The organism is Enterobacter chuandaensis (genome assembly GCF_003594915.1).
Classification (GTDB): Bacteria; Pseudomonadota; Gammaproteobacteria; order Enterobacterales; family Enterobacteriaceae; genus Enterobacter; species Enterobacter chuandaensis.
Genome location: NZ_QZCS01000013.1, coordinates 57,672 through 115,342 on the forward strand (window position 1 = coordinate 57,672; position 57,671 = coordinate 115,342).

The 57,671-nt window shown below is 57.6% G+C and carries 56 protein-coding genes and 1 other annotated feature (2 of these 57 cut by a window edge); of the genes, 41 read left to right on the top strand and 15 right to left on the bottom strand.

Annotated features, from left to right (window positions below; all coding sequences use genetic code 11):
- The 8 genes from D5066_RS17845 to D5066_RS17880 all read left to right on the top strand — a co-directional run.
- Positions 1–692, top strand: partial view of a zinc-dependent alcohol dehydrogenase family protein gene (locus D5066_RS17845; protein ID WP_119916715.1) — the 3' portion only. 334 nt of this gene lie to the left of the window's left edge; the window shows 692 of its 1,026 coding nt (coding positions 335–1,026); the start codon falls outside the window, past its left edge; the stop codon is at positions 690–692.
- Between the two features lie 115 nt (positions 693–807).
- Complete coding sequence (yidA, locus tag D5066_RS17850) at positions 808–1,620, top strand: sugar-phosphatase (RefSeq protein ID WP_119916716.1); 813 nt, start codon at positions 808–810, stop codon at positions 1,618–1,620.
- Between the two features lie 225 nt (positions 1,621–1,845).
- On the top strand, positions 1,846–2,535 hold the full coding sequence (dgoR, locus tag D5066_RS17855; protein ID WP_003861109.1) for a D-galactonate utilization transcriptional regulator DgoR: 690 nt from the start codon (positions 1,846–1,848) through the stop codon (positions 2,533–2,535).
- Complete coding sequence (locus D5066_RS17860; RefSeq protein WP_119916717.1) at positions 2,532–3,410, top strand: 2-dehydro-3-deoxygalactonokinase; 879 nt, start codon at positions 2,532–2,534, stop codon at positions 3,408–3,410. The genes dgoR and D5066_RS17860 overlap by 4 nt, the downstream gene beginning before the upstream one ends.
- A complete protein-coding gene (locus D5066_RS17865; protein ID WP_119916720.1) occupies positions 3,394–4,011 on the top strand; it encodes a 2-dehydro-3-deoxy-6-phosphogalactonate aldolase in 618 nt (205 codons plus the stop codon). The genes D5066_RS17860 and D5066_RS17865 overlap by 17 nt, the downstream gene beginning before the upstream one ends.
- Positions 4,008–5,156: a galactonate dehydratase gene (gene dgoD, locus D5066_RS17870; RefSeq protein WP_028014940.1), complete on the top strand. Its 1,149-nt coding sequence runs from the start codon at positions 4,008–4,010 to the stop codon at positions 5,154–5,156. Before D5066_RS17865 ends, dgoD begins: the two co-directional genes overlap by 4 nt.
- A gap of 78 nt (positions 5,157–5,234) precedes the next feature.
- On the top strand, positions 5,235–6,572 hold the full coding sequence (locus D5066_RS17875; RefSeq protein WP_119916721.1) for an MFS transporter: 1,338 nt from the start codon (positions 5,235–5,237) through the stop codon (positions 6,570–6,572).
- Between the two features lie 51 nt (positions 6,573–6,623).
- Entirely contained in the window at positions 6,624–7,853 is a 1,230-nt protein-coding gene (locus D5066_RS17880; protein ID WP_208861690.1) for a YidR family protein, read from the top strand.
- Here D5066_RS17880 and D5066_RS17885 read toward each other — a convergent pair.
- Positions 7,850–8,182, bottom strand: coding sequence for a YceK/YidQ family lipoprotein (locus D5066_RS17885; protein WP_080329761.1), 333 nt, complete (start codon positions 8,180–8,182; stop codon positions 7,850–7,852). The genes D5066_RS17880 and D5066_RS17885 overlap by 4 nt on opposite strands.
- Positions 8,183–8,431: 249 nt before the next feature.
- Positions 8,432–8,503 (top strand) — a sequence feature (ROSE (Repression Of Heat Shock gene Expression) occurs in the 5'-region of heat shock genes and acts as an RNA thermometer to modulate expression.).
- Here D5066_RS17885 and ibpA point away from each other — a divergent pair.
- The 3 genes from ibpA (at position 8,497) to D5066_RS17900 (ending at position 11,299) form a co-directional block, all read left to right on the top strand.
- Positions 8,497–8,907, top strand: coding sequence for a small heat shock chaperone IbpA (gene ibpA, locus D5066_RS17890; RefSeq protein WP_008500162.1), 411 nt, complete (start codon positions 8,497–8,499; stop codon positions 8,905–8,907). (Overlaps the previous feature by 7 nt.)
- 136 nt (positions 8,908–9,043) lie before the next feature.
- The gene (gene ibpB, locus D5066_RS17895; protein WP_119916724.1) at positions 9,044–9,472 is read left to right on the top strand and encodes a small heat shock chaperone IbpB; all 429 of its coding nucleotides are present in this window, start codon (positions 9,044–9,046) and stop codon (positions 9,470–9,472) included.
- A gap of 165 nt (positions 9,473–9,637) precedes the next feature.
- Entirely contained in the window at positions 9,638–11,299 is a 1,662-nt protein-coding gene (locus D5066_RS17900) for a putative transporter (RefSeq protein ID WP_119916726.1), read from the top strand.
- On the opposite strand, the gene D5066_RS17905 is transcribed toward D5066_RS17900, so the two are convergent.
- On the bottom strand, positions 11,267–12,013 hold the full coding sequence (locus D5066_RS17905; RefSeq protein WP_119916727.1) for a GntR family transcriptional regulator: 747 nt from the start codon (positions 12,011–12,013) through the stop codon (positions 11,267–11,269). The genes D5066_RS17900 and D5066_RS17905 overlap by 33 nt on opposite strands.
- Before the next feature lie 221 nt (positions 12,014–12,234).
- Between D5066_RS17905 and D5066_RS17910 the strand changes: the two genes are divergently transcribed.
- The 4 genes from D5066_RS17910 to D5066_RS17925 all read left to right on the top strand — a co-directional run bounded on the left by D5066_RS17910 (position 12,235) and on the right by D5066_RS17925 (position 15,953).
- Complete coding sequence (locus D5066_RS17910; protein WP_119916728.1) at positions 12,235–13,857, top strand: alpha-glucoside-specific PTS transporter subunit IIBC; 1,623 nt, start codon at positions 12,235–12,237, stop codon at positions 13,855–13,857.
- Positions 13,854–15,176, top strand: a complete 1,323-nt coding sequence (locus D5066_RS17915) for a 6-phospho-alpha-glucosidase (protein WP_119916730.1) — start codon at positions 13,854–13,856, stop codon at positions 15,174–15,176. Before D5066_RS17910 ends, D5066_RS17915 begins: the two co-directional genes overlap by 4 nt.
- A gap of 92 nt (positions 15,177–15,268) precedes the next feature.
- Positions 15,269–15,616 carry a YidH family protein gene (locus D5066_RS17920; RefSeq protein WP_023309821.1) on the top strand — a complete coding sequence of 116 codons (348 nt, stop codon included), beginning with the start codon at positions 15,269–15,271 and terminating at the stop codon, positions 15,614–15,616.
- Entirely contained in the window at positions 15,606–15,953 is a 348-nt protein-coding gene (locus D5066_RS17925) for a DUF202 domain-containing protein (RefSeq protein WP_119916731.1), read from the top strand. Before D5066_RS17920 ends, D5066_RS17925 begins: the two co-directional genes overlap by 11 nt.
- Before the next feature lie 34 nt (positions 15,954–15,987).
- On the opposite strand, the gene dsdA is transcribed toward D5066_RS17925, so the two are convergent.
- Positions 15,988–17,274, bottom strand: a complete 1,287-nt coding sequence (gene dsdA, locus D5066_RS17930; protein ID WP_119916733.1) for a D-serine ammonia-lyase — start codon at positions 17,272–17,274, stop codon at positions 15,988–15,990.
- A gap of 17 nt (positions 17,275–17,291) precedes the next feature.
- Positions 17,292–18,629 (bottom strand): D-serine transporter DsdX, encoded by a 1,338-nt coding sequence (dsdX, locus tag D5066_RS17935; protein ID WP_119916735.1) that lies wholly within the window; start codon positions 18,627–18,629, stop codon positions 17,292–17,294.
- A gap of 204 nt (positions 18,630–18,833) precedes the next feature.
- Here dsdX and dsdC point away from each other — a divergent pair, with 204 nt between their 5' ends.
- The gene (gene dsdC, locus D5066_RS17940; protein ID WP_119916737.1) at positions 18,834–19,760 is read left to right on the top strand and encodes a DNA-binding transcriptional regulator DsdC; all 927 of its coding nucleotides are present in this window, start codon (positions 18,834–18,836) and stop codon (positions 19,758–19,760) included.
- Positions 19,761–19,844: 84 nt separating this feature from the next.
- Positions 19,845–20,933 (top strand): glycoside hydrolase family 5 protein, encoded by a 1,089-nt coding sequence (locus tag D5066_RS17945; RefSeq protein ID WP_119916738.1) that lies wholly within the window; start codon positions 19,845–19,847, stop codon positions 20,931–20,933.
- Here the strand turns inward: D5066_RS17945 and emrD are convergent.
- The 4 genes from emrD to tisB all read right to left on the bottom strand — a co-directional run bounded on the left by emrD (position 20,836) and on the right by tisB (position 23,692).
- Positions 20,836–22,020 (bottom strand): multidrug efflux MFS transporter EmrD, encoded by a 1,185-nt coding sequence (emrD, locus tag D5066_RS17950; protein WP_119916794.1) that lies wholly within the window; start codon positions 22,018–22,020, stop codon positions 20,836–20,838. The genes D5066_RS17945 and emrD overlap by 98 nt on opposite strands.
- Positions 22,021–22,195: 175 nt before the next feature.
- Positions 22,196–23,029 (bottom strand): EamA family transporter, encoded by an 834-nt coding sequence (locus D5066_RS17955; protein WP_119916740.1) that lies wholly within the window; start codon positions 23,027–23,029, stop codon positions 22,196–22,198.
- 62 nt (positions 23,030–23,091) lie between these two features.
- Positions 23,092–23,538, bottom strand: coding sequence for a GNAT family N-acetyltransferase (locus D5066_RS17960; RefSeq protein WP_061096693.1), 447 nt, complete (start codon positions 23,536–23,538; stop codon positions 23,092–23,094).
- 64 nt (positions 23,539–23,602) lie between these two features.
- Complete coding sequence (gene tisB / locus D5066_RS17965; protein WP_045260836.1) at positions 23,603–23,692, bottom strand: type I toxin-antitoxin system toxin TisB; 90 nt, start codon at positions 23,690–23,692, stop codon at positions 23,603–23,605.
- A 700-nt stretch (positions 23,693–24,392) separates the two neighbouring features.
- Between tisB and D5066_RS17970 the strand changes: the two genes are divergently transcribed.
- From D5066_RS17970 to D5066_RS18040, 14 genes are all read left to right on the top strand, one after another.
- On the top strand, positions 24,393–25,106 hold the full coding sequence (locus D5066_RS17970; protein ID WP_119916742.1) for a hypothetical protein: 714 nt from the start codon (positions 24,393–24,395) through the stop codon (positions 25,104–25,106).
- Positions 25,107–25,301: 195 nt separating this feature from the next.
- Positions 25,302–25,781, top strand: a complete 480-nt coding sequence (locus D5066_RS17980; RefSeq protein WP_119916744.1) for an Hcp family type VI secretion system effector — start codon at positions 25,302–25,304, stop codon at positions 25,779–25,781.
- Between the two features lie 107 nt (positions 25,782–25,888).
- Positions 25,889–25,987, top strand: a complete 99-nt coding sequence (gene ivbL / locus D5066_RS17985) for an ilvB operon leader peptide IvbL (protein WP_057979964.1) — start codon at positions 25,889–25,891, stop codon at positions 25,985–25,987.
- A 106-nt stretch (positions 25,988–26,093) separates the two neighbouring features.
- Positions 26,094–27,782, top strand: a complete 1,689-nt coding sequence (ilvB, locus tag D5066_RS17990; protein WP_119916746.1) for an acetolactate synthase large subunit — start codon at positions 26,094–26,096, stop codon at positions 27,780–27,782.
- 3 nt (positions 27,783–27,785) lie between these two features.
- The gene (gene ilvN / locus D5066_RS17995; RefSeq protein WP_010426528.1) at positions 27,786–28,073 is read left to right on the top strand and encodes an acetolactate synthase small subunit; all 288 of its coding nucleotides are present in this window, start codon (positions 27,786–27,788) and stop codon (positions 28,071–28,073) included.
- An 84-nt stretch (positions 28,074–28,157) separates the two neighbouring features.
- On the top strand, positions 28,158–28,751 hold the full coding sequence (gene uhpA / locus D5066_RS18000; protein WP_119916748.1) for a response regulator transcription factor UhpA: 594 nt from the start codon (positions 28,158–28,160) through the stop codon (positions 28,749–28,751).
- Positions 28,748–30,253, top strand: coding sequence for a signal transduction histidine-protein kinase/phosphatase UhpB (gene uhpB / locus D5066_RS18005; RefSeq protein ID WP_119916749.1), 1,506 nt, complete (start codon positions 28,748–28,750; stop codon positions 30,251–30,253). The genes uhpA and uhpB overlap by 4 nt, the downstream gene beginning before the upstream one ends.
- Entirely contained in the window at positions 30,246–31,556 is a 1,311-nt protein-coding gene (locus tag D5066_RS18010; protein ID WP_119916750.1) for an MFS transporter, read from the top strand. The genes uhpB and D5066_RS18010 overlap by 8 nt, the downstream gene beginning before the upstream one ends.
- A 132-nt stretch (positions 31,557–31,688) precedes the next feature.
- Positions 31,689–33,086: a hexose-6-phosphate:phosphate antiporter UhpT gene (gene uhpT / locus D5066_RS18015; RefSeq protein WP_119916752.1), complete on the top strand. Its 1,398-nt coding sequence runs from the start codon at positions 31,689–31,691 to the stop codon at positions 33,084–33,086.
- Between the two features lie 161 nt (positions 33,087–33,247).
- Positions 33,248–34,252, top strand: a complete 1,005-nt coding sequence (locus D5066_RS18020) for an alpha/beta fold hydrolase (protein ID WP_119916753.1) — start codon at positions 33,248–33,250, stop codon at positions 34,250–34,252.
- A gap of 151 nt (positions 34,253–34,403) precedes the next feature.
- On the top strand, positions 34,404–34,856 hold the full coding sequence (locus tag D5066_RS18025) for a DUF1198 domain-containing protein (protein ID WP_014830062.1): 453 nt from the start codon (positions 34,404–34,406) through the stop codon (positions 34,854–34,856).
- Positions 34,857–34,958: 102 nt separating this feature from the next.
- Positions 34,959–36,149: a purine ribonucleoside efflux pump NepI gene (gene nepI, locus D5066_RS18030; RefSeq protein ID WP_119916754.1), complete on the top strand. Its 1,191-nt coding sequence runs from the start codon at positions 34,959–34,961 to the stop codon at positions 36,147–36,149.
- Between the two features lie 56 nt (positions 36,150–36,205).
- Complete coding sequence (locus tag D5066_RS18035; RefSeq protein WP_080329782.1) at positions 36,206–36,478, top strand: type II toxin-antitoxin system Phd/YefM family antitoxin; 273 nt, start codon at positions 36,206–36,208, stop codon at positions 36,476–36,478.
- Positions 36,453–36,719, top strand: coding sequence for a Txe/YoeB family addiction module toxin (locus D5066_RS18040; protein WP_119916755.1), 267 nt, complete (start codon positions 36,453–36,455; stop codon positions 36,717–36,719). Before D5066_RS18035 ends, D5066_RS18040 begins: the two co-directional genes overlap by 26 nt.
- A 1-nt stretch (position 36,720) precedes the next feature.
- Here the strand turns inward: D5066_RS18040 and D5066_RS18045 are convergent, their stop codons facing one another.
- The 6 genes from D5066_RS18045 to D5066_RS18070 all read right to left on the bottom strand — a co-directional run bounded on the left by D5066_RS18045 (position 36,721) and on the right by D5066_RS18070 (position 42,632).
- Positions 36,721–37,626 (bottom strand): EamA family transporter, encoded by a 906-nt coding sequence (locus D5066_RS18045; protein WP_119916757.1) that lies wholly within the window; start codon positions 37,624–37,626, stop codon positions 36,721–36,723.
- Positions 37,627–37,760: 134 nt separating this feature from the next.
- Positions 37,761–39,140 (bottom strand): carbohydrate porin, encoded by a 1,380-nt coding sequence (locus D5066_RS18050; RefSeq protein WP_119916758.1) that lies wholly within the window; start codon positions 39,138–39,140, stop codon positions 37,761–37,763.
- Positions 39,141–39,278: 138 nt separating this feature from the next.
- Complete coding sequence (locus D5066_RS18055) at positions 39,279–39,581, bottom strand: PTS lactose/cellobiose transporter subunit IIA (RefSeq protein ID WP_176212971.1); 303 nt, start codon at positions 39,579–39,581, stop codon at positions 39,279–39,281.
- Between the two features lie 5 nt (positions 39,582–39,586).
- A complete protein-coding gene (gene gmuD, locus D5066_RS18060) occupies positions 39,587–40,963 on the bottom strand; it encodes a 6-phospho-beta-glucosidase GmuD (RefSeq protein WP_119916759.1) in 1,377 nt (458 codons plus the stop codon).
- 17 nt (positions 40,964–40,980) lie between these two features.
- On the bottom strand, positions 40,981–42,306 hold the full coding sequence (locus D5066_RS18065; RefSeq protein WP_119916761.1) for a PTS sugar transporter subunit IIC: 1,326 nt from the start codon (positions 42,304–42,306) through the stop codon (positions 40,981–40,983).
- Between the two features lie 11 nt (positions 42,307–42,317).
- On the bottom strand, positions 42,318–42,632 hold the full coding sequence (locus D5066_RS18070; protein WP_119916762.1) for a PTS sugar transporter subunit IIB: 315 nt from the start codon (positions 42,630–42,632) through the stop codon (positions 42,318–42,320).
- A gap of 293 nt (positions 42,633–42,925) precedes the next feature.
- On the opposite strand from D5066_RS18070, the gene D5066_RS18075 reads away from it, so the two are divergent.
- On the top strand, positions 42,926–43,876 hold the full coding sequence (locus tag D5066_RS18075; RefSeq protein ID WP_119916764.1) for a LacI family DNA-binding transcriptional regulator: 951 nt from the start codon (positions 42,926–42,928) through the stop codon (positions 43,874–43,876).
- Positions 43,877–43,920: 44 nt separating this feature from the next.
- On the opposite strand, the gene D5066_RS18080 is transcribed toward D5066_RS18075, so the two are convergent.
- Positions 43,921–44,217, bottom strand: a complete 297-nt coding sequence (locus D5066_RS18080; RefSeq protein WP_119916765.1) for a YicS family protein — start codon at positions 44,215–44,217, stop codon at positions 43,921–43,923.
- A gap of 139 nt (positions 44,218–44,356) precedes the next feature.
- Between D5066_RS18080 and D5066_RS18085 the strand changes: the two genes are divergently transcribed.
- From D5066_RS18085 to D5066_RS18125, 9 genes are all read left to right on the top strand, one after another.
- Positions 44,357–44,776 (top strand): GNAT family N-acetyltransferase, encoded by a 420-nt coding sequence (locus tag D5066_RS18085; protein WP_119916767.1) that lies wholly within the window; start codon positions 44,357–44,359, stop codon positions 44,774–44,776.
- A 129-nt stretch (positions 44,777–44,905) separates the two neighbouring features.
- Positions 44,906–45,172: an antitoxin gene (locus tag D5066_RS18090; protein ID WP_080329791.1), complete on the top strand. Its 267-nt coding sequence runs from the start codon at positions 44,906–44,908 to the stop codon at positions 45,170–45,172.
- Complete coding sequence (locus D5066_RS18095; RefSeq protein WP_080329792.1) at positions 45,169–45,567, top strand: type II toxin-antitoxin system VapC family toxin; 399 nt, start codon at positions 45,169–45,171, stop codon at positions 45,565–45,567. Before D5066_RS18090 ends, D5066_RS18095 begins: the two co-directional genes overlap by 4 nt.
- Before the next feature lie 129 nt (positions 45,568–45,696).
- Positions 45,697–46,497, top strand: coding sequence for a lipoprotein NlpA (nlpA, locus tag D5066_RS18100; RefSeq protein WP_008500128.1), 801 nt, complete (start codon positions 45,697–45,699; stop codon positions 46,495–46,497).
- A gap of 121 nt (positions 46,498–46,618) precedes the next feature.
- The gene (locus D5066_RS18105) at positions 46,619–47,398 is read left to right on the top strand and encodes an MBL fold metallo-hydrolase (RefSeq protein ID WP_119916768.1); all 780 of its coding nucleotides are present in this window, start codon (positions 46,619–46,621) and stop codon (positions 47,396–47,398) included.
- Positions 47,399–47,424: 26 nt separating this feature from the next.
- A complete protein-coding gene (locus tag D5066_RS18110; RefSeq protein WP_119916769.1) occupies positions 47,425–48,378 on the top strand; it encodes a GlxA family transcriptional regulator in 954 nt (317 codons plus the stop codon).
- Positions 48,379–48,616: 238 nt separating this feature from the next.
- Entirely contained in the window at positions 48,617–50,257 is a 1,641-nt protein-coding gene (locus tag D5066_RS18115; protein WP_119916770.1) for a ShlB/FhaC/HecB family hemolysin secretion/activation protein, read from the top strand.
- Positions 50,258–50,271: 14 nt separating this feature from the next.
- Positions 50,272–52,644, top strand: a complete 2,373-nt coding sequence (locus tag D5066_RS18120) for a two-partner secretion domain-containing protein (protein WP_119916772.1) — start codon at positions 50,272–50,274, stop codon at positions 52,642–52,644.
- Positions 52,616–57,671, top strand: the start of a protein-coding gene (locus D5066_RS18125; protein ID WP_119916773.1) for a hemagglutinin repeat-containing protein. 5,168 nt of this gene lie beyond the right edge of the window; the window shows 5,056 of its 10,224 coding nt (coding positions 1–5,056); the start codon lies at positions 52,616–52,618; the stop codon falls past the right edge of the window. The genes D5066_RS18120 and D5066_RS18125 overlap by 29 nt, the downstream gene beginning before the upstream one ends.

Below are 57,671 nucleotides of genomic sequence, written 5' to 3' on the forward strand. Positions count from 1 at the left end.
CGTCCGGCGGCTACTTCCAGGGAATGCTGGCCGAGTATGTGATTGTGAAGGAAGACGCGCTGGTGGCCTCCCCGGAGACTCTGGATGACGCTGAAGCCAGCACGCTTCCCTGCGCAGGGCTTACCGCCTGGTTTGCGCTGGTGGAGCGCGGCCAGCTGCGCGCCGGGCAATCGGTGCTTGTACAAGGGACGGGCGGCGTGGCGATATTCGCCCTGCAAATTGCAAAAGCGCACGGGGCAGAGGTATTTGTCACCTCGGGGAGCGATGAGAAACTGGCGCTCGCCAAAACGCTGGGGGCCAGCCAAGGCATCAACCGGCTGAAAGGCGACTGGGCAGAAGATACGCTGGCGCTCACGCAGGATCGCGGCATCGACCATATTATTGAAACCGTGGGGGGCGAAAACCTGAAGCACTCCCTGCGCGCCGTTGCCGTTCACGGACGTATCTCGGTGATTGGCGTGCTGGCCGGGACGGACATTTCGTTACCTGCTGGCGAGCTGCTGCTGAAATCCCCCGTCATTCAGGGGATTGGCGTGGGGCACCGCCGGGCGCTGGAAGATTTCGTCCGCGCCGTGGATGTGACGGGGCTGAAACCCGTGATTGAACGCCGCTACCGCTTTGACGAGCTTAAACAGGCGTTTGAACACCTCGATCGCGGCGCGTTCGGTAAAATCGTTCTCACCCGCGAGTAAGCCTTTGTTCCCCGGGATAAGCGTAAAAGGGGGGATTCTGTTGCGCAATATAGCTCTATTTTTGTGGGCTTAATCGCGTTAGCATGAGGCAGCACTCATTTATCCCGGGGAACTCATGGCTATCAAACTTATTGCAATCGATATGGACGGTACGCTGCTGCTGCCAGACCACACTATCTCTCCTGCCGTTAAAAACGCGATCGCCGCCGCACGTGCGAAGGGCGTGAATGTGGTTCTGACCACGGGGCGTCCGTATGCGGGCGTGCACAGCTACCTGAAAGAACTGCACATGAATCAGCCGGGCGACTACTGCATCACCTATAACGGCGCGCTGGTGCAGAAAGCCGCAGATGGCAGTACGGTTGCGCAAACTGCGTTGAGCTATGATGACTACCTGTTCCTCGAAAAACTGTCCCGTGAAGTGGGCTCCCACTTCCACGCGCTCGATCGCAATACGCTCTACACCGCCAACCGCGATATCAGCTACTACACGGTGCATGAATCCTACGTTGCGACCATTCCGCTGGTGTTCTGTGAAGCCGAGAAAATGGATCCTACGACGCAGTTCCTGAAGGTGATGATGATTGACGAGCCGGAGATCCTGGATAAAGCCATCGCGCGCATTCCGGCAGAGGTAAAAGAGAAGTATACCGTGCTGAAAAGTGCGCCGTACTTCCTCGAAATTCTCGATAAACGCGTCAATAAGGGCACCGGCGTGAAATCGCTCGCTGATGCGCTGGGGATTAAGCCGGAAGAGATCATGGCGCTGGGTGACCAGGAAAACGACATCGCGATGATTGAATTTGCAGGCGTGGGCGTGGCAATGGATAACGCGATCCCGTCGGTGAAAGAGGTGGCCAACTTCGTCACCAAATCCAACCTGGAAGACGGCGTTGCCTGGGCGATCGAGAAATTCGTTCTGTCGTAACAAGCGCTTAAATCATCAGCCTCGGTTATCGACCGGGGCTTTTTTTTGCGCTGAATTTATTGAATTGTTCTTTTTGTGATCTGTATTGTAGTACAACATGAATTGATTGTACTACATTGTCGCCAGGGCAAAGACGAACCACCTCACGTTTGTACTGCAAAAGTGAGGTGAAATTCAGCGGTCGCGGTAAAGTAGTGATGGACATACAGAGCACAAGGACTCTCCATGACTCTCAATAAAACCGATCGCATCGTCATCACGCTGGGCACCCAGATTGTGGGGGGAAAATACGTTCCCGGTTCGCCGCTGCCGGCAGAGGCCGAACTGTGTGAGGAGTTTGAAACCTCGCGCAACATCATCCGGGAAGTGTTCCGCTCGCTGATGGCGAAGCGGCTGATTGAAATGAAACGCTATCGCGGCGCGTTTGTCGCTCCGCGCAACCAGTGGAACTACCTCGATACCGACGTGCTGCAGTGGGTGCTGGAAAACGACTACGACCCGCGGCTTATCGGCGCGATGAGTGAAGTTCGAAACCTGGTGGAACCGGCAATTGCGCGCTGGGCGGCGGAACGCGCAACCTCCGGCGATTTGGCCCAGATTGAGTCGGCTTTAAACGACATGATCGCCAATAACCAGAACCGGGAGGCGTTTAACGAGGCGGACATTCGCTACCACGAAGCGGTGCTGCAGTCGGTGCATAACCCGGTATTACAGCAGCTTAGCGTAGCGATCAGCTCGCTACAGCGAGCGGTATTTGAACGTACCTGGATGGGCGATGAGGCCAACATGCCGAAGACGCTCCAGGAACATAAAGCGCTGTTCGATGCGATACGGCATCAGGACGGCGATGCGGCAGAGCAGGCGGCACTAACCATGATTGCCAGCTCGACACGAAGGCTAAAGGAAATCACATGACATCTCGCTACATCGCCATTGACTGGGGATCGACCAACCTGCGCGCCTGGCTGTACCAGGGCGAGCAGTGCCTGGAGAGCAGGCAATCAGAAGCAGGCGTCACGCGCCTGAACGGTAAATCCCCCGAGGCGGTGTTAGCAGAGGTCACACAAAACTGGCGCGACAGTGCCACGCCGGTGGTTATGGCGGGAATGGTGGGCAGCAACGTAGGCTGGAAAATCGCGCCTTATCTGCCGGTTCCCGCTCGTTTCTCCGCCATTGGTGAGCAGTTAACGTCAGTTGGCGACAATATCTGGATTATTCCCGGTTTGAGCGTCTCCCGCGACGATAACCACAACGTGATGCGCGGCGAAGAGACGCAGCTGCTTGGCGCGCGCGCGCTTTCTCCTTCTTCTGTCTACGTCATGCCCGGCACGCACTGCAAGTGGGTCCAGGCTGACGCTGAGCAAATCCACGATTTTCGCACCGTGATGACCGGCGAACTGCACCATTTGCTGCTCAACCATTCGCTGGTGGGAGCCGGTTTACCTGAGCAGGAACCCTCGCCAGAGGCGTTTGCCGCCGGGCTTGAACGTGGGATTGCCTCCCCTGCCGTTTTGCCGCAGCTTTTTGAGGTTCGCGCCTCGCACGTGTTGGGAAATCTCCCGCGCGAGCAGGTCAGCGAGTTTCTCTCCGGCCTGCTGATTGGCGCAGAGGTCGCCAGCATGCGTGAGTTCATCGCGCACGAGCAGGCCATCACGATTGTCGCAGGCGCATCGCTGACGTCGCGCTACGAGCAGGCGTTTCGCGCCGTTGGGCGTGATGTTGCAACGGTATCCGGCGACACGGCATTTCAGGCAGGAATAAGGAGCATCGCTCATGCAGTGGCAAACTGATCTTCCCCTTATCGCAATTTTGCGCGGCATCACGCCCGATGAGGCGTTAGCCCACGTCGGCGCGGTTATCGACGCCGGATTCGACGCGGTGGAAATCCCGCTCAACTCGCCCGATTGGGAAAAAAGCATTCCGGCCGTGGTGGAGGCCTTCGGCAATAAGGCGCTGATTGGCGCAGGTACCGTGTTACAGCCTGAGCAGGTCGATCGGCTGGCAAAGATGGGCTGCAGGCTTATCGTCACGCCCAATATTCAGCCTGAGGTAATCCGCCGAGCGGTGGGTTACGGCATGACCGTCTGCCCGGGCTGCGCCACCGCCACTGAAGCCTTTGCTGCCCTCGATGCGGGCGCGCAGTCGCTCAAAATTTTCCCGTCGTCGGCTTTTGGACCGGACTACATCAAGGCGTTGAAAGCGGTATTGCCCGCCAGCGTGCCGGTCTTTGCCGTGGGCGGCGTAACGCCAGAAAACCTGGGTCAGTGGATGAGCGCTGGCTGTGTGGGCGCCGGACTGGGCAGCGATCTTTATCGCGCCGGACAGTCCGTGGAACGTACCGCACAGCAGGCGGCAGCATTTGTGAAAGCGTATCGAGAGGCAGTTAAATGAAAATAACCAAACTCACCACGTACCGTTTACCCCCGCGCTGGATGTTCCTGAAAATCGAAACCGATGAAGGAGTAGTAGGCTGGGGCGAACCCGTAATTGAAGGGCGCGCGCGCACCGTTGAAGCGGCGGTGCACGAGCTGGGTGAATACCTGATCGGTCAGGATCCGGCGCGCATTAATGACCTGTGGCAGGTGATGTACCGCGCGGGCTTCTACCGCGGTGGTCCGATCCTGATGAGCGCCATCGCCGGTATCGACCAGGCGCTGTGGGATATCAAAGGTAAAGTGCTGAACGCGCCGGTCTGGCAGCTCATGGGCGGCCTGGTGCGCGACAAAATCAAAGCCTACAGCTGGGTGGGCGGCGACCGTCCTGCGGAAGTGATCGACGGCATCACGCAGCTGCGCAACATCGGCTTTGACACCTTCAAGCTCAACGGCTGCGAAGAGATGGGCGTTATCGACAACTCGCGTGCGGTAGACCGGGCGGTCAACACCGTGGCGCAAATCCGTGAAGCCTTTGGCAACGAAATTGAGTTTGGCCTGGATTTCCACGGCCGCGTCAGCGCGCCGATGGCCAAAGTGCTGATTAAAGAGCTGGAGCCGTATCGCCCGCTGTTTATCGAAGAGCCGGTGTTGGCCGAGCAGGCGGAATACTATCCAAAACTGGCTGAACAGACCCACATTCCCATCGCGGCGGGTGAACGTATGTTCTCGCGCTTCGAGTTTAAACGCGTGCTTGAAGCGGGCGGGATTGCGATCCTGCAGCCTGACCTCTCTCACGCGGGCGGCATCACCGAGTGCTACAAAATTGCCGGGATGGCAGAAGCTTACGATGTGGCGCTGGCACCGCACTGCCCGCTCGGGCCGATTGCGCTGGCGGCCTGTCTGCACGTCGATTTCGTCTCCCGCAACGCGGTGTTCCAGGAACAGAGCATGGGAATTCACTATAACAAGGGCGCGGAACTGCTTGATTTTGTGAAAAACAAAGAAGACTTCTGCATGGAAGGCGGTTTCTTTAAACCGTTAACGAAGCCGGGCCTTGGCGTGGAAATTGACGAAGCCAAAGTCATTGAGCTGAGTAAAAATGCGCCGGACTGGCGTAACCCACTGTGGCGTCATGAGGACGGCAGCGTAGCGGAATGGTAATCGCCATCCCGTAGACCCGGTAAGCTTCCGGGCAAAAATCATACATACAAAAATATAACCCTCTGTAAATTACAGGGCATGGTGAGCGGCTTCGCTATGCCCAAAATCTGGAGACAGATTGCGATGGATATTCCAGTTACTGCTGCAAAAACCGGGCGTCGCCGCTACCTGACGCTGATTATGATCTTTATTACCGTGGTCATTTGCTATGTTGACCGCGCCAACCTCGCCGTGGCATCGGCCCATATTCAGGAAGAGTTTGGCATTACCAAAGCGGAAATGGGCTACGTCTTTTCGGCGTTTGCCTGGCTTTATACGCTCTGCCAGATCCCCGGCGGCTGGTTCCTTGACCGCGTGGGTTCACGTTTGACCTATTTTATCGCCATTTTAGGCTGGTCCGTGGCGACCCTGTTCCAGGGGTTCGCGACCGGGCTGATGTCGCTGATTGGCCTGCGCGCTATCACCGGGGTTTTCGAAGCGCCCGCGTTTCCAACCAACAACCGCATGGTGACCAGCTGGTTCCCTGAACACGAACGCGCGTCCGCCGTTGGCTTTTACACCTCCGGGCAGTTTGTCGGTCTGGCGTTCCTGACGCCGCTGCTGATCTGGATCCAGGAGCTGCTGAGCTGGCACTGGGTGTTCATCGTGACCGGCGGGATTGGTATTCTCTGGTCGCTGATCTGGTTTAAGGTTTATCAGCCGCCGCGTCTGACCAAAAGCATCACCAAAGCTGAACTGGACTACATCCGCGACGGTGGCGGTCTGGTGGACGGTGATGCGCCGGTGAAAAAAGAGGCGCGCCAGCCGCTGACCAAAGCGGACTGGAAGCTGGTCTTCCACCGTAAGCTGGTGGGCGTTTATCTGGGCCAGTTCGCGGTGACTTCTACGCTGTGGTTCTTCCTCACCTGGTTCCCGAACTACCTGACTCAGGAAAAGGGGATCACGGCGCTGAAGGCGGGCTTTATGACCACCGTGCCGTTTCTTGCGGCGTTTTTCGGCGTGCTGCTCTCCGGCTGGCTGGCCGATAAGCTGGTGAAAAGAGGGTGCTCGCTGGGCGTGGCGCGTAAAACGCCGATTATCTGCGGGCTGCTGATCTCAACCTGCATCATGGGCGCCAACTACACTAACGATCCGGTGTGGATTATGACCCTGATGGCGGTGGCGTTCTTTGGTAACGGTTTCGCCTCTATTACCTGGTCGCTGGTGTCGTCCCTTGCGCCGATGCGGCTGATTGGCCTGACCGGCGGCGTGTTCAACTTTGTCGGCGGACTGGGCGGGATAACCGTACCGCTGGTCATCGGCTACCTGGCGCAGGACTACGGCTTCGGCCCGGCGCTGGTCTACATCTCTGCCGTGGCCCTGATCGGGGCACTCTCCTACATTCTGCTGGTGGGCGATGTGAAACGAGTAGGCTAATCCCTACGGATGTTTTACCCTGATGCACTCACCGTGCATCAGGGTATCCTCATGAAACAAATCACCTTCACCTCCCGCAACCACCAGCTGACCAACATCAATACCTGGACGCCGGACAGCCAGTGGCTGGTCTACGACGTGCGCCCGTCCGGGGCGTCGTTCACCGGTGAAACCATCGAGCGGGTCAATGTCGGTACGGGTGAGGTAGAGGAGATTTATCGCGCCACTGATGGCGCGCACGTCGGCGTGGTGACCGTTCATCCTGCACAAGAGAAATATGTCTTTATCCACGGCCCGAAAAACCCGGACGCAGGCTGGCACTACGATTTTCATCATCGCCAGGGGGTGATTGCGCAAAACGGCCAGGTGAGCAATCTGGACGCGATGGATATCACTGCTCCTTACACCGCAGGCGCGCTGCGCGGCGGAAGCCACGTGCACGTCTTCAGCCCGAACGGGCAGCTCGTCAGCTTCACCTATAACGACCATGTTCTGCACGAGCGCGATCCGAAGCTCGATTTACGCAACGTTGGCGTGGCGGCACCGTTTGGCCCGGTGAAACCGCAGGGGAATCATCCTCGTGAATATTCAGGTACTTTCTGGAGCGTGCTGGTCAGCCGCACGACGCCCAACCCGCAGCCGGGCAGCGATGAAATCAACCGCGCCTACGAAGAGGGCTGGGTGGGCAACGACAGGCTGGCGTTTATCGGAGATACCCTCTCCGCGCAGGGCGAAAAAGTGCCGGAACTGTTCATTGTTAACCTGCCAGAAGATGAACAGAGCTGGAAACGCGCGGGCGATACGCCGCTGCAGGGCACCGCTGAAGCCATGCCAGCGCCGCCTGCAGGGGTGAAGCAGCGTCGTCTGACCTTTACCCATCACAAGGCATACCCGGGGCTGATGAACGTGCCGCGCCACTGGGTGCGCAGTAATCCGCAGGGGACGCAAATCGCGTTTCTGATGCGTGATGATAACGGCGTTGTGCAGCTGTGGCTGATCTCACCTGAAGGTGGCGAGCCGCGCCAGTTAACGCACACCGAAAGCGGTATTCAGTCGGCATTCAACTGGCATCCTTCGGGCGATCGACTGGGATTCGTGCTCGAAAATCGGATCGCCTGCTGCGACGTGCAGACCGGGGAGGTGACGTTTTTGACGTCCGATCACGGCAACCCGCCGTCTGCTGATGCGGTCGTATTTTCCCCGGACGGGCGCGTTATTGCCTGGATGGAAGAGACGGGCGGTTTCCGTCAGCTTTGGGTAACGGAAACCGCGCAGAACTAGCGCGGCGGCATCTCTGCGGGCGGGATGACGGCGTTGGTCGCCAGATTTTCCTGCTCGCTTTTCTCAACGCGTGAGCGCACGGAGCTGTCCGTGCGGAACATGTCCCACGGCAGCAGCAGCGTATCGGCCACCGCCGTAAACGGCATATCCAGGATAACCAGGGATTTGGTGCCCCAGTTCGTATCGTCATCGGAGATCATCGCCGCGCTGGCGCGCGTCCCCGGATATGTTCCTTCTTTACCGCCGGTGTGAGACATCACGCTCGAACACCCGCAAAGTAAAACTACCCCGCTGAACGTCGTCAGCTTTATCAGAACATTTTTCATCATCACTCAGTCATCGTTAATGGCACTGCATAGACCTGCAACTCAGGGTTATAGCGAGCCTTATCCAAAATGAATAGCCCGATAACCCCGCACTGTGGCAGCCATCGCAATTTAACTCTTTGTGCTGTTGCCCCAGAGTCTATGCGACAACCAGCAAAGTGCAAAAAAATCTCGCATAAATAGTCTTGAAAAGCCTGATTACAGACCCATTTTAAGAATGTGACCCGATAACGAACACGCCTGACGGGTGTTCGGGGCGCAAAGGCCTGTCCATGGTGGAAGGCTAAAATTTCTCGCTGATTTCAGGAGTTTTATTTATGCGTAACTTCGATCTTTCTCCGCTATACCGTTCTGCAATTGGTTTTGACCGCCTGTTTAACCATTTAGAAAATAACCAAAGCCAGAGCAACGGCTACCCTCCATACAATGTTGAGCTGGTTGACGAAAACCACTATCGCATCGCGATTGCCGTCGCCGGTTTTGCAGAAAACGAACTGGAGATCACCGCGCAGGACAACCTGCTGGTGGTGAAAGGTTCCCATACGGCCGAGCAGAAAGAACGTACCTACCTTTACCAGGGCATCGCCGAGCGCAACTTTGAACGCAAGTTCCAGTTAGCCGAGAACATTCACGTTAAAGGCGCGAACCTGGTTAACGGCCTGCTGTTTATCGAACTGGAACGCGTGATTCCGGAAGAGAAAAAACCGCGCCGTATCGAAATTAACTAATTACGCGGGTCGCGTAAGCGGCCCACCCGGACTTGCTTGCCGTAACGGGAGCATATGCGAATCCATCAGGATTTGCAGGAACAACTGCGCACAAAATTAAACTGTGCCGAACTCGCTTCTCAGAAGGAGATTTAGTATGCGTAACTATGATTTATCCCCCCTGCTGCGTCAGTGGATTGGTTTTGACAAGCTGGCTAACGCCCTGCAAAGCACCACCGAGCAACAGACGTTTCCGCCGTACAACATCGAAAAAAGCGATGATAACCACTATCGCATCACCCTCGCGCTGGCCGGGTTCCGCCAGGAAGATCTGGATATCCAGCTTGAAGGCACGCGCCTGACCGTGAAGGGGACGCCGGAAAAACAGGAAACCGAAACCAAATGGCTGCATCAGGGGCTGGTGAATCAGCCGTTTAGCCTGAGCTTTACCCTGGCTGACCATATGGAAGTGTCCGGCGCGACGTTTACCAACGGGCTGCTGCATATTGACCTGATCCGTAACGTGCCGGAAGCCATTGCGCCGCAGCGTATCGCCATTAGCGAGCGGCCGGCGTTGAATAGCTGATAGTGTGCGGGCTGGTGCCCTCACCATGGCCCTCTCCCACAGGGAGAAGATGAAAAGATAAGGCCCTGCCCCGGCAGGGCTTTTTTGTGCGCCATCGCCCATACAATCGCATCCGGCTCTGAGAGAATCCTTAGCATAACTAAGGTTATACACAGGATGTGGATCATGAGTGATATCGCGTTAACCGTAAGCGTGTTGGCCCTGGTCGCGGTTGTGGGCCTGTGGATAGGCAATATCAAAATCCGTGGCGTCGGGTTTGGGATTGGCGGGGTGTTGTTTGGCGGCATTTTTGTCGGGCACTTTGCCGACACGCTCGGACTGGTTCTCAGCGCCGATATGCTCCACTTTATTCAGGAGTTCGGCCTGATCCTCTTCGTCTATACCATCGGGATTCAGGTAGGGCCGGGCTTTTTCGCATCCCTGCGCGTCTCCGGGCTACGGCTCAATCTGTTTGCCCTCGGCATTGTGGTGATGGGCGGGCTGGTCACCGCGATCCTGCACAAAATCTTTGCTATCCCGCTGCCCGTGGTGCTGGGCATTTTCTCCGGCGCAGTCACCAACACGCCAGCGCTCGGTGCGGGGCAGCAAATCCTGCGCGATCTGGGCATTGAACCCGGCATTGTCGACCAGATGGGGATGAGCTACGCCATGGCCTATCCGTTTGGGATCTGCGGCATTCTGCTCTCCATGTGGCTGGTACGCGTCCTGTTTCGCGTTAACGTCGACAAAGAGGCGAAGGACCACGAAACCACGCTTACCAACGGCCATATGCCGATCAAAACCATCAACATTCGCGTCGATAACCCCAACCTGAACAACATGGCGATTCAGGACGTGCCGATCCTGAATAGCGCCAATATCATCTGCTCCCGCCTTAAGCGCGACGACGTGCTGATGGTGCCTGCGCCCGGCACGATGATTCGGCAAGGTGACTTGCTGCACCTGGTCGGCCAGCCGAGGGATTTGAACAACGCGCGGCTGGTAATTGGTCAGGAAGTGGATACCTCGCTTTCAACCCGCGGCACCGACATGCGTGTTGAGCGTGTTGTGGTGACCAACGAGCATGTTCTTGGCAAGAAAATACGCGATCTGCAGGTGAAAGAGCGCTACGACGTGGTGATCTCCCGCCTTAACCGTGCAGGTGTCGAACTGGTCGCCAGCCCGGAGGCCAGCCTGCAGTTCGGGGATATCCTCAACCTGGTCGGGCGCCCGTCGTCCATCGACGCCGTGGCGGATATGGTGGGTAACGCCCAGCAAAAACTGCAGCAGGTGCAGATGCTGCCAGTGTTTATCGGCATCGGGCTCGGCGTGCTGCTCGGCTCGATTCCGCTATATGTACCGGGCTTCCCGGTGGCGCTCAAGCTCGGCCTGGCAGGCGGGCCGCTAATTATGGCGCTGATCCTCGGACGTATCGGCTGTATCGGGAAGCTCTACTGGTTTATGCCGCCGAGTGCCAACCTGGCGCTGCGCGAGCTGGGCATTGTGCTATTCCTGGCGGTTGTCGGGCTGAAGTCCGGCGGGGATTTTGTCGATACCCTGGTCAAGGGCGAAGGGATGAGCTGGGTCGGCTATGGCATCTTCATCACCGCGATCCCTCTGCTGACGGTGGCAATCCTGGCGCGAATGTTCGCCAAAATGAACTATCTGACGCTGTGCGGCATGCTGGCGGGCTCTATGACCGATCCGCCCGCCCTGGCCTTTGCCAACAACCTGCACGCCACCAGCGGCGCGGCCGCGCTCTCCTATGCCACCGTCTATCCGCTGGTGATGTTCCTGCGCATCATCACCCCGCAGCTACTGGCCGTGCTGTTCTGGGGGATGGGCTAACAGGTCTTCCGGGTGGATGCGCCGCAGATGGTAGTCCACCTGGTAATCGCTGGTATTTCGGAACATCACGGAATAATTGAGAAACTCGCCGCTGTCGCTGTAGGAAAGAGAGGTAATCCGCAGCAGCGGCGTCTGTTCCGGCAGGTTCATATAACCGGCAAGCTGTTTATCTGCCAGCACCGGCGTCAGGCTCTCATAGTTGCCGCTGATGGTGATCCCGCACTCCTTCTCGATGTAATCAAACTTAGACCCCTCAAGATGCGCCAGCGACAGATTGCGGAACAGCTTCACCGGCATAAAGCTGTCCTCCAGCATCAGCGGCTTTCCGTCCACGTAGCGCACCCGCCGTGAAAAGTAGATCCGCTCATCCACCTGGATCCGCAGCTGGCTGGCGATGGCGGGCGGGGCGGGCATCACTTCGAACTGCAGCACCTTGCTCTGCACCTCTTTCCCCTGCTGACGCAGCACCTCCACCAGCCCGGTCAGGTTAGTGGTTTCGTGGTGAACGTCTTTGCGCGAGACAAACGTTCCGCTACCGTGTCGGCGCTCAACCAGCCCCCAGCTCACCAGCAGATCCAGCGCCTTGCGGATGGTCATGCGCGCCACGCCAAACTCCTGCGCCAGCGCTTTTTCGCCGGGTAGCGGGCTGCCGATGTTGTAGTCCGATGAATTCAGCCGCAGCCGCAATCTGTCGGCAATGGATTTGTAGATCACCAGTAGACCTCTCTGCCCGTATCAGGGCGTGGATTGCATCCTGACATGTCCATATTTACAGCGAAAAGTAGACCTGATTGGTCAAAATAAAACCATGAATGCGATCACGAATCGCAGCGGCACGCCATGTTCGCGCATCAGTTAATTCTTATGCTCACCTCAGGCCAGCACAAAACCATAAAGGCCTCTACCCCTACAGGTTGTTACGTGAGGATTTAAAAATGCTCAGTCAAATACAACGTTTTGGCGGCGCCATGTTTACCCCGGTTTTGCTGTTTCCATTCGCCGGGATCGTGGTGGGAATCGCCATCATGCTTCGCAACCCGCTGTTTGTCGGCGAAGCCTTAACCGCCCCCGATCATCTTTTCGCGCAGATTGTTCACATCATTGAAGAGGGCGGCTGGGCGGTGTTTCGCAATATGCCGCTGATTTTTGCCGTTGGCCTGCCGATTGGCCTGGCGAAGCAGGCGCAGGGCCGCGCCTGTCTGGCGGTGCTGATTAGCTTCCTGACCTGGAACTACTTCATTAACGCGATGGGGATGACCTGGGGCCACTTCTTTGGCGTCGACTTCTCCGCCGAACCGACGGCGGGTAGCGGCCTGGCGATGATTGCCGGGATCAAAACGCTCGATACCAGCATCATCGGTGCCATTGTGATCTCAGGCATCGTCACCGCCATCCACAACCGCTATTTCGACAAGCCGCTGCCGGTGTTTCTGGGGATTTTCCAGGGCAGCTCGTTTGTCGTTATCCTCGCGTTCTTCGTCATGATCCCCTGCGCCTGGCTGACGCTGCTGGGCTGGCCGAAAGTGCAGATGGGCATTGAGTCCCTGCAGGCGTTCCTGCGCTCTGCCGGGGCGCTGGGCGTGTGGGTGTATACCTTCCTGGAACGCATTCTGATCCCAACCGGATTGCACCACTTCGTCTACGGTCCGTTCATCTTCGGCCCGGCGGCGGTGGAGGGCGGGATTCAGGTCTACTGGGCGCAGCACCTCCAGGAGTTCAGCCAGAGCACCCTGCCGCTGAAAACCCTCTTCCCGGAAGGCGGATTCGCGCTGCACGGCAACTCAAAAGTGTTTGGCTCGGTCGGGATTGCCTTCGCTATCTGGTACACCGCGTCGCCAGAAAACCGCGTCAAGGTGGCGGGCCTGCTGGTTCCGGCCACGCTCACCGCCGTGCTGGTGGGCATTACCGAACCGCTTGAGTTCACCTTCCTGTTTATCTCGCCGCTGCTGTTTGCCGTTCACGCCGTGCTGGCGGCCACCATGGCGACGGTGATGTACGCCTTCGGCGTGGTCGGGAACATGGGCGGCGGCCTGCTGGACCAGTTCCTGCCGCAAAACTGGATCCCGATGTTCCATAACCACGCCTCGACGGTATTCACCCAGATTGGCATCGGCGTCTGCTTCACCGGTATCTACTTCGTGGTCTTCAAAACGCTGATCGAACGTCTGAACCTGAAAACGCCGGGCCGGGAAGAGAGCGAAATCAAACTCTACAGCAAGGCCGACTATAAGGCGGCACGCGGGCAAACCACCGCCCCGGCAGCGGCCAGCCAGCAGGTCGGGCAGGCCGCCGGATTCCTGCAGGCGCTCGGCGGCGCAGCAAATATCGAAAACATCAACAACTGCGCCACCCGCCTGCGTATCGCGCTGGTGGATATGGCGAAAACCCAAAGCGATGACGTCTTCAAAGCCCTCGGCGCCCATGGCGTGGTGCGACGCGGCAACGGTATTCAGGTGATTGTCGGCCTGCACGTTCCTCAGGTGCGCGACCAGCTTGAATCGCTGATGAAAACTCCTTTAACGAATGAACACACCACCCTGACAGAGGCTATATCATGAAAAAATTCTCAGTTGTCATTGCAGGCGGCGGCAGCACCTTTACGCCTGGTATCGTCCTGATGCTGTTAGCCAACCGTGACCGTTTCCCGCTGCGCGCCCTGAAGTTCTATGACAACGATGGCGCACGTCAGGAGACCATCGCCGAAGCGTGCAGAATTATCCTCAGGGAGCAGGCTCCGGAGATTGAATTCAGCTATACCACCGACCCTAAAGCGGCGTTTACCGATGTGGATTTCGTAATGGCGCACATCCGCGTGGGCAAATACCCGATGCGTGAAAAAGATGAAAAAATCCCGCTGCGCCACGGCGTACTGGGCCAGGAAACCTGCGGACCGGGCGGGATTTCCTACGGCATGCGCTCTATCGGCGGCGTGCTGGAGCTGGTGGATTATATGGAGCAGTACTCCCCGAACGCGTGGATGCTGAACTACTCCAACCCGGCGGCGATTGTCGCGGAAGCCACGCGCCGCCTGCGTCCGAACGCTAAAATCCTCAACATCTGCGATATGCCGATCGGCATTGAAGGGCGCATGGCGCAGATTGTCGGCCTGAAGGACCGCAAAGAAATGCGCGTGCGCTACTACGGCCTGAACCACTTCGGCTGGTGGACGTCGATTGAAGATCTGAACGGCAACGATCTGATGCCGAAGCTGCGCGAATACGTGGCGAAAAACGGCTATGTCCCGCCTTCAGAAGACGCGCATACCGAAGCGAGCTGGAACGATACCTTTGCCAAAGCAAAAGACGTGCAGGCGCTGGATCCGGACACCATGCCGAACACCTACCTGAAGTATTACCTGTTCCCGGACTACGTGGTCGCGCATTCCAACCCGGAACGCACCCGCGCCAATGAAGTGATGGATCACCGTGAGAAGCACGTGTTCAGCGCCTGCCGGGCGATTATCGAAGCCGGTAACTCCGCCGCCGGTGAGCTGGAAATCGATGAACATGCGTCGTACATCGTCGATCTGGCAACCGCGATTGCCTTCAACACCCAGGAGCGGATGCTGCTGATAGTGCCAAACAACGGAGCCATCCATAACTTTGACGCCGATGCGATGGTGGAAATTCCGTGCCTGGTCGGCCATAACGGACCGGAACCGCTGACCGTAGGCGATATTCCACACTTCCAGAAAGGGTTGATGAGCCAGCAGGTGGCGGTGGAAAAACTGGTGGTGGACGCCTGGGAGCAGCGCTCGTACCAGAAGCTCTGGCAGGCGATCACCCTGTCGAAAACCGTACCGAGCGCCTCCGTCGCGAAAGCGATTCTGGATGACCTGATCGAGGCCAACAAAGAGTACTGGCCAGAGCTGCACTAATCGTCCTGACCGGCATCGCCCGATGCCGGTCTCCTTGTCCTTGTCGTTTTACGCTATGCTGAAGCCTGCCCGTAGCACGACAAGGAACCTTCATGAAAATTTCCCGCCTCGGCGAAGCGCCGGACTACCGCTTCTCTCTGGCTAATGAACGCACGTTTTTAGCGTGGATCCGCACCGCGCTGGGCTTTCTTGCCGCCGGCGTCGGCCTCGACCAGCTCGCGCCTGATTTCGCCACGCCGCTGATCCGCGAGGTGCTGGCGCTGCTGCTGTGCCTGTTCGCGGGCGTGCTGGCGATTTACGGCTATCTGCGCTGGCTGCGCAATGAGAAGGCGATGCGTCTGAAGCAGGATCTGCCCTATACGCGCGGGCTGCTGATTATCAGCACGATTCTGCTGACGGTGGCGGGCGTGGTAATGGTGCTGGTGTTCTATGGCGGATAGCCGCAAAGCGCGGCGCGAAGCGGACCCCGGCCTGCAGCCGGAGCGGACGTCGCTCGCCTGGCTGCGCACGCTGCTGGGGTATAGCGCGCTGATTGCTCTGGCGATTAAGCACAACTGGCACCGCACCGGGGTGCCATTCTGGATTTCTATTGTTGTGCTGGCGCTGGTGGCCATCATTTTATGGCGCTATACCCGCAGTCGTAACCTGATGGACGTGGCGCAGAACGATTTTGTACAGCCTAAAGCGGTGCGGGATAAATTCCTGATTGCGCTGGCCGTGCTGTCGCTGTCACTGCTGTTTGCCGTAACCCACATTCAGCAAATTGTGAGCTTATAAGCCCGGTGGCGGCTGCGCCTTACCGGGCCTACGGTTAACGGCTTTTTGCTAAATACTTCGCCATCTCGTCTTCCGGCACCATGCCGCCGCCGGTCGCCCACACCAGATGGGTGACGTTGGCATCAGCCTGAACACGCAGCGGCCCGGCCATCCCCGCCAGCGCCGACGGTTCCAGCCGAATGCCTTCCTCCTGCGCCAGCCAGCCGAGCATGTCGTACATGCTTTGATCGGAAAGGGTATAGAACCCGTCGAGCAGGCGCTCCATCGCGCGGCCCACGAAGCCGGACGCGCGCCCGACAGCCAGACCGTCCGCCGCCGTCACGTTATCAATGCCCAGATCCTGCACGGCAATCTCATCGTGCAGGCCGGTATAAACCCCCAGCAGCATGCACGGTGAGTGCGTTGGCTCCGCGAAGAAGCAGTGAACGTTGTCGCCAAAGGCCAGCTTCAGGCCAAACGCCACCCCGCCTGGACCCCCACCGACGCCGCATGGCAGGTAGACGTACAACGGATGATCGGCATCCACCACGCGGCTCTGTTCAGCAAACTGCGCCTTCAGGCGCTCGCCTGCAACGGCATAGCCCAGGAACAGGGTGCGGGAGTTTTCATCGTCAATGAAGAAGCAGTTCGGATCGCTTTCCGCCGCTTTGCGTCCCTGCTCCACCGCCACGCCATAATCCTGTTCATATTCCACGACGATGACGCCGTGGCTGCGCAGTTTGGCCTTCTTCCACTCGCGGGCGTCGGCGGACATATGTACTGTCACCTTAAAGCCGATGCGGGCGCTCATAATGCCGATGGACATCCCGAGGTTGCCGGTTGAGCCCACCGCAATGCTGTACTGGCTGAAGAAGTCCTTAAAGCGCGGCTCCAGCAGAATGCTGTAGTCGTCGTCGATGCTCAGCAACCCGGCTTCCAGCGCCAGTTTCTCCGCGTGGGTCAGTACCTCGTAGATGCCGCCGCGCGCTTTGATCGAGCCGGAGATCGGCAAATGGCTGTCTTTTTTCAGCAGCAGCGTGCCGGGAATGGATTTTACAGATTCTTTCTCCAGTCGCGCCTGCATTGCCGGAATGGCGACCAGTTCAGATTCAATAATCCCGCCCGTTGCCGCCGTTTCCGGGAAGGCTTTCGCCAGATACGGCGCGAAGCGGTTCAGGCGCGCGTGGGCGTCGTCAACGTCGGCTTTGGTCAGCCCGACGTAGGGCAACCCCTCTGCCAGCGTGGTGGTTCGCGGGTTAAGCCAGGTAGTTTCTTTCAGGGCAATCAGATCCTCAACCAGAGGAAACTGTGCGGTTAAAGTGGTGATAGTTGCGTTTTCCATAATACGTCTCTTCGCGCTCAGATAATGAAAGAAAGCAGGAATGTGCCGCCAAGTGCAAGCACCGAGGCGATAAACGTCGCCGTCGTATAGTATTTGAAGGTCTCATTCAGGGTCGCGCCGCAGTATTGCTTCACCAGCCAGAACAGGGAATCGGTCACGATCGTGCAGCCAATGGCGCCGGAACCGATGGCAATGGTGATGATCTCCGGGCTTACGTTCGGATAGAGCGGCAGCATCGGCGCGACTATCGCCGTCGCACCCATCATTGCCACCGTTGCGGAGCCGACGGCGGCATGCAGCACCAGCGCCACCAGCCAGGCGAGCAGGATAGGGTGCATGTGCAGGTTCGAGAGAATATGCGCCAGCGAGTCCGCCAGCCCGCTGGTTTTCAGGATGGCGTTAAACGCGCCGCCCGCGCCGATAATCAGCAAAATGTTGGCGATAGAGCCGAAGCCGTGCTCGGTGTGCGTCAGCATCGTGCCCATGCCCATATGCTGGCGGATCCCCAGCAGGTAGTAGGCGACAAACACGGCGATAAACATGGCGGTGATCGGGTTGCCGATAAACTCCAGCAGCGTATAGAGCGTGCCTTCTTTCGACATATTCAGCTCGGCGATGGTTTTCACCAGCATCAGGGCAATCGGCAGGAGCACCGTGAACAGCGTGGCGCCCAGCGACGGCAGGGTGTGTTCTTCTCGCACCTTCAGGTCTGAAAATTCCGCCGGAACCGGTTTAAACGGCAGACGATTGCCGAGCAGCTTCAGGAACAGCGGGCCACCGACCAGAGACGCCATCAGGCCCACCATCAAACCATAGACAATGACCGTACCGACGTCTGCGCCTAATTTATTGGTCACAAACAGCGCGGCCGGATGCGGCGGCACCACACAGTGCACCACCATCAGCGCGGTACAGAGCGGAATGGCCAGCTTGAGCAGCGACGTGTTGGTCTTTTTGGCGATGGAAAACGCCAGCGGGATCAGCAGTACCACGCCCACTTCCACGAACAGCGTAATGCCGCAGATAAGGCCTACCAGAACCATAATCACGTCCGCCGACAGCCAGCGGCAGCGCTGCAGTGCGATCCCAATGCGCTCGGCCGCGCCGGAGACTTCCATCATTTTGCCGAGAATGGTGCCAAGACCAATCACCGCCGCCAGGAAGCCCAGCGTGCCGCCAATTCCGCTCTCGATGGCGTTCACCATATCCAGCGGGCTCATCCCCATCATCGCACCGACGAAAAAGCTCGCCAGCAGCAGCGCGAGGAACGGGTGAAACTTCAGCTTAACGATGGTTAAAACAATCAACATAATGCTGACCAGCAGCGTTATCACAACCCAGACCGGCGATCCCATATTTCACCTCACCCTTATGTCATCTGAGGGTATTGGACGAAAAAACGGCGTGAGCTGACAAACGATAAAAATTGGCGTTCAGGTGAGCCAGATTGGATCAACTGAGTGACTGCGCTCTAAAAAGTGCACTTAATCCGTATTAGGTTCACATAAATTCACTCTTGAGCGGTATGCTGAGCGCAGAAACCACGCGTGAGAATTGTGATGACCGATGTGAATGAAGCCAGAAACCGGCTTTTAAACGGCTGGCAGCTGTCGAAAATGTACACCTTTGAAGTGGCCGCCCGGCATGAGTCCTTCGCTCTGGCGGCGGAGGAGCTGTCGCTCAGCCCCAGCGCGGTGAGCCACCGCATCAACCTGCTTGAAGAGGAACTGGGTATTCAGCTGTTTGTTCGCTCGCACCGTAAAGTCGAGCTGACGCAGGAAGGAAAGCGCGTTTACTGGACGCTAAAATCATCCCTCGATACCCTGAATCAGGAGATCCTGGACATCAAAAACCAGGCGCTCTCCGGCACGCTGACGGTTTACTCCCGCCCGTCGATCGCCCAGTGCTGGCTGGTGCCTATGCTGGGGGACTTTACCCGCCGCTACCCGTCGATTTCACTTACCATTCTGACCGGCAATGATTACGTCAATATGCAGCGAACGGGGGTCGATCTGGCGCTCTATTTCGACGATACGCCGCCAAACCACCTCTCTCATCACTTTCTGATGGACGAGGAAATTTTGCCCGTCTGCTCATCGCAATATGCCCGCGAGCATGAACTGCTGAAAAACGCCCATAACCTCAGCCACTGCACGTTACTGCACGACCGTCAGGCCTGGAGCAACGATTCCGGTACGGATGAGTGGCTGAGCTGGGCGCAGCATTTTGCGGTGAATATGCCGCCATCGACGGGTATCGGTTTCGATCGTTCCGATTTAGCGATTATTGCAGCCATCAACCACGTGGGCGTTGCGATGGGCAGAAAGCGGCTGGTGCAGAAACGGCTTGAACGGGGCGAGCTGATCGCCCCGTTTGGGGAAAAGACCCTGAAGTGCCATCAGCACTATTACATCTCAACGCTTCCTGGCCGCCAGTGGCCGAAAATAGACGCCTTTATCGGCTGTCTGAGAGAGCTGGCGGGTTGAAGAATTATTACGCTTTCGCTCTACACCAAATGTGAAAAAGCGTGCTAAATACAGGTAATGCTTTCGATTTATCCAGGGTAAACCGTGCTAAAGCCTCTTATTGCTACCGCGTTACTGATCTCTTCCGGCTGGGCCATTGCCGCCGAGCCGCCGCTGTCGGCTGCCCATTATGCGCAGCAGCTGGGCGTTGGGATGGATGTGGACTGGGCGCGTACCGAGCGCGGCATACGCGAATTCGACCCGCTGGTGGTACGTGATTTTCGTGCAAAAGGTATTACCCACGTGCGCATCCGCGTGGCCGACGAGCCGACGGAAGCGCGGCTGATCCACCTGCGCAAGCTGGTGGAAGCCTGCGAGCAGTATGGCGTGATCCCGATTATCGCTTATCAGGCCGATGAATATAAAAACGACCCGAAAGCCGATAACGAAAAAGAGACAATCAACTGGTGGATTGCCGTGGCGCACTATTTTGGTCAGAGCTATCCGCTGCTGGGTTTTGACCTCATCTATGAGCCGGCCGACAAGCTCAACCATAACCTGGCGTCGCTAAACCGCGTGTATGAAAAAACCATTAAAGCGATCCACGACATAGATCCGCAGCGCATGATCTTTATCGCGCCACGCCTGCGCGCCGCGCCGGAGGATTTATCCAGCCTGAAGCTGCCCGCGCACAGTCAAAACTACCTGCTGGCGGAGTGGCATATTTTCCCGTGGGGGCCGCTGAAAAATAGCGGTAAATACCCGTGGACGTCCGGCACGGCGGCGGAGAAGGCGGCTATCCGTAACCGCATCAATACCGCGCTGCGCTGGCAGCAAAAAACCGGGCACGTTAGCTGGGTCGGGGGCTGGGGCGTGGGGGAGTCAAACCACCTCACGCCAACCGCGTCGCAAATGGCCTTCGCCACCTTTATGGCCTGCGAGCTGCAAAAGGCGAAAATCCCGTACGCGTTGAACGCGGACTTCCAGTTTTACGACGGGGAAGAGGGTGCATGGCGGCCAGCGCCAGAGCCGTTGTTGCAGGCGATGATTGCGCCCGTCTGTGAAAAGCCCGGCGAGAAGCCGGGCCATCATGCGGTTAAACCGGCTGCTCGTGATGCGGGACGCGCGACGCCAGCGGCAGCCAGCACAGTAAAATCAGCAACCCCATCAGCGTCATCAGCAGGCCCAAACTAGCCTGCCCGGTCTGCGGCATCATGGCCGAGAGCCAGGCCAGCGCGCCGGAGCCGATGTTCTGCAAACCGCCCACCAGCGCGCCCGCCGTGCCAGCGAGGAACGGGAACGGCTCCATCGCGCCGCTGGTGGCGAGCGGGAACAGCATTCCTGCGCCGAAGAAGAACAGTGCCGCCGGGATGAGCAACGTCCAGACCGACATCACGTCAAACAGCCCCGGGATCCACATCATCAGACCCGCCAGCAGACAGCTGATCACCGACTGCCACATCAGCGTGGAGAAACGCTTGTTCGGGCGTCCGGCAAACCATGCGCCGAAGAATGCCGCCGGGATCGGCAGAATAAACAGAATGCTCACCACCATGCTGCTCAGGCCCAGCCCCGCGCCCAGCAGCACGCCGGAACAGGCTTCGAACACCGCAATGCCCGCCAGACCGCCGATCAGCATCAGCAGGTAGCAGGTAAACGCCCCGTTACCGAACAGCGTTTTGTAGCTGGCAATAAGTTTCGTGCGCGGCGCGTCTTTTGGGCGGGTTTCCGGCATCCAGCGCGCCATGCTGAAGGTGACAATGACGCAGAGCACCAGCAGGAAGGCGTAGCAGGCGCGCCAGGACCACATTGTGTCCAGCAGGCCGCCAATCAGCGGAGCGAGAAGCGGGCTGACCAGAATACCCATATTCAACAGGCTGTTGGCATGACGGAGCTGGGTACCCTGATACATATCGCGCGGTAAGGTACGCGCCATCACTCCGCCGACGCCGGTCCCGACGCCCTGCAGGGCGCTGGCGGCAATCAGTACGGTCAGGCTATGGGTGGTAATGGCAATCACCGTCGCCACCATGAAAATGCTCATGCCCACCAGGATCACCGGGCGACGCCCGACGCGGTCGGAGAGCGGGCCGTAGAAGAGTTGCGAAACGCCATAGGTCAGCAGGTACGCTGCCATCACGCTCTGCACCGCACCCTCGCGGACGTTCAATTCCTTTGCCATGTCGGCGATAGCCGGAATGTAGATGGTTTGCGCCATCTGACCGACGGCCACCAGTAACACCAGCATCAACAATAAGTTAACGTTCCTTTGTTTTTTCATGTCGCTGAATACTTTTGCCAAAAGAGAAAAATGAAGAATAAGTGACTACGCATTCCCATAAATGCGCGAGGAATCTACCACAGACAGATGGCAATTTAAGCATTGTCGCGGTGAATGAAAAAACCGGGAAAGGCAGGATTTGTAAACAATAACGGCAACTAATGTTGCCAGTGATTTACGCCAGACGCAGCAGAATGGCACCGCCGGCAATACCCAGCGCCGCCGCGATGCGCAGGCCCGCAACCTTTTCTTTTAAAAGGACAAACGCGATCAGCGCGCCAAAGAGAATCGAGGTTTCACGCAGCGCCGCGACCACCGCCAGCGGTGCCTGCGTCATTGCCCACAGCGCCAGGCCATAAGATCCCATGGTCCCCACGCCGCCGAGCAGCCCCTTTTTCCAGTGCAGACGCAGGTAGCTGGACGCCTCGCGCCGACGCGCCACCATCGCCCAGCTTAGCAGGCAGAAGCCGTTCATAAAGAAGGTCCAGAGCGTGTAGCCCAGCGCGGTGTCCGACAGCCGCACGCCGGTACCATCCACCAGCGTATACCCGGCAATAAAGCAGGCGTTCAGAAGCGCGAGCCAGATCCCTTTGCGCGACTGCATGCGGCCATTCATCGCCATCGCCAGAATCGACAGGCAAATGACCCCGATGCCGGACCAGGCGAGCCAGGAGAGATGGTCCCCGAGCGCCAGCACGCTGATCGTCGCCACCAGCAGCGGGGCGGTGCCGCGCATCAGCGGATAGGTCTGGCTCATGTCCGAGACCTGATAGGTCTTCGCCACCAGCACGGTGTAGACCACCTGTAAGGCGCAGGAGACGATCAAAAACGGCCAGCTTGCCGCAGAAGGTTGTGGTGAGAAGGGCAGTAAAATCAGGGCAATAATCGCGGCTGAGCCGCTAACGCCGATCGCAGAGTAGAGCTTATCCGTTCCGGCTTTAACGATGGCGTTCCAGCTGGCATGCAGCAGTGCGGCGAAAAGCAAAATGCAGAAAACGGTGATGGTCATGGCGTATCGGGTGATGAATTGTCACTCAACTGTAACATTCACATCCTGATGCCGCCAGCCGGTTACACCGCACAAAAAAGGCGGTGCGTCACCCGCGGTTCGTCCGAGACCAGCGTAAAACCGGCTCGATTGTAAAATCCGTATGCGCTGTCCGGCGCGTGGGTATTGAGAAAATCAAACCAGATGCTGGCATCGGCCATCACCACGGTTAAAAGCTGTTTGCCAATGCCCAGCCCGCGACACTTCTCGCTGACATAGAGATGGCGAATGCGCCCGGCACGCGGCTGCTGGCTGAACGGATCGCGGTTGAGGCCGCATACGCCGACCAGCCTGCCGTTAAGAAATGCGCCCAGCAGCTTTTCACCCGGCGCGTTAAAGCGGTTTTCACCCCGCAGCCAGTTTTCTTCCAGCCTGCGCAGCATGTTGAAATTCAACGCGATACTTTCGGCCTTCAGGGCGATATACCCCGGCTCATCGGGCGTGACAGGCTCAATTAACAGACGCGACATAGCATTCCCTCGTTATTAAAGAGGGGCGGTTGCCCGCCCCTCTCAGGTGCGACTTGAACCTGAATTACCGAACGTATTTCAGGACAGCATCAAGCAGTTGCAGTACTGCAACAATGAGTTTGAGGATAAGTATCACCATATCCACTACGCTCATACGCGTCTCCTTTTGGTTAAAAGGAGCACGATGCTGGCGTACCTTTCCGCCGCCTGTTGCCAGCACCTGGATTGACGTAACACAGTGTGCTCACTTCAGGGGTTAAGGCACTGACGGCACCACCCGTTTCAGCCAGGACTTCGTTGCGCCGGTAGAACTGCGGCCCCCTCGCTCACTGCGAACACCCTCAGTATAGATAAATACTGTATGTATGAACAGTATTTTTTGGACAAAAATCGGAAGGTGATCCATACTCAAAAACGTCAAAATCCGTGCCGGAATTGCGCGTTCGTGTTCGATCGCGTATACTTTTGACGTTGACGTAACACAGTGTGTTCTGCGGCAACCAACCGCAAAACCCTGATAAAAACCTCGCTTAGGCGGGGTTTTTTGTTTTCTGGCCTGCCAAAAAAACTGCTGTATAAGCGAGGGTTCTGCTGTTTGGCTTCGATGTGGACTAGTTAAGATAGCTTAGGAGAGGTATTAGACTCATTTTGTAAGATAACACCACTAAATTTATAAACTAATATAACCACTAATAGTCCTCAAGTAATTAAATTGTTTCTCCTATAATAGTAATGGATAAAAGTGAGCTAATTTATTTTTTATATGAATCTTTGGTTTAAATAATTTTACTGATTTGAATCCCAGAGATTTTCATTGTATATTTCTTGAGTCGCAAATACTGTATGGATACATTATGCAAGCTTCTGATTATTTAAAGATGAAGTTCCAGGGTGACAGGCAGTTAGCACTTTATGGACAGCAAGGCGTTGCAGGGACATGGAGAGCATTAAAGGGAGTCGGTTCTGATATTTACTCAGGAATAGAACGTGTAAGTTGGTACTCATCATGCGTAATCCCCAGCTATCACGATGTGTGTGATGAGCTTCTCTCAGAAGAAAAGAGAATGTATCTCTCAATTCTCTCGCTTTACCGTTATCGTGATGTAATAGCCCACATGTTCTATCTTTATTTTGAAAGTGTTATTACCGATTCTGAAAATGGAAATGAACAAAATCGCGTTCGTGAGATGGATTCAAAAGTAACCGGGCTTGTTAATAATGTCCCGACCAGCAAAGCCGCGCGTATAGCAATAGCATGGGGGCTGGCCAAATCCCTTTCCGAATCAGGCCTGCTGTCTGAAATCGTCGTCGAACGGCTTGCACGCCGCGTACCTAACGTTGTCATGGCGCTTCAATTGATTGGAACGGAACAGAAGTGCGCTCTTGCCGCGCGTCGCCTGAAAACATTGGACCCTAAGTATTACGCCACCCTCTATGCCGCACAACTGGAGATGCTTTACTACTTTTTTGAACCATTCCTGTCTGAACTCATTAAGAAGGTCCAGATGGGATTCTATAAGGATTTCGATGCAATTTATAACGACTTAAAGGGTAATGAGCATGTTTAAGAGTTTGTTATCAATTCTGTTTACGGAAATTTTATTTCCCGTTTATATTTTTGCGTGCGCCTCTTTGTTTCTGTGGTTGGTGCCTGACCACTGGGTATTACTAACATTCATTTCTCTCATTGTATTTATTATTGTTCATCCTATGATTTTTGGCCGCTTTGATAAGTACGATTAGATTTTTAAAAAGGATTTTTTATGTCAAACCCAGCTTATTTGTTTTTAACAGATGAAAATGGTTCTCCCATGGTTGGTCCTTGCCTTGTGTCAGGGCGCGAGGGTGCAATTGAACTTAAATCGTTCACTCATAATGTCAATATCCCAGTCAACGGGAACACCGGGAAACTGACGGGCACGCGTATACACATGCCCATCATGTTCCAGAAAGAATTTGATCGTGTAACACCACTTCTCTTTCGCGCGCTGATTACGGGAAGGACGCTCCAGTCAGCCATTATTAAGATGTATCAGATTAATGAGGCGGGTTTAGAACAGGAATATTTTAATATCCTTCTGGAAAATGTGAAAATAACCTCAATCACACCAGACCTTTATCCCGGCGCTAACACCGGAACACACCTTGAAACGGTTCTCATACGCTACGAGAAAATCACCTGGAAGCATTGCGATGGAAATGTCATCTATAGTGACTCCTGGAATGAGCGAGCAACGTACTGAAACGTGATCCCTGACGCATTTTTGCGCAGATGAAAATATTTCCATTGTCACGCCCTAAAACCTGTGTTTGTATAAATTCAATCAATGATTCCAAACACAGGTCCCCAATGACTTCATCCATCTTCACTTCGACCCTACTAAAAACTGCGCAACCTGCCGCAGTGGTCGTCGTGCGTGTGGTGGTGGTCGTCGGCAATGCGCCGTAGGGACTGGATCAACACACGAATCCAAAACCCCGCCGGCGCAAACCGGGCGGGGTTTTTCGTTTAGGACCCTCCCCGGAACGTCGGCCCAGAAGAAAAGGACTGGAGCATGGCAAGTTCGGGCACAACATCCACCAAGACGCGTTTCACCGGCGCGCAGCTGATCGTTCATTTGCTGGAACGGCAGGGCATCACCACGGTTGCGGGCATCCCGGGCGGCACGGTGCTGCCGCTGTACGATGCGTTAAGCCAAAGCACGCAGATCCGGCACGTGCTGGCGCGTCACGAGCAGGGGGCAGGCTTTATCGCTCAGGGCATGGCGCGTACGCAGGGCAAACCGGCAGTCTGTATGGCCTGCAGCGGCCCCGGCGCAACCAACCTGGTGACCGCCATAGCCGACGCGCGCCTCGACTCCATTCCGCTGATCTGCATTACCGGCCAGGTGCCGTCCTCAATGATCGGCACCGACGCGTTCCAGGAAGTGGACACCTACGGCATCTCTATCCCCATCACCAAACATAACTATTTAGTTCGCGATATCAGCGAGCTGCCTCAGGTTATCAGCGATGCATTCCGCATTGCGCAGTCTGGCCGCCCGGGCCCGGTGTGGATAGACATTCCTAAGGATGTCCAGACCGCAGAGATCGAGATCGACGTTTTGCCGGAACCAGGCGAGCGGGCACCTGCGCCAGAATTCAGCGCTGAGAGCGTGCGCGATGCCGCAGCCATGATTAACGCCGCCAAACGCCCGGTGCTCTACCTGGGCGGCGGAGCGATTAACGCCGCAGATGAAATCCGTCAGTTCGCTGAAAAAACCAACCTGCCTACCACGATGACCCTGATGGCGCTGGGCATGCTGCCTAAAGCGCATCCGCTGTCATTGGGCATGCTGGGCATGCACGGTGCGCGCAGCACCAACTACATCCTGCAAGAGGCGGATTTGCTGATTGTTATGGGTGCCCGTTTTGATGACCGGGCGATTGGCAAAACCGAGCAGTTCTGCCCGAACGCCAAAATCATTCACGTGGATATCGACCGCGCCGAGCTGGGTAAAATCAAGCAGCCGCACGTGGCTATTCAGGGCGACGTGGCCGACGTGCTGGCGCAGCTGATCCCGCAGACGGACGCAGCCGACCGCGCCGACTGGCGTCAGCTGGTGGCGGATCTGCAGCGCGAGTTCCCGGGAGCCATCCCAACCGAAGGCGACCCGCTGAGCCACTACGGGCTGATCAACGCCGTGGCCGCCTGCGTGGACGACAGCGCAATTATCACCACCGACGTGGGCCAGCATCAGATGTGGACCGCGCAGGCGTATCCGCTGAACCGTCCACGCCAGTGGCTGACCTCCGGCGGCCTCGGCACCATGGGCTTCGGCCTGCCAGCGGCAGTAGGCGCTGCGCTCGCCAACCCGGACCGCAAGGTTATCTGCTTCTCCGGCGACGGCAGCCTGATGATGAACATTCAGGAAATGGCGACGGCGGCCGAAAACCAGTTAGACGTGAAAATCATCCTGATGAACAACGAGGCGCTGGGGCTGGTGCACCAGCAGCAGAGCCTGTTCTACAAGCAGGGCGTGTTTGCGGCGACCTATCCGGGAATGATTAACTTTATGCAGATTGCCGCCGGTTTTGGCCTGCACACCTGCGATCTGAACGCCGAAGAAGACGCCCACGCGGCGCTGCAGGCGGCGATTTCTCGTCCAGGCCCGGCGCTTATCCACGTGCGTATCGACCCTGAACAAAAAGTGTATCCGATGGTGCCGCCGGGGGCGGCAAATACTGAGATGGTGGGAGAATAAGCCATGCAGAAACAACATGATAACGTCATTCTGGAACTCACCGTCCGCAACCACCCTGGCGTCATGACCCACGTCTGCGGGCTCTTTGCCCGCCGGGCGTTTAACGTGGAAGGCATTCTTTGTCTGCCGATTCAGGGCAGCGAGCACAGCCGCATCTGGCTGCTGGTCAACGACGATCAGCGTCTGGAGCAGATGATGGCGCAGATCGATAAGCTGGAAGACGTCACCAAAGTGGCGCGCAACCAGTCCGATCCCACCATGTTTAACAAAATTGCGGTGTTTTTCGAATAAAGATCGCTTAAGGTAAGCGTCTTTCGCTCTTGTAGGCCGGATAAGCGCAGCGCCATCCGGCTTTTTCAGACCGCAGGAACACACATGACTACCATCGCTCTCATCGACGACCATCTTATCGTCCGCTCCGGCTTTGCCCAGCTTCTGAACCTCGAACCGGATTTTCAGGTCGTGGCCGAGTTTGGCTCCGGTCGCGAGGCGCTGGCGGGCCTGCCGGGGCGCGGGGTGCAGGTCATTATCTGTGATATCTCGATGCCGGATCTCTCCGGGCTGGAGCTGCTAAGCCAGCTGCCGAAGGGCATGGCGACGATTATGCTGTCGGTCCACGACAGCCCGGCGCTGGTCGAGCAGGCGCTCAACGCGGGCGCGCGCGGCTTTCTCTCCAAACGCTGTAGCCCGGACGAACTGATCGCCGCCGTGCGCACCGTCTCCACCGGCGGCTGCTATTTAACGCCGGATATCGCCATCAAGCTGGCGGCCGGAAGGCAGGATCCGCTCACCAGGCGCGAGCGTCAGGTTGCGGAAAAACTCGCGCAGGGCATGTCGGTGAAAGAGATTGCCGCCGAGCTGGAACTGTCCCCGAAAACCGTGCACGTTCACCGCGCCAATCTGATGGAAAAACTTAACGTCAGCAACGACGTCGAGCTGGCGCGCCGCATGTTCGACAGCTGGCAATGAGTCCCGCTTTTTCACGGCTGATCGCCGTTGTTGCCAGCTTTTTTATCTTCTCCGCCGCGTGGTTTTGCCTGTGGAGCATCAGCCTGCACCTGGTGGAACGCCCGGAGCTGGCGGTGCTGCTGTTTCCCTTCGGCCTGCGTCTGGGGCTAATGCTCCAGTGCCCGCGCGTCTACTGGCCGGTTTTGCTCGGCGCAGAGTGGCTGATGCTGGTCTGGCTGGCGCAGGAAGTGGCCCTCGCGCATCTGCCCTTATTGATGACCGGAAGCCTGCTTACGCTTCTCCCGGTTGCGCTCATTTCCCGCTACCGCCACCAGCGCGACTGGCGCACGCTGCTGCGTCAGGGGGCGGCGCTGATTGCCGCCGCGTTGTTACAATCCCTGCCGTGGATCGGCGAGAAGGAGATGCTTAACGCCCTGCTGCTGACCCTTACCGGCGGTCTGACCCTCGCACCGACCTGCCTGGTTTTCTGGCACTACCTCACCAGCACCGTCTGGCAGCCGCTCGGTCCGGCGCTGGTTTCCCAACCGGTGAACTGGCGCGCCCGGCACCTCATCTGGTATCTGCTGCTGTTTGTGGTGAGCCTGTGGCTCCAGCTTGGCCTGCCCGCCGAGCTTTCACGCTTCACGCCGTTTTGTCTGGCGCTTCCAATAATTGCCCTGGCCTGGCACTACGGCTGGCAGGGGGCGCTGATCGCCACGCTGATGAACGCCATCGCGCTGATTGCCAGCCAGACCTGGCACGATCATCCTGTAGATTTACTGCTCTCCCTGCTGGCCCAGAGCCTGACCGGGCTGCTGCTCGGCGCGGGCATTCAGCGCCTGCGCGAGCTGAACCAGTCCCTGCAAACCGAGCTGGCCCGCAACCGCCGTCTGGCGGAGCGTCTGCTGGAGACGGAAGAGAGCGTGCGGCAGGAGGTGGCCCGCGAGCTGCACGACGATATCGGCCAGACCATCACCGCTATCCGCACCCAGGCGGGCATTGTCCAGCGCCTGGCGGCGGAAAACGCGGGCGTGAAGCAGGGCGGGGCGCATATCGAACAGCTTTCGCTGGGCGTCTATGATTCCGTTCGTCGCCTGTTAGGACGGCTGCGCCCGCGCCAGCTCGACGATCTCTCGCTGGAGCAGGCGGTGCGTTCTCTGATGCGCGAGATGGAGCTGGAAAGCCGCGGCATTGTCAGCCATCTCGACTGGCGCATTAACGAATCTTCGCTCAGCGAAGGCCAGCGCGTGACGCTGTTCCGCGTCTGTCAGGAGGGGCTGAACAATATCGTCAAACACGCCAGCGCCAGCGCGGTCACCATCCAGGGCTGGCAGCAGGATGAGCGCCTGATGCTGGTGATTGAAGACGACGGTTGCGGCCTGCCGCCGGGCTCCGGCCAGCAGGGGTTTGGCCTGGCGGGGATGCGCGAGCGCGTCAAGGCGTTGGGCGGCACGCTGACCCTCTCCTGCACCCATGGGACGCGCATCAGCGTCAGCCTGCCGCTACGGAGTTACCATGTTTAAAACCCCTGCCAGCGCCGCACCAATTGGCGACAAAGCGGAAATCGACGCCCGCTACCGTTACTGGCGTCGCCATATCCTGATGACCATCTGGCTCGGCTACGCGCTGTTCTACTTCACCCGCAAAAGCTTCAACGCTGCCGCGCCGGAAATCCTCGCCAGCGGCGTGATGACGCGCACCGATATCGGCCTGCTGGCGACGCTGTTTTACATCACCTACGGCCTGTCGAAGTTCTTCTCCGGCATCGTCAGCGACCGCTCCAACGCGCGCTATTTTATGGGCGTTGGGCTGATCGCCACCGGCGTAGTGAACATCCTGTTTGGCTTCTCCACCTCGCTGTGGGCCTTCGCCCTGCTGTGGGCGCTGAACGCCTTTTTCCAGGGTTGGGGCGCACCGGTCTGCGCCCGCCTGCTCACCGCCTGGTACTCGCGCAACGAGCGCGGCGGCTGGTGGGCAATCTGGAACACTGCGCATAACGTCGGCGGGGCGCTTATCCCGATGGTAGTGGGCGCCGCGGCGCTGCACTACGGCTGGCGCGCGGGGATGATGATTGCGGGTGGCCTCGCGATTGTCGCCGGGCTGTTCCTCTGCTGGCGCCTGCGCGACCGACCGCAAACCGTCGGCCTGCCTGCGGTGGGCGACTGGCGGCACGACGAGATGGAAATTGCCCAGCAGCAGGAGGGCGCGGGGCTGACCCGCAGGGAGATCCTCACCCGATACGTGCTGAAAAACCCGTACATCTGGCTGCTGTCGCTCTGCTACGTGCTGGTCTACGTAGTGCGCGCGGCGATCAACGACTGGGGCAACCTGTACATGTCCGAGACGCTCGGCGTAGACCTGGTGACCGCCAACTCGGCGGTGACCATGTTCGAGCTGGGCGGGTTTATCGGCGCGCTGGTGGCGGGCTGGGGCTCGGACAAGCTTTTCAACGGCAACCGTGGCCCGATGAACCTGATTTTCGCCGCCGGGATTTTGCTCTCCGTGGGCTCGCTGTGGCTGATGCCGTTCGCCAGCTACGTGATGCAGGCGGCGTGCTTCTTCACCATCGGCTTTTTCGTGTTTGGCCCGCAGATGCTGATCGGCATGGCGGCGGCGGAGTGCTCGCACAAAGAGGCGGCAGGCGCGGCGACGGGCTTTGTCGGGCTGTTTGCCTACCTCGGCGCGTCGCTCTCCGGCTGGCCGCTGGCGTGGGTGATCGACGTCTGGCACTGGAGCGGTTTCTTTGCGGTGATTGCCATCGCGGCGGGGATCTCAGCGCTGCTTTTGCTGCCGTTTTTGCACGCGCAGGCACCGCGCGAAGCGTGACGCGCCTCACCTTTTGCTGCCGAGACGCGCAAAACTAAGAAATTTTCCCGGTTTCACCTGGACGCTGTCTCAGGCATCTCTCCCGGCTGATTTTTACAATGCTGCAAAAATCAGCTCAGGAGTAAACCAACCATGCTGGCCTTCTTAAACCAGGTGCGCAAGCCGACCCTGGATCTGCCGCTCGACGTGCGGCGCAAGATGTGGTTCAAACCGTTCATGCAGTCCTATCTGGTGGTCTTCATCGGCTACCTGACCATGTACCTGATCCGCAAAAACTTTAACATTGCGCAGAACGACATGATCTCAACCTACGGGCTGAGCATGACGCAGCTGGGGATGATCGGCCTGGGCTTCTCCATCACCTACGGCGTGGGGAAAACCGTCGTTTCCTATTATGCGGACGGCAAAAACACCAAGCAGTTCCTGCCGTTTATGCTGATCCTCTCCGCTATCTGTATGCTCGGCTTCAGCGCCAGCATGGGTGCGGGCTCCGTCAGCCTGTTCCTGATGATCGCCTTCTATGCCCTGAGCGGTTTCTTTCAGAGTACCGGCGGGTCGTGCAGCTACTCCACCATCACCAAATGGACGCCGCGCCGCAAGCGTGGTTCGTACCTCGGCATGTGGAACATCTCCCACAACCTCGGCGGGGCGGGTGCAGCAGGCGTGGCGCTGTTTGGCGCAAACTATCTGTTCGACGGCCACGTAATCGGCATGTTTATCTTCCCGTCGATTATCGCCCTGATTGTTGGCTTTATCGGCCTGCGCTTCGGCAGCGACTCCCCGGAATCTTACGGCCTCGGCAAAGCTGAAGAGCTGTTCGGCGAGGAGATCAGCGAAGAGGACAAAGAGACAGAAGAGAACGAGATGTCCAAATGGCAGATCTTTGTGGAGTACGTGCTGAAAAACAAAGTGATCTGGCTGCTGTGCTTCTCAAATATCTTCCTGTACGTGGTGCGCATCGGTATCGACCAGTGGTCCACCGTGTATGCCTTCCAGGAGCTGAAGCTATCTAAAGAAGTGGCGATTCAGGGCTTTACCCTGTTCGAAGTGGGCGCGCTGGTCGGCACCCTGCTGTGGGGCTGGCTCTCCGACCTCGCCAACGGCCGTCGCGCGCTGGTGGCCTGCGTCGCGCTGGCGCTGATTATCGCCACGCTCGGCGTCTACCAGCACGCCAGCAACCAGTACGTTTACCTGGCGTCCCTGTTCGCGCTCGGCTTCCTGGTGTTTGGTCCGCAATTACTGATCGGCGTGGCGGCAGTGGGCTTCGTCCCGAAAAAAGCGATCGGCGCCGCCGATGGGATTAAAGGCACCTTCGCCTACCTGATCGGCGACAGCTTCGCCAAGCTGGGCCTGGGGATGATCGCCGACGGAACGCCGATTTTCGGCCTCACCGGCTGGGCGGGCACCTTCGCGGCGCTGGATGCGGCGGCGATCGGCTGTATCGTCCTGATGGCGATGGTGGCGGTGCTGGAAGAACGTAAGATTCGCCGTGAGAATCGTGCGCAGAAGCAGAAATTGAAAGCGGCCTGAGTGTGCAGGTAACTTCTTTGCCCGGTGTGTGATGCCGGGCTTTTTTGTTTTGTACGTTACGCCTTTACCCCGTTTTACACACCCGCTCCTCTCCATGCTCTACAGTGTTTTTGCTGCCGCCTTTCGTGCAGCCTTAGCCCCTTTGCTAACGGAGAACCTGCATGTTGACCCGACGATTGTCCTGCCTGGCGCTGCTGATGGCGCTGGCCTCCCCCGCAATGGCTGCGGATGCCCCTGGCTACGGCGAGAAGCTGGAGGGTTTTGACTACGGTTGGCCGGTAAAACACTTTACCTTTACCTCGCAAAACCAGCCTCTGGATATGGCCTACCTGGACGTTAAGCCGGAAAACCCCAATGGCCGCACCGTGGTGCTGATGCACGGCAAAAACTTCTGCGCCGGTACATGGGACGGTACGATCCGCGCGCTTTCAGCCAGCGGGTATCGGGTGATTGCTCCCGACCAGATCGGCTTCTGTAAATCCACCAAGCCGGAGCGGTATCAGTACACCTTCCAGCAGCTGGCGGATAACACCCACGCGCTGCTGAAATCGCTCGGCGTCGATCGCGTGACGGTCATCGGCCACTCGACCGGCGGCATGCTGGCGACCCGCTACGCGCTGATGTGGCCGCAGCAGGTGGAACAGCTGGTGATGGTCAATCCGATAGGCCTGGAAGACTGGAAAGCGCGCGGCGTGCCGCATATTACGGTCGACCAGTGGTACCAGCGCGAGCTGAAGGTCAGCGCCGACGGCATTCGCCAGTACGAGAAAAACACCTACTACGCCGGGGAGTGGAAGCCGGAATACGAGCGCTGGGTGACCATGCTTGCCGGGCTGAACAACGGGCCGGGTAAAGAACGCGTGGCCTGGAACTCGGCGCTGCTCTACGACATGATCTACACCCAGCCGGTGATCTACGAATTTAGCGACCTGAAGATGCCGGTATTATTGATGATCGGCACGAAGGACAACACCGCCATCGGGAAAGATCTCGCCCCGCCGGAGATCCGCAAGACGCTCGGCAACTATGCGGTGCTGGGTAAAGAGACGGCGAAACGCATTCCCCACGCGACGCTGGTGGAATTTAACGACATGGGCCACGCGCCGCAGATGCAGGATCCCGCACGCTTCCACGAGGCGCTGCTGAAGGGGCTTCAGGCTCGCTAACTGGTCTCCAGCAACAGCCCGCGCAGCCACGCCTGCGCGGGATTGCTTTCATCGCATTTATCCAGCTTTTTTCGGTTCACTATTCTGGCCGTACCCGCTGTCGACACGGTGCGTTTCCCGCTATGATGAGCGGCTAGTCTAAGGAGAACGCATGGTCTGGATAATGCTGGCAACGCTTGCCGTGGTGTTTGTGGTTGGGTTTCGCGTCCTGACCTCAGATTCCCGCCGCGCCATCAAACGTTTAAGCGAACGGCTGGGGATTACCCCGATGCCGGTTGAGTCGATGATCGATCAGTTTGGTAAAACGCCGGGCAATGAGTTTATCCGCTACCTTGAGCGACCTGACGAAGCGCATCTGCAAAACGCCGCGCAGGTGCTGCTCATCTGGCAGGTCTGCATTGTCGACGGTAGCGAAGAGAATTTGCATACCTGGCACCGTATGCTGCGTAAAGCCCGCCTGGCCGCGCCGATCACCGATGCACAAATCCGCCTCGCCCTCGGCTTTATGCGCGAGATGGAGCCCGATCCGCAGGAGCTTAACGCCTTCCAGCTGCGCTACAACCAGCTTTTCCTGCCGGAAGAGGGCGTGTTTTACCTGCACTGATCCCCTGTAAAAACGACAAAAGTTGTCAAATCGTTAAATTCGTCACACTTTTGATGATAAACTGCGCGACTTTTCCGCACGTTTTTTTCTTCAGGTGACGCCATGACAGAACATATCCAGCCCACGACCAGACCGCAGACAAAAGAGGTTTCGCGCCCCAACTGGTCGGCGGTTTTCTCCGTGGCGTTCTGCGTCGCCTGCCTGATTACCGTTGAGTTTCTGCCGGTGAGCCTCCTGACACCGATGGCGCAGGATCTGGGTATTTCCGAGGGCGTGGCGGGCCAGTCCGTTACCGTCACCGCCTTCGTGGCGATGTTCGCCAGCCTGTTTATCACCCAGGTGATTGGTTCTATTGACCGCCGCAAAGTGGTCATTCTGTTCAGCGTGCTGCTGACGCTCTCCTGCCTGCTGGTCTCCTTCGCGGAAAGCTTCACCCTGCTGCTGCTCGGTCGCGCCTGTCTCGGGCTTGGGCTCGGCGGATTTTGGGCGATGTCGGCCTCGCTGACCATGCGCCTGGTGCCCGCGCGCACGGTGCCAAAAGCGCTTTCCGTCATCTTCGGTGCGGTGTCTATTGCGCTGGTGATTGCCGCGCCGCTCGGCAGCTTCCTCGGTGGGATTATCGGCTGGCGTAACGTCTTTAACGCCGCGGCGGTGATGGGCGTGCTGTGCATTATCTGGGTGTGGAAGGCGCTGCCGTCGCTGCCGGGCGAGGCGGCGCATCATAAGCAGAACATGTTCGCGCTGCTGAAGCGCCCCGGCGTGCTGGCGGGGATGACCGCCATCTTCATGGCCTTTGCCGGACAGTTTGCCTTCTTTACCTACATCCGCCCGGTATTTATGACTATGGCGGGCTTTGACGTCGACGGCCTGACGCTGGTGCTGCTGAGCTTCGGTATCGCCAGCTTTGTCGGCACCTCGCTGTCGTCGCAGTTCCTGAAACGCTCCCTGAAGGTCGCTCTGGCGGGCGCGCCGCTGGTGCTGGCTGTCAGTGCCACGGTGCTGGTGCTGTGGGGCAGCGACAAGTGGGTAGCGTCGGCGATCGCTATTATCTGGGGCTTTGCCTTTGCGCTGGTGCCGGTGGGCTGGTCGACGTGGATCACCCGAACGCTTGCCGATCAGGCGGAAAAAGCCGGGTCGATTCAGGTGGCGGTGATCCAGCTGGCGAACACCTGCGGCGCGGCGGTGGGTGGCGTAGCGCTCGACCACCTGGGGCTGACCTCGCCGCTGGTGATTTCCGGTACGCTGATGTTGCTGACGGCGCTGCTGGTGGCGGGGAAGGTGAAGGCGCGCTGATTGATTAATAGTCACCCCATCGATATACTTGTACCGTAACTTGTACAGGAGGAAATATGCAGGTTGTGACTTTTACCGAAGCACGAAGCCGACTCAAAGATGTGTTGGACGACGTGAATGACAACGTGGAGACCACCATCATCAGCCGCCGAAACGGGGGGGATGCGGTGGTGATGTCTTTACAGCACTACAACTCGATGATGGAAACCATCCATCTGATGAGTTCGCCTGCCAATGCCAGTCGACTGATGGAGTCAATCGCACAGGTAAATACCGGAAAAACCACGCAGAGGGATTTGATAGATGACCAGGCTACTGATTTGGACTGATAACGGCTGGGATGATTACCTGTGGTGGCAGGAGCAGGATAAGAAAACGCTTCGCAGAATCAATAAATTGATTGAAGATGCGAAGCGTCAACCCTTTAATGGCCTGGGTAAGCCGGAACCGCTTAAGGGTAATCTTTCCGGATACTGGTTCCGCCGAATCAATGATACTGACCGTCTGGTTTACGGGGTGTCGGATAGCGCTCTCACTATTTTAATGTGCCGCTATCACTATTATTCGTAGATCATGCCGATGCCTTCACCCGTCTTCTCGAATCCATCGAAATCAGCACCACCGACGACACAATCAGCAGCGTCCCCAGCCAGTCCGGCAGGGTGAACGCCACGCCCAGCAACACCACCGACAGCAGCGCGCTGCTCAGCGGCTCGGCGCAGCTCAGAATGCTCGCCTTCGGCCCGCCGATCATCTGCGCGCCCTTCAGATACAGGCTGAACGTCAGCGCCGTGCCGATCACCACCAGGTAGAAAAACGCCAGCAGCAGGCCGCCGTCAATCACAAAGGTGGTCCCGCGTCCGGCGTAGAACGGCGTCAGCATCAATCCCGCAATCAGCATACTCCAGCCGACAATTGGCAGCGTACCGTAGCGGGCAATCAGCGCTGACGGATAGGTCGTATAAAACGCGGCGGCAAACGCCGAAGCGATGCCGAAGAACAGCGCGGCAGGCGAGATGGAGAGCGAAGTCGGATCGCCGTGGGTGACCAACAGGAAAGTACCGATCAGCGACGTAAAAATCGCTGACAGGACAAACACGCCGGGACGCGTTTTCCGCGCCAGGGCGAACCACGCCACGATGATGGTCGGCGACAGAAACTGCAGCACGGTGGCGGTAGCGGCGTTGGATTTTTCAATCGTCAGCAGGAAGGTGAGCTGCACGGTGAGCGCGCCGACCAGCGAGAAAAACAGCAGGCTGAGAGCGTCTTTGCGATGCTTGATGACCGAGAAAATCTTGTCGCCGTGAACGAAGGAGAGCGTCAGGAGGATCACGCCGGTAAACAGCAGGCGAATCATGGTCAGGTAAGGCGAAGAAATGTGGCTTTTCTCCATGATGTACTGTGCACAAACCCCGGAACTGCCCCATAAAACGGCGGCGATCAGGACGTTTAGCATCCCTTTGCGTGTGGAACCCATGTTCTCCCCTGTTATGTTGGTTTTTTTGTAGCATAACATGGGATCTTGCCGGGTGGCGCTGCGCTTACCCGGCCTACAAGGTTGTGTAGGCCCGTGCAAGCGCAGCGCCGCCGGGCGAAATAAACGGCGCTGTACTAGAACCACGCCTCCCACATCGCGCCAACGTTGAAGTCGTCGAGCGTTTCGTCTTTGGTGTTGTTCACGCGCGCGGTGCGTTCGTTATCCACCTTGCCGCCGGTCACGTAGAAGCGCAGCATCGGACGGAACTCCGGCCCCATGGCGATAGACATGTTCTGCGACAGGGTCAGCTTCCAGCCCTTGTTGTCGCCGCCGTTGTCGTAATCAACGTGCTGCCAGCCCGCTTCCAGCCAGGTGGAGTGAACGTCGTTCCACCAGTGCATCGGACGCACGATGGCGTTGTAGTTCTTGCGATTATCGGTCTTATCACGGCTGTTATCGTAGTCGTGGAAGGCGAGGATGTACTCCACCTGCGTGGCCTGAGTGAATTTGTAAAGCCCTTCGAAGCTGGCGTAGACCGTGGTCAGATCCTCTGTTTTGTTGAATACGCTGTTGTCCGCGTTATCGGAGTAGCGGGCGATGACCTTGTTCACGCCGCTGTCGTTGGTGTGGCTCAGCACCACGCCGCCCTGCCAGGCGTTCAGACGCTCATCGCTCTCCACCGCTTTTGAATCAAAGCCGTAGTTGGCGTACAGCTCCAGATCCAGCGGACCGACCTTCATGCCGTGGATTTTCGAGGTGGCCGCGTAGTTGCCTTTATCGCCCGTGCCGGAACCGCCGGTACAGGTGATGCGCGACGGGTTCGCTTCATCTTCCATTACTTCCGGACTACAGGATTCCACCGCCGCCACGGCGGCTACGTCAAACTGCACGCCGCCGATGTCGAAGTTTTTCACCCCGGCGCCCTGGCCGTCGTGGTTCATCCAGAAGTAATCGTTGATGCCCTGCTGCGGACGCTGGTGGAAGTCACGACCGGCCCAGAAGTAGGCGTTCGGGTTGGAGGCCATAATGTTGGTCACCCCCGCGTAGGCTTTTTTCAGGTTAACTTCGTCGCCCCAGTGGTCGATCATCACGTTGATGTCCCAGATGGTGCCGTTGTCCCCCTTGAAGGCCTTGGAGAGCTGGAATTCCCCGCCGTTGCCTTCGTTGCCCAGACGACCAATCGCGGACGCGCCGTTGTAGGAGCCGTCCACCGCCACGTATTTCTGATCGGCGGCCTGGAAGTGCGCGCCGTAGCGGGCGTAGCCGGTAAATTTAATCCCGAACGGGATCGCCATATCGGGAGATTGCGCCGCGCTTTGCGGCTCGGTCACCACGTCCGCTTTTTTCGCAACCGCGGCATCCATTTTGGCCTGACGCTCGGCGAGGGCTTTATCCACCGCTTTTGCCACAATGGCGTCGATTTGCTCCTGCGTAAATTCTTGTGCGAGTACAGAAATTGGGCAAAGCGCGGCGATAACCGCCATGGTTAATGGAAGTTTTTTAATCGTATTCATGGTTATCTCAATATAGTTTAATTTTATTCAGACAATAACCATCCCGCTCCGATCTGACAGAGTATGTCGCTATCATCAGAACAAGTGGATCTCTATTTAGGGTACAGAGGTATTACATTAACTTTATTTCGCCATAGACTATCTCTGATATAAATGAATAATTTCTTCAGACAATTCACGCGCTAATAAGGAATTCATTAAATGATCCTGCGCGTGCACCATGATTAACGTCATCGGCTGGCGGCCTTCGCCCGCATCCTGCTCGATCAGTTTGGTCTGCATCTTGTGCGCCTGGCGCGCGTAGCCGTCGGCTTCGCGCAGCAGGCTTTTGGCCTCGTCAAAGTTGCCCTGACGCGCCGCGTGCAGGGCTTCAAAGCACAGGCTGCGGGACTGTCCGGCATTGACGATAATTTCCATTACGGCTTCTTCTAATGCGATCATCATTATTACTCTTTTTCAAAACTATTATTTAAGGCGGTGGCGGCAAACCACTCTCCGCTTTTCTTGATGGTGCGCTGCTGCGTTTTAAAATCGAGCTGGATAAATCCGTAGCGATTTTTATAGGCATTACACCACGACCAGTTATCAATAAACGTCCACATATGGTAGCCAAGGCAATTACACCCTTCGCTAATGCCTGTATGCAGCCAGGCTAGATGTTCGGAAATAAAGTCGATGCGGTATTGATCGTTAATCTGGCCGTTTTCAATAAAGCGCTGCTCGTTTTCGACGCCCATGCCGTTTTCAGAAATAAAGCAGCGTGGGTTGCCGTAATTGTCGCGCAGGTTAACCAGAATATCGTAAATACCCGGCTCGTAGATTTCCCAGCCGCGGTACGGGTTCATCTTGCGGCCCGGCATCTCGTAGCTATCAAAGAACCATTCCGGCATAAACGGCGCCTGCGGGTTCACCGCGCTGTCGCGACACTTCACGCGACGCGGCTGATAGTAGTTAATGCCGAGCAGATCGATTTTCCCTTCCGCGATCAGGGCGCTGTCTTCCGGCTTGCAGGCAGGCAGCTGATCGTACGCTTTCAGCAGCGCCACCAGGTCCGCCGGGTATTCACCGCGCAGCACCGGGTCGAGGAAGCTGCGGTTAAACATCAGGTCCGCAATGTGCGCCGCCTTCACGTCCGCCGGGTTCTGCGAGCGCGGGTAGGACGGCGTCAGGTTCAGCACGATGCCAATCTCCCCCGCGTAATGCCCGGCGCGGTAAGCCTGAACCGCCTTCGCATGGGCCAGCACGGTGTGATATGCCACGGTGGCTGCCCGACGAAAATCCACCACGTTCGGGTAGTGGAAATCGTACAGATAACCGCCTTCCACCGGCACGATCGGCTCGTTGAAGGTAAACCAGTGCAGCACGCGATCGCCAAACAGCTCAAAGCAGATCTGCGCATAGCGGGCGTAAGCATCCACCACGTCGCGATTTTCCCAGCCGCCAATCTCCTGCATCGCCATCGGCATGTCGAAATGGAACAGGGTGATAAACGGTGTAATGCCCTGTTCATTCAGCTCATCAATGACCTGATTGTAAAAATCGACCGCTTCCGGGTTCACTTCACCGATACCGTCGGGGATCAGGCGCGCCCAGCTAATCGAGGTACGAAAGCTGTTGTGGTTCAGCTGCTTTAACAGCTGAATGTCCGTTTTCCAGTGCTGATAAAACGTGGAGGTCTGCTGCGGCCCCACGCCGTTGTGAAAACGGTTCGGCTCGCGGGCAAACCAGTAATCCCACGTGGTTTCCCCCTCTCTTGCCCCTTCGGTCTGGAGAGCAGAGCTTGCGCTGCCCCACCAGAAGTTATCGGGAAATGCGTATTTCATGACCACTCCTCTTTGACTTAATTGCTTGTCGCTTCAGCGGTACCGACGGTTGCCTGGGCCTTCTGCTCTTCATTTTTGATGAGCGTACGCTCATAGGCGCGCAGGAACGGCAGGTACATCAGCGCGGACATCACCATACAGACCAGGCACATCACCACCGGGCTCAGCGCCCAGTTCGCCGCCCACGAGGCACCAATCGGTGCAGGGGTGGTCCACGGGGTCAACGACACAACCTGTGCCAGCCAGCCGAGTTTGGTTGCACCGTACGCCAGGCAGGCGTTGACCAACGGAACAAACACGAACGGGATAAACAGCATCGGGTTCATGATGATCGGCGCGCCGAACAGAATCGGTTCGTTGATGTTAAAGAAGCTTGGCACAACGCCCATTTTGCCGATGGTGCGCAGGTGGGTAACGCGGCTGCGCAGCAGCAGGAAGGCCAGCGGCAGCGTGGAGCCTACGCCGCCAATCAGCAGGTAGTGATCCCAGAAGCCCTGCAGGTAAACGTGCGGCAGCGCCGCGCCTGCGGCGAGTGCCGCCTGGTTTGCAGAGAGGTTCGCCATCCAGAACGGGTTCATGATGCCGGTGACAATCAGCGAGCCGTGAATACCGGCGAACCAGAAGATCTGGCACAGCAGCACGGAGAGCAGAATCGCGGGCAGGGAGTCAGACGCGGATACCAGCGGCTCCAGCAGGTGCATGATCGCCTGCGGGATGATCATCCCGGTCTGCGCTTCAATGAACAGGTTCAGCGGGTGCAGCGTACCGATCACCACCATCACCGGGATCAGGATTTCGAACGAGCGCGCCACGCCGGTTGGCACTTCCTTTGGCAGGCGGATGGTCACGTTGTTCTGCTTCAGCCACGCATAGACGCGGGTGGAGTAGATGGCGGTGATTAGCGCGGTGAAGATGCCCTGACCGGAGAGATACTGGGTCGAGATTTTGCCATCGGCATACGGCGCGGCGACCAGCAGGAAGGCCATAAAGGCCAGCAGGCCGGACATCACCGGGTCGAGGTTAAACTGACGCCCCAGGCTCGCCCCAATCCCCACCGAGATGAAGAAGGTCATGACGCCCATGCTGAGGTTAAACGGCAGCATCAGCTGCTCGCGGTAGGTCTGGGAGAAATCCAGCCAGCCGCGGGCGAAGCTGTTGGTGGTATCCGCCGAGAACGGCGGGAAGATGAACACCAGCATAAACGAGCCGATGATCATAAACGGCAGCGCGGCGGTAAAACCGTCGCGGATGGCAATCACATACTTTTGCTGACCCAGCTTTGCGGCCAGCGGGGTAATTGACTGCTCAATCACCGCGACCATGGATTGATATAACGAACTCATGTGAACACCTTTTAGTGTGCCGCTTCGATGAGCGACAGAGCATAGTCCAGTACTTTATCGCCACGCTGCATGCCGTAGTCCATCATGTCGATGGGCTGCACCGGAATGCCATGCGTCGCCGCCTTGTCTGAGAGTGTCTGTAACATGTATTTCACTTGCGGTCCGAGAAGTACCACCTGGTATTGCGGAAACTGCGTATCAAATTCGGAAACACCGTACGCATCTATCTTCACCGGCACACCACGTTCTTTCGCGACATCGACCATTTTGCTGACTAACAGGCTGGTGGACATCCCGGCAGAACAGCACAGCATAATCTTGAACATCGACAACCATCCTCTAAATGTAAAAAGTTATTGCGAGGATGATTGGACATGATACGGAAACCGGTTTCCATTCATAAAAGACAGAAGTGTGACAACCATCAAGATCCGTTACTTATGAGGCTAATTAACCGGATGTGGGTCACATAATTTGGCTGTTTTTACGTCATTTTGAGTGGAAACGGAAAATCGGTTTCCATGGAAAACGGAAACGGATATACTCCGTTCTGGCTATAATATGAGCCGTAGCGGTGATGGAATTTGCAGGCACGAAGTCAGCCTGCCAGGGGAAAGAGATGTCGACAATCAATGATGTATCACGTCTTGCCGGGGTGTCTAAAGCCACGGTATCGCGAGTGTTGAGTGGGTCACGTGGCGTAAAGGAAGCCAGCCGTCAGGCCGTTCTGAAGGCAGCGGATGAGCTGAACTATCGTCCCAACGTGATTGCCCAGTCGCTGCTGAGCCAGTCGACGGGCTGCATTGGGGTGATTTGCGCACAGGAAAATATTAACCAGACCACCGGTTATCTGTACGCGCTGGAAAAACAGCTCAGCCAGCATCAAAAACACCTGCTGCTGCGCTTCGCCCATAGCAAAGCGGAAGTGATGAACGCGCTCGAAGAACTCTCCTGCGGCCTGTGTGACGACATCCTGGTGATTGGCGCGCGTTTCCCGCTGGACGTGGAGATGGAAAACGTCATTCTGGTTGACTGTATGGAAGCTGAAAACACCAACAGCATCCAGTTCGACCACGCCTTTGCCGCCGAAACCGCCTGTAACTATCTCACCAGCCAGGGACGTCGCCAGATTGCCCTGATCCACCCGCACGGTAGCGGGTTTGCCGACCAGGTGCTGCTTGGCTACAAGCACGCGCTGGAGAAAAACTTCCTGCCCTTTAATCGCAACCTGGTCTTTATGGACGCGACATCCTCATCCGTAGCGCTGCAGGAGTTGCTCAACAACGCCAGTACTCTCAATTTCAACGCGCTGCTGGTGGCGGACGAGCAGGAAGCCCAGCGGGTCATCCCGCAGCTTCAGGCGTTTAATAAATCGGTGCCGGACGACATCATGGTCTTCAGCCTGGGCGGATCGCTGCATCTGCCGGGTATTCCGGTGATCCCGGCCATCGAGTATTCAATGGACGCCATGGCAGCGCGTATCGTGAGCTGGCTGACCGAGAAAACGCAGATGCTCGGGTCCTATGTTCTGCGTGGGGATTTGATTATTCCGGATGTGCGGAAGCGGTAAAACATTTTCCAGGCCGGGTGAGCGCAGCGCCGCCCGGCGAGAACTCAGTAATCTTCCATACAATCCACCTGACTGACTGCATCCCAGTAGGCGTCCGGGTTGTCGCGCTTCACGGCGGTAACGGCATTTTTGATCAGCAGCTGGTTGGCCTCCGACGACAAAATCATCTCCTGCCAGGCCTTATCGCTCTGTTTTTTCTGTGGCGTACAGGCTTTCTTAATATCTTTCATAACCTGCTGCTTTATTTGCGCCTCTTTCGCTGGGTCATCCTTTTCCTGGGCATGGACGAACGCGGCGAAGAGCAGACAAACCAGCAGGCAGACCAGGTGCGCAGCTTTCATCAAAACCCCCTTGAGAAGTCACAGGCTTCCCATGAAATATATCGTTACCTTCAGTGTTACGACGCCAGCCGAAAGTATGAATTTTCTCCAGGGTGTGGGTATGCGATAGTGAAACGGCAGAAAAAATAAGGAGAAAAATATGCATCTGAGCATTACTGATAACGTCACGACGCAGGAGAAAGAGGAGTTACTAACGGGACTGAGGGCTTTTAACGGACAGTTTCTCGATCTGACTAACTTTAGCGGCGATATTGGCGTTTACGTGCGTGACGATAAAGGCGTCATGCTCGGCGGGCTAATAGGCGTGCGTAAAGGCGACTGGCTGAATATCGACTTTCTCTGGGTGAGTGACACCGTGCGGGGTAACGGCGTGGGTAGCCAGCTTATCAAAACGGCCGAAGAGGAAGCCAGACGCAAAGGCTGCAAGCACGCGCTGGTGGATACCGCCAGCTTCCAGGCGCGCCCGTTCTATGAAAAACAGGGGTACCAGCTGCAGATGTCTTTGCAGGATTATCTTTATCCGGGCATGCAGCGGCATTATCTGGCGAAAGCGCTTTAAGTCCGCTGCGGTGATTATGGATTCTGCTATTTATTGCGAGTCGCTTTCCTAATTTGAAGCATGCTGCTTGTCTTCTTTTCAGGCCCTGGCGCATGCTTTGGCCTGGTCAAATAAAGCATGGAGATGTCAATGGAACGGACAGCAAAACTCTTCAAAAAGGGGCGAAATCAGGCCGTGATGCTGCCTGCTGAATTCGCGTTTGATACGGAGAGTGTCTACATCCGGCGGGATGAGGAAGGGAATGTTGTTTTGGCGGCAAAACCTGTTCAGACAAAGAGTTGGGATAATTTTTTCCGTCTGCTGGCAGTTACGGACGTACCGGATTCGTTTCTGAGCAAAGAGGAACGTAATCAGAGTGTTACGACAAGAGACCCTCTGGATGGAGCCTGTTCATGAGGCATATGCTGGATACGAATATTGTAAGTCACTTATTTAAACGACACCCGGAGGTTGTAAGCAGAATGACATGCCTGACTCCGGGAGACGTTTGTATCTCAAGCATTACCGAAGCAGAACTGCTATATGGCGCAGATAAGAAGAAAAGCAGTAGATTGAAAGAAACAATTCAGGAGTTTCTCAATACCATCACGATTTGCGACTGGGACAGTGACGCCGCCGCAACGTACGGTGAACTCCGTGCCGCAATGGAGAAAAAAGGGAAAGTGATGGGCGATCTCGATCAGCTGATCGCTGCACATGCTATCAGCCGGGGGACAACGATTGTGACCAACGATCGTGCATTCAGAATGGTGCAGGAGCTTGCCGTCGAGGACTGGACGACAACGTCATGATCCCTGTTGCCGGGTGACGCCGGCATTCCCCCATATAACTTATCCTTCTTATTGATTCTTTTTCGTTTTTTATTTCACCGCCTCGTTGTCGATATAGTCACTACAACATTCAGCAAAAGGATCTGTCTCGTGAAACGTCGATTGGGTGCTCTGGTACTCGCTGGCCTGCTGCTGGCAGGGTGCGATCAAAGTGGCAGCGATGCCAAACACATAAAAGTGGGCGTCATCAACGGCGCTGAACAGGACGTGGCGGAAGTCGCCAAAAAGGTGGCGAAAGAAAAATATGGCCTGGACGTGGAGCTGGTGGGCTTCAGCGGCTCGCTGTTGCCCAACGATGCCACCAACCAGGGGGAACTGGATGCCAACGTCTTCCAGCATCGCCCTTTCCTTGCGGAAGATAACAAGGCGCATGGCTACAAGCTGGTCGCCGTGGCCAACACCTTTGTTTTCCCGATGGCCGGCTATTCCCGCAAAATCAAATCCGTGTCTGACCTGAAGGACGGGGCGACCATTGCCATTCCAAACGATCCGACCAACCTAGGCCGCGCGCTGCTGCTGCTGCAAAAAGAGAAGCTCATTACCCTGAAGCCGGACACCGGGCTGCTGCCGACGGCGCTGGATATTACCGCCAACCCAAAACAGCTGAAAATCATGGAACTGGAAGGGGCGCAGCTGCCGCGCGTGCTGGACGACCCGAAAGTGGATGTCGCCATCATTAGCACCACCTATATTCAGCAAACCGGGCTGTCGCCGGTGCATGACAGCGTCTTTATCGAAGATAAAAACTCGCCGTACGTGAACATCGTGGTGACGCGAGAAGACAACAAAGACGCCGAGAACGTGAAGGAATTTATCCAGTCATATCAGTCACCTGAAGTGGCGAAAGCGGCGGAGACGATCTTTAACGGCGGGGCGGTGCCGGGCTGGTAAGGCACTGGCAGAAAACGCGGTGATGAAATTGGCCCGAATCCATCGGTAATCGCCCTTTAACCCACAGCGTGACGCGCGGCGGCTGGCTATCCTCCTTATCACACCAACCGGAGGATAGCCCATGAACATTACCCACATTCGCAACGCCACCCAGCTGATTACCTACGCCGGAAAACGCCTTTTAATCGACCCGATGCTGGCACCGAAAGGCGCTTATCCGGGCTTTCCCGGCACGGCGCATGCCGATATTCGCAACCCGACGGCCGAACTCCCCGTTGACGTCAACACGCTGCTGGACGCCGACGCGGTGATCGTCACCCATACCCATGACGATCACTGGGATCGCACTGCGGCGGAGCTGATCGCCAAAGACAAACCGATCTACGTGCAAAACGACCGCGACGCCGCGCTGCTGCGCAGCCAGGGGTTTAGCAACCTGACGGTCATGACCGACGCGACCACCTTCGGCGACATCCAGATTACGAAAACGGACGGCGGCCAGCACGGTACCGACCGCGCTTACGCCGTGCCGGAGCTGGCGGAGCGGCTGGGCGAGGCCTGTGGCGTGGTGCTGCGTCATCCTGAAGAGAAGACGCTCTATCTTGCCGGGGATACCATCTGGCGCGAAGAGGTGGCAGCCGATCTGCAAAAGCACCAGCCGGATGTAGTGGTACTGAACGCCGGGTATGCCCACGTCATCGGCTTTGGGCCCATTATTATGGGGCAGGAGGATGTGCTCAACGTCCACTTCCTGCTGCCGCAGGCTAAAATCGTCGCGAGCCACATGGAGGCGATTAACCACTGCCTGTTGACCCGCAGCGCGCTGCGTGAGTACGTTGAGGCCAATCAGGTGAGCGATGCGGTGAGCATTCCCCAGGATGGCGAAACCATTATATTCTGAGTGCGTTAACGGGAAAGGAGAGACAGATGTCGCTAATCAACGTCGCGATTGTCGCGGTAGACGGGTTCAGCCCGTTCCACTACTCTGTTCCCTGCATTCTGTTTGGTGATTCGGTCTCCGGCGAAAAGCGCTTTAACGTGACGATCTGCGCCGAAACGCCGGGGTTTCTTACCTCAAAAGACGGTTTCGCCCTCAACGCCACGCAGGATTACACCGCCATCGGGCAGGCCGAGATTGTCGTGGTGCCCTACTGGCAGCACGTCCTTGAGCGTCCGCCTCAGGCGCTGCTCGACAGCCTGGTGCAGGCGAGAGACAACGGCGCGGAAATCGTCGGCCTGTGTCTGGGGTCTTTTGTGCTGGCCTATGCGGGCATCCTCGACGGTAAACGGGCCGCCACCCACTGGGAGTTTGAACATCAGTTTCAGTCGCTCTTTCCGGACGTCCAGCTGGATATCAATGCCCTCTACGTGGATGACGGCAATATCATCACCTCTGCCGGTACTGCGGCTGCGCTGGACTGCTGTCTGTATATCATTCGCCAGCGTTTTGGCAGTGTGGTCGCCAACCAGATTGCCCGTCGGATGATTGTGCCGCCTCATCGCGAGGGCGGGCAGGCGCAGTTCATCGCCCAGCCGGTTCCGAAAGATACCCGTGACGCACGTATTAACTGCCTGATTGACTACCTGCAGCAGCACATCAACGAACCGCATAGTCTGGACTCGCTGGCAGAGGTGGTTTCGATGAGCCGTCGCACGCTGACCCGCCATTTTATTAAAGCCACGGGCATGAGCGTCGCCGACTGGCTTACCGCCGAACGCCTGCGGCGCAGCCAGATATTACTTGAAGCCGGAAATATGCCCGTTGAGAGCGTGGCAGAGCTGGTGGGATTTAATTCCGCCGTCACCTGGCGACAGCAGTTTAAGGCGCGCTTTGGGGTAAGCCCTGCTGAATGGCGAAAAACGTTTCGTCTGCACATTTAATGTATTACAGCTAACTTAAGATTTAAGAGTGAGTTAAACATTTCTTATTTTTTGTTAATCGACTTCTTACGTTTCTAAAATAATCTTTTTTTAAGATGCCATAACCTAAATTAGATATACTCGCCTTAAGAATGCTCTTATATTGTACAAATTATAATTGCGTCTTAATTTTGTGGCATGGATGAACACGTCTAAAATAAAAAACAAAATAATTTCATTAAGAAATTATGCTATTGCTATGTTCCTGGCTGCGCTATTTTCAGCAAGCGCTCACGCTGCACCGCTGTCGCCAGCCGATCGCGATGCCATTCAACAGCAACAGCAACAGCTTTTACTCCAGAACCAGCAACAGCGTGAAGAGCTTGAGCGGAGTATTCTCCTGCCCGAACCCGCCAGACCACGGACTGTTACCGGCTCCGGGCCTTGTTTCACCATTAACGACATTACGCTTTCCGGCGCGACCTTAATCTCCCCAAAAACCCAGCATAGCCTTGTTGCGCCGTGGCAGGGCCAGTGTCTGGATATGGCGAAAATAACGGAGCTTCTGGCCCATATTTCTGACTGGTATATCAGCCGGGGATATATCACCAGCCGCGCCTTTCTTACCGAGCAGGATCTCTCCGGTGGTCAGCTGAATATTGTTGTACTGGAAGGCCGGCTGGAAGCAATCCGTCTGGAAGGTGAAACGCCGCGGATGCTGAAAATGGCGTTTCCGGGGCGCGTGGGACGCATCCTTAATTTACGCGACATCGAACAGGGCATGGAGCAAATAAACCGTTTGCGCGCCGAGCCGGTTCAAATTGAAATTCTGCCGGGGACGCAGGCCGGATATTCGATTGTTAATCTCACGGCAAAACCGGAATTTCCCTTAAGTGCATCCGTAAGCCTGGATAATAGCGGCCAGAAGAGCACCGGTGAAGACCAGCTGAACGGCGTACTCACCGCGAATAATATGCTGGGGCTGGCGGATAAATGGTTTGTCAGCGGCGGGCGCAGCAGTGATTTTGCCAGCGCGTACGATGCGCAGAATTTTCAGGCGGGCGTCAGCGTGCCGTTTGGCTATGGCTTGCTGGACTACAGCTACGCCTGGAGTAACTACCGCACCACCATCAATAACCAGGGGTTCAACTGGCTCTCCACGGGCGATACCAAAACCCACCGCGTCAACGCGTCGTGGGTAGTTTTCCGCAACGGGGATGTGAAAACCGGCATCGCGGCAGGCGTGGTTCAACGTTCAAGCCGTAACTGGCTTAACGACGCGCCGCTTCAGAGCAGCACGCGCAATCTCTCCAGCCTGATCCTTGGGGTTACCCACACGCAAAAAATGCTGGGCGGCGTGGCGACCTTCAACCCGACCTGGAGCCACGGCATGCCGTGGTTCAATGCCGAAACCGACGAAAATAAATCCGGCGATATGCCGCGGGCAGAATTCCGCAAATGGAGCCTGAACGCCAGCTTCCAGCGTCCTGTCGCCCGTAACGCCTGGTGGCTGACCAGCGCCTACGGCCAGTGGTCGCCTGACAGGCTGTACGGCTCCGAGCGCCTGACGCTCGGCGGTGAAAGCTCCGTGCGTGGTTTTAAAGAGCAGTATCTGTCCGGGGATAACGGCGGCTACTGGCGTAACGAGCTGGGTTACTCCCTCTTCACCCTCCCGGTGATTGGCGCGGTGAGCGCAACGGTCGCCGTTGACGGCGGCTGGCTGGAAAAAGACAGTCAGGACCGCTTTGCCTCCGGCACGTTATGGGGAGCCTCTGTGGGGCTGAGCAGCACAGGACGCTGGTACAGCAGCCAGGTTTCAGTCGGCACGCCGCTGCACTACCCCGACTGGCTCGGCCCGGATCATGTGAGCGTTAACTGGCGCATTGCCTTTATGCTTTAAGAGACTCTACGACTATGGATACCCGCCACCCACCCGTTCGTTTCTCGCAGCGTCTGATTAGCTGGATTGTCTGCGGCTTAATGGTCTGGCAGCCGATGGCACCCGCCGTCGCGGCGGCGCTCACGCCGACCGGGCAGACCACGGTGGATCAGGCGGGGAACGGGGTGCCGGTCATCAATATCGCCACGCCGAACGGGGCGGGCATTTCGCATAACCAGTTCCAGGATTACAACGTCGGCAAAGAGGGGCTTATCCTCAACAACGGCACGGACCGCTTAACCCAGACCCAGCTGGGCGGGCTTATCCAGAACAACCCCAACCTGCAGGCCGGGCGGGAAGCGAAAGGCATCATCAACGAAGTCACGGGAGCTAACCGCTCCCAGCTTCAGGGCTATACGGAAGTCGCCGGCAAGGCGGCAAACGTCATGGTGGCTAACCCGTACGGTATCACCTGTAACGGGTGCGGATTTATCAACACCCCCAACGCCACGCTGACCACGGGTAAACCGCAGTTTGACGCTAACGGTAACCTGCTGGCGCTGGATGTAACGAAAGGCGCCATCACGGTCGAAGGCCAGGGGCTGGATGCCAGCAAGAGCGACGCGCTGTCGATTATTGCGCGCGCAACGGAAGTGAACGCCGCGATTCACGCGAACGACCTGACGGTAACGGCAGGGGCAAACCGGGTGGGCGCGGATGGCAGCATTAAGCCGATTGCCGGTGAGGGCGCTGCGCCCGTGGTGGCCGTGGATACTGGCGCACTCGGCGGGATGTATGCCAACCGTATCCGTCTGGTCTCCAGCGAGAAGGGGGTTGGAGTAAACCTCGGCAACCTCACCGCGCGCCAGGGGGATATTCAGCTTGATGCGGGCGGCAAACTGACGGTCACGAACAGCGTGGCCAGCGGATCGATCGCCGCGAATGGCGCGGGGGTGACTCTCAACGGTAGCCATCAGGCCGGTGGCGCGCTGAACGTGACCAGCTCGCAGGATGTGGCACTCAATAACAGCACGCTCGCCAGCAGTGGCGACATGCGCCTTTCCGGTGAGGGGAAAGTGCAGATCGCGGGCGGCAGTGTGACCAGTAAAGGTGTGCTCAGCGTGGCGGCCGGAAAGGATATCGCGCTGACCCATACCCGCAGTGGAAGCGATACCCGCACGACGCTGACCAGCGGCGGCACGCTGTCAGCCACGGGCAGTGCGATCTCGGCAGGGGAGAACCTGGCGCTGAGCGGCGGACAGCTGGTACTGGACGGCCAGAGCCGGGCCGATGCCACGGATGATATCCGCCTGACGGGCAGCACTGTCAGTAACCAGGGACAGGTGAATGCGGGGGGCGACCTTATGCTCTCCGGCGACAGGGTGTCAAACGGCGGGCAGCTGGCGGCGAAAGGCCATCTGGATGTGAACGCCGGAGACCTGACGAACGGCGGCACGGCGCAGGGTAACGAAATCACCCTGAAGGGCCAGACGGTCATCAATAATGGCACCCTGCAGAGCGCCGGAAAACTGACGTTAAATGCCGATACTCTGGAGCAACAGGGCACGCTGAGTGCGAAAGGCGATGCGAACGTCACGGCGCAGCAAACCCTGCGTAACGGTGGCAGCCTGCTGGCTGACGGCGCGATGAACGTGACCGCAGGCACCCTTGAACAGAACGGCACCCTGTCCGGCGCGACGGCGCTGACGGCGCAGGCCGATACCCTGACGAGCGGTCAGGCGTCCCGTATCACCAGCCAGGGCAACGTCCAGCTTACCGCGACCCGCAGCGCCAGCCTGAACGGGCAGACGGACGCGGCGGGAGCATTAACCGTTTCCACCCGCGATCTGATCACCGATCGGGATGCCCACCTGCAGAGCGGGCAGGCGCTTACTCTTCAGGCGCAGAATGCGACGCTGAACGGCACCCAGGCGGCGAAAGGGGCGCTGTCGGTGACGGCGGGCACGCTGATGCACGCCGGGAAATCCACTGCTAACACCCTGAGTTTTAACGCGACCAACGACCTGACCAGCAGCGGGGAACTTTCCGCCGGTACGCTCAGCCTCAGTGGAGAGAACATCCTCCACTCCGGCGTCGCAAAAGCGGACCGCATGACCCTGACGGCAGCCGACCGCATCACCACCCGTGGTTCGCTGGTGGCCGATAGCCTGTCGCTGGACGGTGCGTCGGTAGAGAACGGCGGGCTGCTGCAGGGAACCACTCTGCTCAATCTGAAGACCGGATCGCTCGCGAACCTGGCCGGGGGCTCAATCTACAGCGCGCAGGATTTAACGCTGAACATACCCGTGCTGGCTAACAGCGGGCTTATCACCACCGACGGCACGCTGCGCGTCACAGGCGACACGCTGACAAATCAGGGTGAAATCAACGGCGTCAAGCTGGCGTAACGACGGACAGCTTATCGGCAACAACGTCATTATTACGTCCGGCCAGGGGCAAAATAGCGGCCTGTTGCAGGGCGATACCGGCCTTAAACTTACCGTTACCGGCCTCGATAACGATCGAGCAGGCAAGATAGTCAGCGGCGGGCTGCTGGATATCACCGGCCACGAGCTGAAAAACAATGGCCTGATGCAGGGGCAGAGCGCGCTTCTGCACGGCGCGGATTTCACTAATGCGGGTTCGCTGACGGGCAAAGGCGATCTGACGCTGAATGTGGATAATACCGCGATCGTCACCGGGCAAATGCTGAGCCAGGGCACGCTGCAGCTTGCCGCGAATCATCTTGATAATAGCGGTATTCTGGCGGCGAATGCGGTGAGCGCGAGCGCCGGAGAGCTGAACAATACCGGGACGCTGCAAAGTAATGGTGCCCTGGATCTCGTGGCGGACGCGTTCAGCAACGTTGGTACGCTTCTGGCCAAACAGGCGCTGAATCTCACGAGCGCAATGCTGACGAACAGCGGCGTGATCCAGGGCGACACGCTGACCCTCGCGGTAAAAAATGCGCTAACCAACCGGGACACGGGCAAAGTCCTTGCCACCCAGGCGCTGGCTTTTGACGGCAATACGTTAACCAACAGCGGCACGCTGGCGGCAGATAATGCGCGTCTGGCTCTCGAGATCCTGAATAATAGCGGCCTGGTGCAGGGTAACAACGGGCTGGCGATCCAGGGACAAGCGGCACAGACCTCGGGCCTGAGAAGTGCCAACGTCGCGCAGACGCCTGCTGCCAGAGTGATTAATAACCTGATCGGCGGACAGCTGTTAAGCGGCGGTGATTTAGCGCTAGCCGCGGATAAGGGCGATAACGCTGGCACGCTACAGGGCCGGACGCTGAATGTTAAGGCCGGAAGCTGGAATAACGAGGGGACATTGCTCGGCCAGCAAGGCGCGAGCCTGAACGTCAGCAGCACGCTGGCAAACAGTGGAACGTTACTCAGCCAGGCCGGGTTTGATATTCAAGCTGGCGCTTTAGAAAACCGCGGGCAGCTGGCGGCGGGCACGCTTAACCTGCAATCGGACAGCATCAGCAACAGCGGTTTATTACAGGGCAGCGCGGCGTTGACGTTCAAAACCCGGGCTCTGGATAACTTTACCGGTGGACAAATCCTTACCGGCGGCTCGCTCAATCTCGATCTGCCGCAGTTTACTAACGGCGGGCTCGTTCAGGCGAGCCAGGACATGACGCTGACGACCGGCAGCTTTGACAACCTGGGCACGTTGTCTGCCGGGGCATTAAACCTTAACGTCGCGCAACAGCTGAGTAACCAGAGCGGGGGCAAGCTGCTGGCGGCTCGTCAGCTTAGCAGCCAGAGCGCCAGCCTGACGAATAACGGCGTGCTTGCCGCGAAGAGTGTCGATCTCACCAGCGGCCAGATCGACAACAACGGCATCCTGCAGGGAGACAGCGCGCTGGGGCTGCACACGCCGCGGCTCAACAACCTTACGAATGGGCAAATTATTAGCGGCAGCTCGCTGAATCTCTCCATCCCGCAGATGGTCAACCAGGGGCTGATGTCTGTAAAAGAGGCGCTGATCCTTTCCGGAGCAACCCTGGATAACCAGGGCACGCTACAAGGGAGCCGCGTGGGGCTAAGCTTCTCCGGCGACGTCATGAACCGCGGCAATGCGCGCCTGGTGGCACAAAAAGATCTGACCCTGAGCGCGGCCAGTCTTAACAACCAGGGCACGTTAGCGGGAGAGTCGGTGGATATCATCACCAACCTGCTGACCAACGTCGGCTTGCTGCAGGGCAACAGCGCGCTGGCGCTGAACTCCCTCACGCCATCCACCCTGGCGATTAACAATAAAACCGGCGGGCAAATGATTACCGGCGGGGCGCTGACGCTCTCTTTGCCGCAGTTGACCAACCAGGGGCTGCTGCTTTCTCAGCAGGGGCTCACGCTTAATCTTGATAATCTCGATAACCAGGGCATTGTGCAGGCGCGCGATCTGGGCCTGAACATCGTCAACCAGCTGACGAACCAACAAAGTGGACGGCTGCTCGCTCAGCAGGGGGTGACTCTGACGGCCGCACGGCTGGATAACGCAGGTCAGCTGGCGGCGAGTAATGCCACGCTGGCAGTCAATATCCTGAATAACCGCGGCGTGCTTCAGGGTGACGGCGGGTTGTCGATTACCGCACCGACGCTGAACAACCTGACGGGCGCGAAACTGCTGACCGGCGGACAGCTGACGCTTAAGGCCGGTCAGCTCGCGAATGGCGGGATAATGCAGGGGCAATGGCTCGGTGTGAACGCGAGTGGCTGGAACAACAGCGGCAGCGCGCTCGGTATCGACGGAGTGACCGCGCAGGTTGATAACCAGTTGACCAACACGGGTCGCCTGCTTGGCCAGGGGAGTACGCGCGTCACTGCGGGGGCGCTGAATAACCAAGGCTCGCTGCTGGTTGATGGTGATCTGATACTGGACGGCGGCAGCCTGTCAAACGGGGGCAGTCTTCAGGGCGCTACCCTGACGGTTAATAGCGCTACGGTCGATAACGCCGGTTCCGTGATTGGTCTCAACGCCCTTACGCTTCAACCGCTTCAGGGGCTGACCAACCGGGCCGGTGCGTCGATGAAAACCCAGGGAACGCTGCTGGCGGGTGGACAGAGCATCACGAATGATGGTCTGTGGCAGTCGCAATACCTGAAGGTTAACGCGCGGCAGTTACAGAACAACGGCACGCTGCAAAGCGCGGGAAATATGGATCTCGCGCTGACCGCCTCTCTGATCAATACGGGCTCAATGGTGGCAAACGGGACGGCCACGTTCGGGGCGCCAACGCTGAAAAACCAGGGGCAAATGCTGGCGAAGAAGATGTCGCTGTCGGGCGGTTCGCTCAGTAACAGCGGCAACATCAGCGGTGCTGACGGCCTTGGCGTCACGCTCAGCGGCGATCTTGACCAGCTGGCGGGTGCGAAGCTGTTAAGCAACGGCCTGCTCAGCATGGGCGCCAATATCCTGACCAACCTCGGCCATATTCAGGGGAACACCCTGACGCTGAATGCCGGAAGCCTGAATAACCAGGGCCGCATGGAGGCCAATACCGCACTCAACGCCACGCTGCGCGGTAACGTCGATAACGGACGCAATGCCGTGATGCTGAGTCAGGGTACGTTCCAGCTGGGCGCACAGACGCTGAATAATGACGGTACGCTACAGGGGAACGGTAATACGCAGCTCGACCTGCGCGAACGCGGCAGTAATCAGGGGCAGTTACTCAGTGGCGCAACGCTGACGCTGAATACGCCGGGGTTGAGCAACAGCGGCTGGGTGCAGGGTTTTGCCCTGTGGCTCAACGCCGGTTCGCTGAATAACAGCGGTACGGTGCTGGCGCAGCAGCAGGGAACGCTGGGTGGGAACTATATTGTAAACAACGGCATGCTGCAGGGCGCGAACCTGACGGTTAATCCGGGCCAGCTCGATAATAACGGTACGGTATACGCCACCCAGAATCTGGGGATCGATGCCTCGCAGGTCAATAACGCTGCTGCAGCCCGGATGCTGAGCCAGGGTAACCTGGCGATTAACGCCGGGAATACCAGCCTGCAGGGGCAGGTTGTGGCGCTGGGTGACCTCTCCCTCGCGAGCAAGGCTTCCTATAATCAGCTGACTACGCTGGCCGCGGGGAATACGTTGTCCGTCACCAGCCAGGGCGATATTACGACCAATGGCCTGATGCAGGGCAAGGGGATACAGCTTTCCGCTGCGGGTACGCTGAATAATAACGGCCAGCTGCGGGCGGGCTATGGTGAAAGCCAGCTCAGCGCAGGGCAGCTAAACCTGAATGGTACTGGCAGCGTCGAGGCGGGCGGTACGCTGCGCCTGAGCAGCCTGAACGGTATTAATAACGCAGGGTTTGTCGGAACCGCAGGCGATCTGATTGCCAGCGCCGGAAGCACGCTACTGAATAGTGCCCTGCTGTACGCGGGCAATAATATGAGCCTGCTGGCGAACAGTATCCGTAACGCGCGCGGCGATATTCTGGCCGGCAACAACCTGTGGATGCAGCGCGACAGCGCGGGTAACGCTAACGCGGAAGTCGTGAATACTTCAGGCAGTATTGAAACCCAGCGTGGCGACATTTCGATTCTGACCGGGCATTTAGTAAATGAGCGTGATGGGCTCAATGCTGTGCAGAGCGAAACGAATATCGCGCCGTCCTGGGTTAAGGGGGGAACGGCAGATATTCCAGTGGACTGGATTTCCTCTTCCGGTACCGGCAAGTACGGTATGTATGTGACGGAAGGACAGCGTTATCACGGTCACGGTGATGACTGGTACCAAATGCTTGGCAACTATGCGCCTTATGAAGATGCAGATGTTCAAAAAGTTGCCGTTAAAACCGTTTCGGTTTCCGTGAGCGCGAAGGGGCAGCAGTCCCGCATTGCGGCTGGCAGAGACATCATTGCCCGGTCTGATAACGTTGAAAATATGGCGTCGTCGATTCTGGCGAACAGAAATATTCAGCTTTCAGGAAGTACCTTAAATAACCAGTCATGGCTAAACGGCACGTCGACGGTTTATAACGTTTATCGCTATGGGGTAGGCAATAAATATGCCCCCAGACCTGATGAGACCACGCGAAGCTATGACAAGCTGGTATCAAAATCGATTAGCTATGTTCTTGACAGTGTGACCACTGAAGGGACCAGCGGAGACGTTTATCGCGCCGTTATCCAGGCCGGCGGTGCGGTAGTCGCCAGCTTCAGCAACAATATAAGCAATACCTCCACCACGGCGAACGCTCCGGGCTATAAGCCTGAGCTCAGTGCCCCCGGGTTGAACCTGTCGGGCGGCCCGACGGTTGCGTCTGGCGCTAAGGCCACCGGACTTGGCGCGGCAACCAACCAGAGCGTTACAGCACCCCAGGCAACCATTAACCTGCCCGGCGGTGGGAATGGCATAGGTAATGCGGAAGCGCTCACCAGTCGCAATGCCGGTAATAACGGTCTGGCATCGATTG

Coding starts and splice junctions, on each gene's coding strand:
- yidA (WP_119916716.1), top strand. CDS start 808: ATGGCTATCAAACTTATTGCAATCGATATGGACGGTACGCTGCTGCTG.
- dgoR (WP_003861109.1), top strand. CDS start 1,846: ATGACTCTCAATAAAACCGATCGCATCGTCATCACGCTGGGCACCCAG.
- D5066_RS17860 (WP_119916717.1), top strand. CDS start 2,532: ATGACATCTCGCTACATCGCCATTGACTGGGGATCGACCAACCTGCGC.
- D5066_RS17865 (WP_119916720.1), top strand. CDS start 3,394: ATGCAGTGGCAAACTGATCTTCCCCTTATCGCAATTTTGCGCGGCATC.
- dgoD (WP_028014940.1), top strand. CDS start 4,008: ATGAAAATAACCAAACTCACCACGTACCGTTTACCCCCGCGCTGGATG.
- D5066_RS17875 (WP_119916721.1), top strand. CDS start 5,235: ATGGTGAGCGGCTTCGCTATGCCCAAAATCTGGAGACAGATTGCGATG.
- D5066_RS17880 (WP_208861690.1), top strand. CDS start 6,624: ATGAAACAAATCACCTTCACCTCCCGCAACCACCAGCTGACCAACATC.
- D5066_RS17885 (WP_080329761.1), bottom strand. CDS start 8,182: ATGATGAAAAATGTTCTGATAAAGCTGACGACGTTCAGCGGGGTAGTT.
- ibpA (WP_008500162.1), top strand. CDS start 8,497: ATGCGTAACTTCGATCTTTCTCCGCTATACCGTTCTGCAATTGGTTTT.
- ibpB (WP_119916724.1), top strand. CDS start 9,044: ATGCGTAACTATGATTTATCCCCCCTGCTGCGTCAGTGGATTGGTTTT.
- D5066_RS17900 (WP_119916726.1), top strand. CDS start 9,638: ATGAGTGATATCGCGTTAACCGTAAGCGTGTTGGCCCTGGTCGCGGTT.
- D5066_RS17910 (WP_119916728.1), top strand. CDS start 12,235: ATGCTCAGTCAAATACAACGTTTTGGCGGCGCCATGTTTACCCCGGTT.
- D5066_RS17915 (WP_119916730.1), top strand. CDS start 13,854: ATGAAAAAATTCTCAGTTGTCATTGCAGGCGGCGGCAGCACCTTTACG.
- D5066_RS17920 (WP_023309821.1), top strand. CDS start 15,269: ATGAAAATTTCCCGCCTCGGCGAAGCGCCGGACTACCGCTTCTCTCTG.
- D5066_RS17925 (WP_119916731.1), top strand. CDS start 15,606: ATGGCGGATAGCCGCAAAGCGCGGCGCGAAGCGGACCCCGGCCTGCAG.
- dsdA (WP_119916733.1), bottom strand. CDS start 17,274: ATGGAAAACGCAACTATCACCACTTTAACCGCACAGTTTCCTCTGGTT.
- dsdX (WP_119916735.1), bottom strand. CDS start 18,629: ATGGGATCGCCGGTCTGGGTTGTGATAACGCTGCTGGTCAGCATTATG.
- dsdC (WP_119916737.1), top strand. CDS start 18,834: ATGACCGATGTGAATGAAGCCAGAAACCGGCTTTTAAACGGCTGGCAG.
- emrD (WP_119916794.1), bottom strand. CDS start 22,020: ATGAAAAAACAAAGGAACGTTAACTTATTGTTGATGCTGGTGTTACTG.
- D5066_RS17955 (WP_119916740.1), bottom strand. CDS start 23,029: ATGACCATCACCGTTTTCTGCATTTTGCTTTTCGCCGCACTGCTGCAT.
- D5066_RS17960 (WP_061096693.1), bottom strand. CDS start 23,538: ATGTCGCGTCTGTTAATTGAGCCTGTCACGCCCGATGAGCCGGGGTAT.
- tisB (WP_045260836.1), bottom strand. CDS start 23,692: ATGAGCGTAGTGGATATGGTGATACTTATCCTCAAACTCATTGTTGCA.
- D5066_RS17970 (WP_119916742.1), top strand. CDS start 24,393: ATGCAAGCTTCTGATTATTTAAAGATGAAGTTCCAGGGTGACAGGCAG.
- D5066_RS17980 (WP_119916744.1), top strand. CDS start 25,302: ATGTCAAACCCAGCTTATTTGTTTTTAACAGATGAAAATGGTTCTCCC.
- ivbL (WP_057979964.1), top strand. CDS start 25,889: ATGACTTCATCCATCTTCACTTCGACCCTACTAAAAACTGCGCAACCT.
- ilvB (WP_119916746.1), top strand. CDS start 26,094: ATGGCAAGTTCGGGCACAACATCCACCAAGACGCGTTTCACCGGCGCG.
- ilvN (WP_010426528.1), top strand. CDS start 27,786: ATGCAGAAACAACATGATAACGTCATTCTGGAACTCACCGTCCGCAAC.
- uhpA (WP_119916748.1), top strand. CDS start 28,158: ATGACTACCATCGCTCTCATCGACGACCATCTTATCGTCCGCTCCGGC.
- uhpB (WP_119916749.1), top strand. CDS start 28,748: ATGAGTCCCGCTTTTTCACGGCTGATCGCCGTTGTTGCCAGCTTTTTT.
- D5066_RS18010 (WP_119916750.1), top strand. CDS start 30,246: ATGTTTAAAACCCCTGCCAGCGCCGCACCAATTGGCGACAAAGCGGAA.
- uhpT (WP_119916752.1), top strand. CDS start 31,689: ATGCTGGCCTTCTTAAACCAGGTGCGCAAGCCGACCCTGGATCTGCCG.
- D5066_RS18020 (WP_119916753.1), top strand. CDS start 33,248: ATGTTGACCCGACGATTGTCCTGCCTGGCGCTGCTGATGGCGCTGGCC.
- D5066_RS18025 (WP_014830062.1), top strand. CDS start 34,404: ATGGTCTGGATAATGCTGGCAACGCTTGCCGTGGTGTTTGTGGTTGGG.
- nepI (WP_119916754.1), top strand. CDS start 34,959: ATGACAGAACATATCCAGCCCACGACCAGACCGCAGACAAAAGAGGTT.
- D5066_RS18035 (WP_080329782.1), top strand. CDS start 36,206: ATGCAGGTTGTGACTTTTACCGAAGCACGAAGCCGACTCAAAGATGTG.
- D5066_RS18040 (WP_119916755.1), top strand. CDS start 36,453: ATGACCAGGCTACTGATTTGGACTGATAACGGCTGGGATGATTACCTG.
- D5066_RS18045 (WP_119916757.1), bottom strand. CDS start 37,626: ATGGGTTCCACACGCAAAGGGATGCTAAACGTCCTGATCGCCGCCGTT.
- D5066_RS18050 (WP_119916758.1), bottom strand. CDS start 39,140: ATGAATACGATTAAAAAACTTCCATTAACCATGGCGGTTATCGCCGCG.
- D5066_RS18055 (WP_176212971.1), bottom strand. CDS start 39,581: ATGATCGCATTAGAAGAAGCCGTAATGGAAATTATCGTCAATGCCGGA.
- gmuD (WP_119916759.1), bottom strand. CDS start 40,963: ATGAAATACGCATTTCCCGATAACTTCTGGTGGGGCAGCGCAAGCTCT.
- D5066_RS18065 (WP_119916761.1), bottom strand. CDS start 42,306: ATGAGTTCGTTATATCAATCCATGGTCGCGGTGATTGAGCAGTCAATT.
- D5066_RS18070 (WP_119916762.1), bottom strand. CDS start 42,632: ATGTTCAAGATTATGCTGTGCTGTTCTGCCGGGATGTCCACCAGCCTG.
- D5066_RS18075 (WP_119916764.1), top strand. CDS start 42,926: ATGTCGACAATCAATGATGTATCACGTCTTGCCGGGGTGTCTAAAGCC.
- D5066_RS18080 (WP_119916765.1), bottom strand. CDS start 44,217: ATGAAAGCTGCGCACCTGGTCTGCCTGCTGGTTTGTCTGCTCTTCGCC.
- D5066_RS18085 (WP_119916767.1), top strand. CDS start 44,357: ATGCATCTGAGCATTACTGATAACGTCACGACGCAGGAGAAAGAGGAG.
- D5066_RS18090 (WP_080329791.1), top strand. CDS start 44,906: ATGGAACGGACAGCAAAACTCTTCAAAAAGGGGCGAAATCAGGCCGTG.
- D5066_RS18095 (WP_080329792.1), top strand. CDS start 45,169: ATGAGGCATATGCTGGATACGAATATTGTAAGTCACTTATTTAAACGA.
- D5066_RS18105 (WP_119916768.1), top strand. CDS start 46,619: ATGAACATTACCCACATTCGCAACGCCACCCAGCTGATTACCTACGCC.
- D5066_RS18110 (WP_119916769.1), top strand. CDS start 47,425: ATGTCGCTAATCAACGTCGCGATTGTCGCGGTAGACGGGTTCAGCCCG.
- D5066_RS18115 (WP_119916770.1), top strand. CDS start 48,617: ATGTTCCTGGCTGCGCTATTTTCAGCAAGCGCTCACGCTGCACCGCTG.
- D5066_RS18120 (WP_119916772.1), top strand. CDS start 50,272: ATGGATACCCGCCACCCACCCGTTCGTTTCTCGCAGCGTCTGATTAGC.